At 68.3% G+C, this 55,454-nt stretch carries 59 protein-coding genes (1 of these 59 cut by a window edge); 33 read left to right on the top strand and 26 right to left on the bottom strand.

The genetic code is table 11. The features are described 5' to 3' along the window. Positions 1–373: the 3' portion of an SRPBCC family protein gene (locus E5679_RS13860; protein ID WP_138416855.1), read on the top strand. 143 nt of this gene lie to the left of the window's left edge; the window shows 373 of its 516 coding nt (coding positions 144–516); the start codon falls outside the window, past its left edge; the stop codon is at positions 371–373. Between the two features lie 5 nt (positions 374–378). Here E5679_RS13860 and E5679_RS13855 read toward each other — a convergent pair whose 3' ends face one another. Both E5679_RS13855 and E5679_RS13850 read right to left on the bottom strand, forming a co-directional pair. Then, a complete protein-coding gene (locus E5679_RS13855; protein WP_138416852.1) occupies positions 379–807 on the bottom strand; it encodes an outer membrane protein assembly factor BamD in 429 nt (142 codons plus the stop codon). Further along, on the bottom strand, positions 804–1,982 hold the full coding sequence (locus E5679_RS13850; protein ID WP_249336137.1) for a serine/threonine-protein kinase: 1,179 nt from the start codon (positions 1,980–1,982) through the stop codon (positions 804–806). The genes E5679_RS13855 and E5679_RS13850 overlap by 4 nt, the downstream gene beginning before the upstream one ends. Before the next feature lie 119 nt (positions 1,983–2,101). Here E5679_RS13850 and E5679_RS20895 point away from each other — a divergent pair, with 119 nt between their 5' ends. Continuing rightward, entirely contained in the window at positions 2,102–2,275 is a 174-nt protein-coding gene (locus tag E5679_RS20895) for a hypothetical protein (RefSeq protein WP_171042383.1), read from the top strand. Between the two features lie 34 nt (positions 2,276–2,309). Here E5679_RS20895 and E5679_RS13845 read toward each other — a convergent pair whose 3' ends face one another. Continuing rightward, the gene (locus tag E5679_RS13845) at positions 2,310–3,734 is read right to left on the bottom strand and encodes an aldehyde dehydrogenase family protein (RefSeq protein ID WP_420821075.1); all 1,425 of its coding nucleotides are present in this window, start codon (positions 3,732–3,734) and stop codon (positions 2,310–2,312) included. Positions 3,735–3,910: 176 nt separating this feature from the next. On the opposite strand from E5679_RS13845, the gene E5679_RS13840 reads away from it, so the two are divergent. Further along, the gene (locus E5679_RS13840) at positions 3,911–4,975 is read left to right on the top strand and encodes a lactonase family protein (protein ID WP_138416848.1); all 1,065 of its coding nucleotides are present in this window, start codon (positions 3,911–3,913) and stop codon (positions 4,973–4,975) included. A gap of 251 nt (positions 4,976–5,226) precedes the next feature. After that, on the top strand, positions 5,227–5,712 hold the full coding sequence (locus E5679_RS13835) for a hypothetical protein (RefSeq protein ID WP_138416846.1): 486 nt from the start codon (positions 5,227–5,229) through the stop codon (positions 5,710–5,712). Between the two features lie 10 nt (positions 5,713–5,722). Here the strand turns inward: E5679_RS13835 and E5679_RS13830 are convergent, their stop codons facing one another. Next, positions 5,723–6,328: a LysE/ArgO family amino acid transporter gene (locus E5679_RS13830; RefSeq protein ID WP_138416844.1), complete on the bottom strand. Its 606-nt coding sequence runs from the start codon at positions 6,326–6,328 to the stop codon at positions 5,723–5,725. A gap of 69 nt (positions 6,329–6,397) precedes the next feature. On the opposite strand from E5679_RS13830, the gene E5679_RS13825 reads away from it, so the two are divergent. Next, positions 6,398–7,318, top strand: coding sequence for a LysR family transcriptional regulator ArgP (locus E5679_RS13825; protein WP_138416842.1), 921 nt, complete (start codon positions 6,398–6,400; stop codon positions 7,316–7,318). 5 nt (positions 7,319–7,323) lie between these two features. Here E5679_RS13825 and E5679_RS13820 read toward each other — a convergent pair whose 3' ends face one another. Continuing rightward, the gene (locus E5679_RS13820) at positions 7,324–8,010 is read right to left on the bottom strand and encodes a histidine phosphatase family protein (protein ID WP_138416840.1); all 687 of its coding nucleotides are present in this window, start codon (positions 8,008–8,010) and stop codon (positions 7,324–7,326) included. Positions 8,011–8,043: 33 nt separating this feature from the next. Between E5679_RS13820 and E5679_RS13815 the strand changes: the two genes are divergently transcribed. Then, positions 8,044–8,940, top strand: a complete 897-nt coding sequence (locus E5679_RS13815; protein WP_138416838.1) for a ribonuclease Z — start codon at positions 8,044–8,046, stop codon at positions 8,938–8,940. A 45-nt stretch (positions 8,941–8,985) separates the two neighbouring features. Here E5679_RS13815 and idi read toward each other — a convergent pair whose 3' ends face one another. From idi to E5679_RS13800, 3 genes are read right to left on the bottom strand one after another with little or no spacing between them, the layout of a single operon-like run. Next, a complete protein-coding gene (gene idi / locus E5679_RS13810) occupies positions 8,986–9,522 on the bottom strand; it encodes an isopentenyl-diphosphate Delta-isomerase (RefSeq protein WP_249336136.1) in 537 nt (178 codons plus the stop codon). Position 9,523: 1 nt separating this feature from the next. After that, a complete protein-coding gene (locus E5679_RS13805; protein WP_138416836.1) occupies positions 9,524–10,993 on the bottom strand; it encodes an SDR family oxidoreductase in 1,470 nt (489 codons plus the stop codon). After that, complete coding sequence (locus tag E5679_RS13800; protein WP_138416834.1) at positions 10,990–11,766, bottom strand: tryptophan-rich sensory protein; 777 nt, start codon at positions 11,764–11,766, stop codon at positions 10,990–10,992. The genes E5679_RS13805 and E5679_RS13800 overlap by 4 nt, the downstream gene beginning before the upstream one ends. 93 nt (positions 11,767–11,859) lie before the next feature. On the opposite strand from E5679_RS13800, the gene E5679_RS13795 reads away from it, so the two are divergent. The 8 genes from E5679_RS13795 to E5679_RS13760 are packed head-to-tail and all read left to right on the top strand — an operon-like array spanning position 11,860 to position 19,078. After that, entirely contained in the window at positions 11,860–12,966 is a 1,107-nt protein-coding gene (locus E5679_RS13795; RefSeq protein WP_138416832.1) for a polyprenyl synthetase family protein, read from the top strand. Beyond that, positions 12,966–13,913, top strand: coding sequence for a phytoene/squalene synthase family protein (locus E5679_RS13790; protein WP_138416829.1), 948 nt, complete (start codon positions 12,966–12,968; stop codon positions 13,911–13,913). The genes E5679_RS13795 and E5679_RS13790 overlap by 1 nt, the downstream gene beginning before the upstream one ends. Further along, positions 13,910–15,559 carry a phytoene desaturase family protein gene (gene crtI / locus E5679_RS13785; RefSeq protein WP_138416827.1) on the top strand — a complete coding sequence of 550 codons (1,650 nt, stop codon included), beginning with the start codon at positions 13,910–13,912 and terminating at the stop codon, positions 15,557–15,559. Before E5679_RS13790 ends, crtI begins: the two co-directional genes overlap by 4 nt. Continuing rightward, a complete protein-coding gene (locus tag E5679_RS13780; RefSeq protein WP_138416825.1) occupies positions 15,556–15,888 on the top strand; it encodes a lycopene cyclase domain-containing protein in 333 nt (110 codons plus the stop codon). Before crtI ends, E5679_RS13780 begins: the two co-directional genes overlap by 4 nt. Further along, positions 15,885–16,208 (top strand): lycopene cyclase domain-containing protein, encoded by a 324-nt coding sequence (locus E5679_RS13775; RefSeq protein ID WP_138416823.1) that lies wholly within the window; start codon positions 15,885–15,887, stop codon positions 16,206–16,208. The genes E5679_RS13780 and E5679_RS13775 overlap by 4 nt, the downstream gene beginning before the upstream one ends. After that, the gene (locus E5679_RS13770) at positions 16,205–17,134 is read left to right on the top strand and encodes a prenyltransferase (protein ID WP_338055912.1); all 930 of its coding nucleotides are present in this window, start codon (positions 16,205–16,207) and stop codon (positions 17,132–17,134) included. The genes E5679_RS13775 and E5679_RS13770 overlap by 4 nt, the downstream gene beginning before the upstream one ends. Then, positions 17,131–18,561, top strand: a complete 1,431-nt coding sequence (locus E5679_RS13765) for a cryptochrome/photolyase family protein (RefSeq protein ID WP_138416821.1) — start codon at positions 17,131–17,133, stop codon at positions 18,559–18,561. The genes E5679_RS13770 and E5679_RS13765 overlap by 4 nt, the downstream gene beginning before the upstream one ends. 10 nt (positions 18,562–18,571) lie before the next feature. Then, on the top strand, positions 18,572–19,078 hold the full coding sequence (locus tag E5679_RS13760; protein WP_171042389.1) for a MarR family winged helix-turn-helix transcriptional regulator: 507 nt from the start codon (positions 18,572–18,574) through the stop codon (positions 19,076–19,078). Between the two features lie 72 nt (positions 19,079–19,150). Here the strand turns inward: E5679_RS13760 and E5679_RS13755 are convergent, their stop codons facing one another. Further along, on the bottom strand, positions 19,151–20,416 hold the full coding sequence (locus E5679_RS13755) for an MFS transporter (protein ID WP_138416817.1): 1,266 nt from the start codon (positions 20,414–20,416) through the stop codon (positions 19,151–19,153). Further along, positions 20,403–21,320 carry a LysR family transcriptional regulator gene (locus E5679_RS13750; RefSeq protein ID WP_138416814.1) on the bottom strand — a complete coding sequence of 306 codons (918 nt, stop codon included), beginning with the start codon at positions 21,318–21,320 and terminating at the stop codon, positions 20,403–20,405. Before E5679_RS13750 ends, E5679_RS13755 begins: the two co-directional genes overlap by 14 nt. Before the next feature lie 94 nt (positions 21,321–21,414). On the opposite strand from E5679_RS13750, the gene E5679_RS13745 reads away from it, so the two are divergent. Next, positions 21,415–22,650, top strand: coding sequence for an MFS transporter (locus E5679_RS13745; RefSeq protein WP_138416812.1), 1,236 nt, complete (start codon positions 21,415–21,417; stop codon positions 22,648–22,650). On the opposite strand, the gene E5679_RS13740 is transcribed toward E5679_RS13745, so the two are convergent. The 5 genes from E5679_RS13740 to E5679_RS13720 form a co-directional block, all read right to left on the bottom strand. After that, positions 22,647–23,255 (bottom strand): hypothetical protein, encoded by a 609-nt coding sequence (locus E5679_RS13740; RefSeq protein ID WP_138416810.1) that lies wholly within the window; start codon positions 23,253–23,255, stop codon positions 22,647–22,649. The two genes, E5679_RS13745 and E5679_RS13740, sit on opposite strands and share 4 nt — an antisense overlap. An 83-nt stretch (positions 23,256–23,338) precedes the next feature. Then, on the bottom strand, positions 23,339–24,088 hold the full coding sequence (locus E5679_RS13735) for an SDR family oxidoreductase (RefSeq protein ID WP_138416808.1): 750 nt from the start codon (positions 24,086–24,088) through the stop codon (positions 23,339–23,341). Between the two features lie 43 nt (positions 24,089–24,131). Beyond that, positions 24,132–25,145, bottom strand: coding sequence for a 5-oxoprolinase subunit C family protein (locus E5679_RS13730; RefSeq protein ID WP_138416806.1), 1,014 nt, complete (start codon positions 25,143–25,145; stop codon positions 24,132–24,134). Beyond that, positions 25,142–25,870: a 5-oxoprolinase subunit B family protein gene (locus tag E5679_RS13725; RefSeq protein WP_138416804.1), complete on the bottom strand. Its 729-nt coding sequence runs from the start codon at positions 25,868–25,870 to the stop codon at positions 25,142–25,144. Before E5679_RS13725 ends, E5679_RS13730 begins: the two co-directional genes overlap by 4 nt. Before the next feature lies 1 nt (position 25,871). Beyond that, positions 25,872–26,669, bottom strand: a complete 798-nt coding sequence (locus tag E5679_RS13720) for a LamB/YcsF family protein (RefSeq protein ID WP_138416986.1) — start codon at positions 26,667–26,669, stop codon at positions 25,872–25,874. A gap of 446 nt (positions 26,670–27,115) precedes the next feature. On the opposite strand from E5679_RS13720, the gene E5679_RS13715 reads away from it, so the two are divergent. Continuing rightward, positions 27,116–28,045, top strand: coding sequence for a LysR substrate-binding domain-containing protein (locus tag E5679_RS13715; protein ID WP_138416802.1), 930 nt, complete (start codon positions 27,116–27,118; stop codon positions 28,043–28,045). Positions 28,046–28,251: 206 nt separating this feature from the next. After that, positions 28,252–28,428 (top strand): hypothetical protein, encoded by a 177-nt coding sequence (locus E5679_RS13710; protein ID WP_249336134.1) that lies wholly within the window; start codon positions 28,252–28,254, stop codon positions 28,426–28,428. A 250-nt stretch (positions 28,429–28,678) separates the two neighbouring features. Here E5679_RS13710 and E5679_RS13705 read toward each other — a convergent pair whose 3' ends face one another. Together E5679_RS13705 and E5679_RS13700 are read right to left on the bottom strand one after the other, a co-directional pair. Next, positions 28,679–29,362 carry a 4-carboxy-4-hydroxy-2-oxoadipate aldolase/oxaloacetate decarboxylase gene (locus E5679_RS13705; protein WP_249336133.1) on the bottom strand — a complete coding sequence of 228 codons (684 nt, stop codon included), beginning with the start codon at positions 29,360–29,362 and terminating at the stop codon, positions 28,679–28,681. Positions 29,363–29,385: 23 nt separating this feature from the next. Beyond that, entirely contained in the window at positions 29,386–30,594 is a 1,209-nt protein-coding gene (locus tag E5679_RS13700; RefSeq protein ID WP_138416797.1) for an aspartate transaminase, read from the bottom strand. A gap of 199 nt (positions 30,595–30,793) precedes the next feature. Between E5679_RS13700 and E5679_RS13695 the strand changes: the two genes are divergently transcribed. Together E5679_RS13695 and E5679_RS13690 are read left to right on the top strand one after the other, a co-directional pair. Beyond that, positions 30,794–31,579, top strand: coding sequence for an IclR family transcriptional regulator (locus E5679_RS13695; RefSeq protein ID WP_171042388.1), 786 nt, complete (start codon positions 30,794–30,796; stop codon positions 31,577–31,579). A gap of 41 nt (positions 31,580–31,620) precedes the next feature. Then, the gene (locus E5679_RS13690) at positions 31,621–32,673 is read left to right on the top strand and encodes an L-idonate 5-dehydrogenase (RefSeq protein WP_138416793.1); all 1,053 of its coding nucleotides are present in this window, start codon (positions 31,621–31,623) and stop codon (positions 32,671–32,673) included. Here E5679_RS13690 and E5679_RS13685 read toward each other — a convergent pair whose 3' ends face one another. From E5679_RS13685 to E5679_RS13645, 9 genes are all read right to left on the bottom strand, one after another. After that, the gene (locus E5679_RS13685) at positions 32,674–33,714 is read right to left on the bottom strand and encodes an NAD(P)-dependent alcohol dehydrogenase (protein ID WP_138416791.1); all 1,041 of its coding nucleotides are present in this window, start codon (positions 33,712–33,714) and stop codon (positions 32,674–32,676) included. Between the two features lie 66 nt (positions 33,715–33,780). Further along, on the bottom strand, positions 33,781–34,938 hold the full coding sequence (locus tag E5679_RS13680) for a pyridoxal phosphate-dependent aminotransferase (protein WP_138416789.1): 1,158 nt from the start codon (positions 34,936–34,938) through the stop codon (positions 33,781–33,783). A gap of 13 nt (positions 34,939–34,951) precedes the next feature. Next, positions 34,952–35,851, bottom strand: a complete 900-nt coding sequence (locus tag E5679_RS13675) for an NAD(P)-dependent oxidoreductase (RefSeq protein WP_138416787.1) — start codon at positions 35,849–35,851, stop codon at positions 34,952–34,954. Then, positions 35,829–36,626 (bottom strand): aldo/keto reductase, encoded by a 798-nt coding sequence (locus tag E5679_RS13670; RefSeq protein ID WP_138416786.1) that lies wholly within the window; start codon positions 36,624–36,626, stop codon positions 35,829–35,831. The genes E5679_RS13675 and E5679_RS13670 overlap by 23 nt, the downstream gene beginning before the upstream one ends. Positions 36,627–36,669: 43 nt before the next feature. Then, positions 36,670–37,794, bottom strand: coding sequence for a M24 family metallopeptidase (locus E5679_RS13665; RefSeq protein ID WP_138416784.1), 1,125 nt, complete (start codon positions 37,792–37,794; stop codon positions 36,670–36,672). Positions 37,795–37,823: 29 nt separating this feature from the next. Then, entirely contained in the window at positions 37,824–38,501 is a 678-nt protein-coding gene (locus tag E5679_RS13660; RefSeq protein WP_138416782.1) for a 4-carboxy-4-hydroxy-2-oxoadipate aldolase/oxaloacetate decarboxylase, read from the bottom strand. Continuing rightward, on the bottom strand, positions 38,498–39,547 hold the full coding sequence (locus E5679_RS13655) for a 5-oxoprolinase subunit C family protein (protein WP_138416780.1): 1,050 nt from the start codon (positions 39,545–39,547) through the stop codon (positions 38,498–38,500). Before E5679_RS13655 ends, E5679_RS13660 begins: the two co-directional genes overlap by 4 nt. Beyond that, positions 39,544–40,266: a 5-oxoprolinase subunit B family protein gene (locus tag E5679_RS13650; protein WP_138416778.1), complete on the bottom strand. Its 723-nt coding sequence runs from the start codon at positions 40,264–40,266 to the stop codon at positions 39,544–39,546. The genes E5679_RS13655 and E5679_RS13650 overlap by 4 nt, the downstream gene beginning before the upstream one ends. Before the next feature lie 37 nt (positions 40,267–40,303). Further along, on the bottom strand, positions 40,304–41,086 hold the full coding sequence (locus tag E5679_RS13645; RefSeq protein ID WP_138416776.1) for a LamB/YcsF family protein: 783 nt from the start codon (positions 41,084–41,086) through the stop codon (positions 40,304–40,306). 141 nt (positions 41,087–41,227) lie between these two features. On the opposite strand from E5679_RS13645, the gene E5679_RS13640 reads away from it, so the two are divergent. The 14 genes from E5679_RS13640 (at position 41,228) to E5679_RS13575 (ending at position 55,367) form a co-directional block, all read left to right on the top strand. After that, the gene (locus E5679_RS13640; RefSeq protein ID WP_171042387.1) at positions 41,228–42,160 is read left to right on the top strand and encodes a LysR substrate-binding domain-containing protein; all 933 of its coding nucleotides are present in this window, start codon (positions 41,228–41,230) and stop codon (positions 42,158–42,160) included. Positions 42,161–42,215: 55 nt separating this feature from the next. Further along, positions 42,216–43,277, top strand: coding sequence for a 2-hydroxyacid dehydrogenase (locus tag E5679_RS13635; RefSeq protein ID WP_138416772.1), 1,062 nt, complete (start codon positions 42,216–42,218; stop codon positions 43,275–43,277). Positions 43,278–43,285: 8 nt separating this feature from the next. After that, on the top strand, positions 43,286–43,993 hold the full coding sequence (locus tag E5679_RS13630; protein ID WP_171042386.1) for a GntR family transcriptional regulator: 708 nt from the start codon (positions 43,286–43,288) through the stop codon (positions 43,991–43,993). A gap of 70 nt (positions 43,994–44,063) precedes the next feature. Next, entirely contained in the window at positions 44,064–44,816 is a 753-nt protein-coding gene (locus tag E5679_RS13625; protein WP_138416768.1) for an SDR family NAD(P)-dependent oxidoreductase, read from the top strand. Next, on the top strand, positions 44,809–45,765 hold the full coding sequence (locus tag E5679_RS13620) for a sugar phosphate isomerase/epimerase family protein (RefSeq protein ID WP_249336132.1): 957 nt from the start codon (positions 44,809–44,811) through the stop codon (positions 45,763–45,765). Before E5679_RS13625 ends, E5679_RS13620 begins: the two co-directional genes overlap by 8 nt. Continuing rightward, positions 45,766–46,554 carry an SDR family NAD(P)-dependent oxidoreductase gene (locus E5679_RS13615; protein WP_138416766.1) on the top strand — a complete coding sequence of 263 codons (789 nt, stop codon included), beginning with the start codon at positions 45,766–45,768 and terminating at the stop codon, positions 46,552–46,554. It abuts the gene before it with no gap. Then, a complete protein-coding gene (locus E5679_RS13610) occupies positions 46,547–47,281 on the top strand; it encodes an SDR family NAD(P)-dependent oxidoreductase (RefSeq protein WP_138416764.1) in 735 nt (244 codons plus the stop codon). Before E5679_RS13615 ends, E5679_RS13610 begins: the two co-directional genes overlap by 8 nt. Positions 47,282–47,312: 31 nt before the next feature. Further along, positions 47,313–48,353: a zinc-binding dehydrogenase gene (locus tag E5679_RS13605; protein WP_138416762.1), complete on the top strand. Its 1,041-nt coding sequence runs from the start codon at positions 47,313–47,315 to the stop codon at positions 48,351–48,353. 271 nt (positions 48,354–48,624) lie between these two features. Beyond that, complete coding sequence (locus E5679_RS13600) at positions 48,625–49,941, top strand: MFS transporter (protein ID WP_138416760.1); 1,317 nt, start codon at positions 48,625–48,627, stop codon at positions 49,939–49,941. A 52-nt stretch (positions 49,942–49,993) separates the two neighbouring features. Next, entirely contained in the window at positions 49,994–50,869 is an 876-nt protein-coding gene (locus tag E5679_RS13595) for an ABC transporter ATP-binding protein (RefSeq protein ID WP_138416759.1), read from the top strand. Further along, complete coding sequence (locus tag E5679_RS13590; protein ID WP_138416757.1) at positions 50,866–51,708, top strand: ABC transporter ATP-binding protein; 843 nt, start codon at positions 50,866–50,868, stop codon at positions 51,706–51,708. Before E5679_RS13595 ends, E5679_RS13590 begins: the two co-directional genes overlap by 4 nt. Continuing rightward, positions 51,705–52,748, top strand: coding sequence for an ABC transporter permease (locus tag E5679_RS13585; RefSeq protein WP_138416754.1), 1,044 nt, complete (start codon positions 51,705–51,707; stop codon positions 52,746–52,748). The genes E5679_RS13590 and E5679_RS13585 overlap by 4 nt, the downstream gene beginning before the upstream one ends. A 2-nt stretch (positions 52,749–52,750) precedes the next feature. Then, positions 52,751–53,677 carry an ABC transporter permease gene (locus tag E5679_RS13580; RefSeq protein WP_138416752.1) on the top strand — a complete coding sequence of 309 codons (927 nt, stop codon included), beginning with the start codon at positions 52,751–52,753 and terminating at the stop codon, positions 53,675–53,677. Between the two features lie 31 nt (positions 53,678–53,708). Then, on the top strand, positions 53,709–55,367 hold the full coding sequence (locus E5679_RS13575) for an ABC transporter substrate-binding protein (protein WP_171042385.1): 1,659 nt from the start codon (positions 53,709–53,711) through the stop codon (positions 55,365–55,367). The last annotated feature ends 87 nt before the right edge of the window (positions 55,368–55,454 follow it).

Below are 55,454 nucleotides of genomic sequence, written 5' to 3'. Positions count from 1 at the left end.
CGCCATTGATCATGCGGCGGGCACTGTCACGCTCACTGGCGACCCCAACCAGCCGCCGTCGGTCGAGCGGATCACGGCGTGGCAGCCGCCGAACCACTGGGCCTTCGACTGGGGCCAGGACACGCTTGAATTCCGGGTCGAGGGATCGGAGACCGACGCCGAGCTCACGCTGCGCAACTGGCTCGGCGACGTGAACGCCGCGGCTCGCAACGCGGCAGGCTGGCACGTGTGCCTGGCCGAGCTCGCCCTGAAGCTCGGCGGGGGCGAGCCGGGCGGCCCACACAGCTCCGGGGCTCTCGCGTGGCAGCCGCTCTACGACGGGTACATCCGGGAGGGCCTGCCGTTCGGCGCACCGATTCCCGGCCGGGGCTGATCAGGCTAGTCCTTCTTGCCGTCCTTGCCGGGCTCGTCTTTCTGGTCCTTCTTCTTGGGCTGGGGAACCTGGGTCGCGGATTGCGTCGGCGAGGCGGTACTCGGGGTCGCGCTGGGCGTGGCCGGCGGGCCGGCGAGCGTCTGCAGATCCGTGCGCACGAGGGCGACGGCGGTCAGCACGTCCTGCTTGCGGGATGCACTGAGCTTCCCCTGGGCCGCGGCCTCGTTCGCCTGGGTCTCGATCTTCTCGAGCTTGTCGAGGGCATCGGCGTAGCGTCCGGCCGCGGCGTCCTCCCGCACCTGCTCTGCGGCCGTCTGGAGGGCGGAGGCCACCTCCGAGTCGAGGTCCGACGGCGGCTGGGCGCACCCCGCGAGGGCGGCGGCGGAGAGGCACACCGAGGCGAGGGCGGTGACGAGGCGGCGGCGGACGATCACGGTCTGACACTCCGTTCGAGCTGGGCAATATGGGTTCCGAGCGGCCCCGGGATGGACGGCGAGGCGGGGATGCTCGGGGAGGGCTGCTGCGAGGAGCCGCCTGAGGACGGGCGCAGGACGGCGAGCAGCACGACGACAAGCACGATCAGGGCGAGAACGACGACGGCGGCAACCGTCCTCGGCGCGAAACTTCGGCGACGCGGTGGGGGAGCCTTGGGGGGCCGGGGCGGGGGAGCGGGTAGGAGGCGAGTGCTGCCGTCGTCCGCAGGGTCTGGCACGGTAGGGGCCAACATAGTGGGCGCTTGCGCGGAAGGAGTCAGGACCTCGGTCGCGGCCTCGGTCAGGATCGTGGCCACCTCTGCCGCCGTGGGGCGCTGCGCCGGGCTAAGGGCTGTCATGCGGGGGATGAGGGAGACCCAGGGCTCGCCGAGCTCCTGCGGGACGCGGGGGTCGCGGAACAGGCGGGCAGCTGCGGCCGCAACGGCCTGGCCCGGGAACTCGATGCGGCCGGTGAGGCACTCCAGCAGCACAAGCCCGAGCGAGTAAACGTCCGACGGCGCGCCAACTGGCTCGCCGCGGGCCTGCTCAGGGCTCAGGTAGTTCGCGGTGCCGATCGTGGTGTTGGTCTGGGTGAGGCGTGCGGCATCGACGAACCGGGCGATCCCGAAGTCGGTGAGCTTCACTGGCAGGCGCCGCCCGGTCCTCGGCGAGGGGTCTGGGACGAGCACGTTGGCCGGCTTGATGTCACGGTGGACGATGCCGAGGGAGTGAATGTAGGCCAGCGCGCCGGCGAGGTCTGCGCCCAGGCGCCGGACGTCTTCGTCCGCCAGGGGTCCCGAGCGAAGCGTCTGGCGCAGGTCGATGCCCTCGACGAATTCCATCACGAGGTAGGTGACGGACGAGGTCCCGTCGGCGCTCGCTTCGGTGCCGACGTCGTACAGCTGGACCAGGCTCGGGTGATTGAGGTGCGCGAGGACTTCCATCTCGCCATGGCGCCGGAGCTGATGCTGGGGATCGGGGGCCTGCTCGCGGAACGTCTTGACGGCGACGATCCGGCCGAGGACCTCGTCGCGCGCACGGTGGACCGTCGCCATCGCTCCGCGGCCCGCAACCTCGAGCAGCCGATAGCGCCCGCCCACGAGGGAGGCGGTGAGCCCGGTATCGCTCTCGGCCACGCTTCGCCCTTCCGCCCCGGACTTTTTTACCTCCTCCACCCTAGCTCCGTTGCCGGCACTGAGGGCGCAGGCAAGCGCCATTTGAGTGCGGATTAGGTGCGCCGGTTTGGCCTTCGAGCATGGACGCGGCTACCTCTGGTGCGGCGCCCAGCCGTGTGCTGGTGGTCCGGGCTTCCGGCGGCGTCGGATCTTACGCCGTCCAGCTCGCCGTGGCCGCCGGTGCACACGTGACGAAGGCCTTCCCGCTCGCCCGCGCTGGCGAGGCGATCGAGACCTCGCGAGCGGTCAGGTGAGCGGGAAGGCCGTTATTGCGGTCTAGCGGGGCGGTCAGCCGTTGATGATCTGGGGTTGGCCGAGGTGTTTCAGTCCTTCGGCGCCGAATTCGAGGCCGTAGCCGGACTGCTTGGCGCCGCCGAAGGGGATGCGGGGGTCGACGGCGCCGTGGGCGTTGATCCACACGGTGCCGGCCTCGATGCGGGCGGCGACTTCGCGGGCCTTCTCGGGATCGGCGGACCATACCGAGGCGCCGAGGCCGACCTCGAGGGCGTTGGCCATTTGAACGGCCTCGTCCACCGTGGAGTACTTGATGATCGGCAGGGCGGGGCCGAACTGCTCCTGGGCGACGAGGGGGTTCTCGTTGTCGATGTCGGCGACGAGGGTGGTGGGGTAGAAGAACCCGGGCTGGGTCTCGTCGGGGTTGCCGCCTAGGAGGACGCGCGCGCCGGAGGCCTTGGCGGCCTCGACCAAACCGGCGACGATCTCGTACTGCGCCTTGTTCTGCAGCGGGCCGAGCACGTTCTGCTCCTCCAGGCCCACTCCCATGGGCACCTGGGCGGCGTAGTCAGTCAGGGCCCGGCAGACGTCCTCGTAGATGTCGGCGTGGACGTAGAGGCGCTTGAGGGCGGCGCAGGTCTGGCCGGTGTTGATGAAGGCGCCCCAGAACAGGCCCTCGGCGATCGCGGCCGGGTCGGCGTCGGGCAGGACGATGCCGGCGTCGTTGCCGCCGAGCTCGAGGGTCAGGCGCTTCACCGTGTCGGCGGAGGAGCGGATGATGGCCTTGCCGGTCGCTGTGGAGCCGGTGAACATGACCTTGCCGATCGCGGGGTGGGTGGTGATCGCGGCGCCGACCTCGCGATCGCCCGAGACCACGGAGACCAAGCCCTCCGGCAGCGCACCGTTGATGACCCGCACCAGGGCCAGGACCGAGAGCGGGGTGTACTCGCTGGGCTTGACCACGACGGCGTTGCCCATGCGCAGGGCCGGGGCGATCTGCCAGACGGTGATCATCATGGGCCAGTTCCACGGGCCGATCGCCCCGACGAGGCCGATGGGGCGGTAGTGCAGGACCGCCCGGGTCTGGCCGTCGTCGACCAGCGTCTCAGGCTCCAGGGGCGTGGCGGCGGCCGCCCGCAGCCACGCGGCGCACGCTCCGACCTCGAAGCGCGCGTTCGGGCCGTTGAGCGGCTTGCCCTGCTCGCGGGAGAGGATCCGGGCGAGCTCCTCGGCGTTGGCCTCCACCGCCTCGGCGGCGGCGTTCAAGGCGGCCGACCGGGCCTCGTGCCCGGCAGCGGCCCAGGCGGGCTGTGCGGCCTTCGCCGCGGCGACCGCGGCCTCGAGCTCGGCGAGCCCATGCACCGGGGCGAATCCGACCAGCTCTCCCGTGGCCGGGTCCAGGATCTCGCGGCGTGGCTCGCCGGGGGCCGGGGCGATTGCGTTGAGCAGGGAATCTGTCTGCTGCAGGGTGGTGTCCATGAGTCCTCCGCGCTGAGTCTGGCGTTGCGTTGCCTCAAGTCTGGGCGCGGGCGGAGGCCGTCGACTTGTCCGCCCGTGAAGCCCTCTTGTCAGAGGACGCATGATTCAGGGAGTGTGGTCGAGTCGGCCCGGGGTATCGACCCTGTGGCACACCTCATCGACCCGAAGGCGGACTTGTGACCCCTGAGCCAACCCTCGTCGTCCTGGCCTGTCCCGGCGCTGGCGCCGTTGACGTCGTCGTCCTCGATCCTGAAACCGGCCAGCTGGCTCCCGCCTCGCGGACCGAGGGACTCGAAGGGGTCTCGGCCCTCGCGATCGACGCTCACGGCACCGCGTACGCCGGGTGCAACTCGCCCCAGGGTCCCCGCCTCGTGGAGCTTTCGCTCAGCCGCGATGGGGCCGTTGCGCAGGGAACGTCCGTAGACTTGCCCGCCACCACCTGCTTCCTCTCCCTTGAGCCTGGCCACCCCCACGTCTTCAGTGCCTCCTACGGTGACAATCGACTGGACCGCGTGACCGTGCCCGGCGGTCCCCACGGCGAACGGATCCTCACCTTCGACTCGGGCCGCAACTCGCATTGCGCCGCCCTGAGCCCGGACGGGCGGTTCCTCTACGCGACGTCACTCGGCGACGACCGTGTGAGCTGGTTCTCGGCTGATTCGTTCGCCGGCTCGCACGCGTCGGACGACGGCGCCATCACCCCCGCGGGCCAGGTCGCCGCCGAGTCGGGGTCGGGTCCGCGCTACCTCCGGCTCAACGCCACGGGAGACCAGGCCTACGTGGTGCATGAGCTGTCGGGTGAGGTGGCAGTCTACGCGCGGGACGCCCAGACGGGCGGACTCGAGCTGCGGCAGCGGATCTCCGCCGTCGAAGGCCTTGGCCTCAAACCGGGAGTGGTTCGAGGCGCTGATACACCGGATCCCGGGAACGAGGTCGTCTGGGCTGCGGACCTTCGCCTCACGCCCGACGAGCGCTTCCTCTTCACCACGGAACGCTCCACGAGCACTGTCGCGGCCTTCGCCCTCGATCCCGAGGGCAGCCTCGAGTTCCTCGGCTGGACCCCCACCGAGACGCAGCCATGCGGGAGCGTCATCGATCCGTCCGGCCAGTTCCTCCTGGTCTGCGGCGAGGGGTCCAGCCACGTGACCGCCTATCGGATCGGGGATGACGGATCGCTCACGGCCACCTCGCGGGTCGAGACGAGCCAGGGTCCTGTCGCAGTGGAGTGCTGGCGCCCCTAGCCCCCACACGGCCCGAAGGCTGACGAAACCCTGGGAACGTAGGGCCTTAAGACCCTACGGGCCCACCGCTTCCGTGCGGCAGAGTCTGATTCGATGCGGGGGCTGCGAGTCCTTCGCACATATATTCGCTCTTTACAGGCGAAATGGACATGTCTAAAGATAGAAGCCACGCGCGAAGGACAGGCCATGCCGGGTCTCGGCACGGGCGGTTGCGCGGACCGTCCTGTGCTGGAAGGAGAGGACCCTGAACCATGAGTGGTTTGGCGCTGGTCGTCGATGCGCGTCGCCTGGGAGCGTCCAGGGGAGCTGGGGCCAATGCGCTGTGGCGCATGAGCGCCGTCGCCAGTGACCGCGCCCTGTTCGCGCGCCCCAGCAGCAGAGAGCAGGCGCGCGTCATCGGGCTGCTGCCGCAGGCTTCGTTCCTGCCCGCGACCACCGCTGAAACCGGATGGTGGAAGATCGACGCGGTGCTCGACTTCATGGCCTGCCGCGGCCTGGACCGGGTCGTGTGGCTGGACGGCGAGCTGCCGACGTTCGACCCGCGCCTGGGGGTGACGTACCGCGAGGCCGCCGAGGACGCCCTCGCCGACGCCGGAATCACACCGTTCCTGTTCGCGCCCGATCCTGCGCGAAGCCTCAGCGCCTCCATCGCCGAGCTCGTGGAGGACTTCGCGGCCCGTCGCTTCTGGACTCCGACGCGCCCGCTCATGGCGCCGCTGCTGGAGACGGCGGTCTAGTCCTTTTCACTCAGCTGCCCGTCGCGAGGACGACGGCGAGCGTCAGCATGAGTGCCGCAACGCACCCATCGAGGACCCGCCACGAGGCCGGCCGGGCGAAGAACCCGCTGAGGCCGCGCGCGCCGAAGCCGATGACCGGAAACCAGAGCGCGCTCGCTGCTGCCGCGCCGATGCCAAACCACCAGCGCCCTGACTCCCCCTGCGCATTCGCGAGGGAGCCGAGCAGCACGAGGGTGTCCAGATAGACGTGTGGGTTGAGCCAGGTGAGCGCCACGGCGGTCACGAGCACGGACAGCATCGTCCCGTTCCCCCGCGTCCCGGCCGCTTCGAGCGTGCCCGGCCGCAGCGCCCGTCGTGCCGCGAACAGGGCGTAGGCGAGGAGGAACGCCGCGCCCACCCACCGGATCACCGCGACAGCCGCCGGCGCCTCCTGAACCAGCGCCCCGATTCCTCCCACGCCGGCAAAGATGAGCACCGCGTCGCTCGTCAGGCAGACCAGCACGACCGGCAGCACCCATTCCCTCTTGATGCCCTGTCGGAGGACGAACGCGTTCTGAGCGCCGATGGCGACGATGAGGCCGAGGCTTGCACCGAAGCCGGTCAGGAAGGGGGTCACCCTTCGACGGTAGGCCGGGTTCCAATAAAGATCAATTTAACATTTTTGCATCTCCATTAGAATATCTTTATGGAACTGGACCAACTCCGGGCGCTGGCCGCCGTCGTCGACCATGAGACCTTCGAAGCGGCGGCGGGCGAACTGCGGCTTACGCCGTCGGCCGTGAGCCAGCGCATCAAGGCGCTCGAGCGCTCGGTGGGCAGCGTTCTGGTGCGTCGGCTCAAGCCCGTGCGGCCCACGCCAGCGGGGGAGCGGCTCCTGCGGTCGGCTCGCCAATTGCTTCTCCTCGCCGACGAGGCGGTGCTCACCCTGCGCAGTTCTGGCGAGGGTTCCGCCGAAAAGAACGACGACGGCGGCCGCGGCGCGGGTGCCGAAAGGCTGCGCGTCCCGATTGTCGCCAACGCCGACTCGATCGCAACCTGGCTCCCGCCGGCGCTGCGCGAGATCGCCCTCGGCGGCCGGATCGCCCTCGAACTCCTGCGCGACGACGAACACGCGACCGCGGACCTTCTCCGTTCAGGAGATGCCGTGGCGGCCGTCACCGCCGATCCGCGCCCCGTCCAAGGCTGCACCGTCCGACCGCTCGGCACGATGGTGTATCGCGCGAAGGCCTCCAGAGACTATGTGAAGCGTTGGTTTCCCGCCGGGCCCACCCCGGCTGCGCTCGCCGTCGCCCCAGTCATGCAGTACGACCGCAAGGACAGCCACCAGCTCGCCCTGCTGGCCCGCGTCGCTCCCGATGCGACGCCCCCGCAGCACTTCATCCCCGACTCGGTGCAGTACGTCGAGGCAGTCCGGGACGGTCTCGGATGGGGAATGGTGCCGGACCAGCAGGACCCCGAGGGCACGCTCGTGGAGCTCGATCCCGACTGGGACGAGCCGCTCCGGCTCTACTGGCAGGTGTGGACGCTCGACTCGCCGGGCCTCGACGAGGTGACGGCCGCCGTCGTCCGCGCCGCGAAGGTGCTCGCTGAAGCCAACCGCGGCTAAAGGGTCTAGCCCTCCCCCTCGTGCGCCTCATCGTCTGCGCTCTCGCCGGTCACGTCGTGGGCGGCGAGGTCAAGGAGTTCGACGCCGCCGAGCGGCTCGGCGCGCCAGGCTTCGAGGGCCCAGCCGGTGCGAGGGTCGCCGTTCAGTACCGACATCCCGGTGTTCATGAGGGCCAGTTCGACGGCCGCCTCGGCGTCGATGTCGGAGCGCAGGGCGGTGTAGACGCGGATGGCCGCGCCGTGGCTGAACACGGCGACGGTGTCCTCGGAACCGTGCCGACCTGCGATCTCGCCGAGCGCGGCGTCGAAGCGCTCGGCGAACGCGTGCCCGTCGGGTGCCTCGGGCATCGTCTGGTCCAAGTCGCCGCGCATCCAGGCTTCGAGGCACCGGCCGTAGGCCTGGACGGCATCATCATCGCTGCGCATCTCAAGCGCGCCGGCAGCGATCTCCTCGAGCCCCGGCTGAACTCGAAGACTGAGTCCCAGCGCCTCGGCCAGGGGAGTTGCCGTGAGCTGTGTGCGGACGAGTGGTGAAGCGTAGATCGCGGCCGGCGACTCGTGAGCCAGCGCCGTCGGGACGGCCTCCGCCTGAGCGTGCCCGAGCGGGGTGAGGCCGGGGCCGGGGAAGCCGGTGTCGAGCGCACCGCGCACATTGGAGGGAGTCTGGCCGTGGCGGATCAGGAGCAAGCGCACGGTGGCAAGTCTAGGCGGGCAATACTGGTCAGCATGCGCGAACTTGTGGTCCTCGGCACGGCCTCCCAAGTCCCGACCCGCACGCGCAACCACAACGGGTACTTCCTCCGCTGGGATGGCGAGGGCATCCTGTTCGACCCCGGCGAAGGCACCCAGCGGCAGATGATCTACGCGGGCGTCGCGGCACCGGCCATCCACCGCATCTGCCTCACGCACGTCCACGGCGACCACTGCTACGGGCTCCCCGGGGTCCTTTCCCGCATGGTGCTCGACGGCGTCGACCACCCAGTGCACCTGCACTACCCGGCATCCGGGGAACCGATGGTCCGTGCCCTCGTGGCGATTTCCTCCCCCGGCGTCGACCTCCGGCTCGTTCCCCACGGAAGCGATGGTCCGGTGGCGCCCGGCCTCGAGGTCCGCGCCCTGAGCCACCGCATCGAGGCCTACGGCTACCGGCTCGCGGAGCCGGATGGGAGGTCGCTGGTGCCCGAGCGCCTGGCCGACGCCGGGATCGCGGGACCGGACGTCGGGCGCCTGCAGCGCGAGGGCGAGCTCCGGGGCGTCCGGCTCGACGACGTGAGCGTGCCTCGCCCGGGCCAGCGGTTCGCCTTCATCATGGACACCGCCCCCTGCGCGGGCGCCGAGGAGCTTGCGGCGGGCGCCGACCTGCTGGTCACCGAGTGCACGTTCGACGACTACGACGCCGCCCTCGCTGAGCAGTACCGTCACCTCACAGCAGGGCAGGCGGGCGCGATCGCCGCGGCCGGGGGCGCGAGCACACTCGTTTTGACGCACTTCTCGTCGCGCTACACGGACGTCGAGCCACTGAGGCAGCAGGCGCAGCGGGCGGCGGGGGACGCGGTCGTCATTGCGGCCCAGGACCTTGACCGGTTCAGCTTCCCGAAGCGGCGGGCGACGGCGCTCGACTGACGCCGGCCCGCTCCCTCCAGCCCGATCCCTCTCCCTCGAGCGCGTTCACAGGGCCCCCAGATCGAGTTGTTGGAGCTGCAGCCGCAGCCAGGGACTGAACGCATAGGGGGCGGCGACGACGGCGCTGCGGAGGCGGTCCGCCGTCGTCCATTGCCACTCGACCACCTCATCCGGCGAGGGGCGCGGATCACGGTCGGCGATCGCTCGGAAGACGGGGCAGATCTCGTTCTCGACAACACCCGACGCATCGGTGGCCCGGTAGCGGAAGCCCGGAAGGATGGGGGAAACCTCCGTGACTTCGAGGCCGAGCTCCTGGCGCGCGCGGCGCCGGACGGCGTCCTCGAGTGGCTCACCGGGGGCCGGATGGCCACAGAACGAGTTGGACCAGACGCCCGGCCAGGTCGCCTTCGTGAGGGCGCGCCGTGTGACCAGCAGGCGTCCGTCGCGGTCCTCGATGTGACACGAGAAGGCGAGATGCAGCGGCGTGTCCGGGCCGTGGACGCTCGCCTTGGGAGCAGTGCCACGGGGAGTGCCGTCGTCGTCCACCAGTTGGACGAGCGTCTCGTCCAACGCCGAATGCACCTCAGCCACCTCCTTCAGCCGCGGCCGTGATCCGCTGCGCCATGCCCTTGAAGATCACGTCGTGGAACGGGACGATCGCGGCCCAATAGAGCCGTCCGGCGAGGCCCTTCGGCACGAAGACTGCCCGCTGGAAGTAGAGGCTCCCTGAGCCGCGCGGCGAGACTGCCATTTCCAGCCACGCCCTCCCGGGCACGCGCATCTCCGCGCGCAGCCGGAGCAGGTGCCCGCGGTCGAGCGCTTCGACCCGCCACCAGTCGAGCGCCTCTCCGAGCTGGAGGCGCTGCGGATCCCGGCGCCCCCGTCGCAGCCCCACACCGCCAGCGAGCTTGTCCATCCACCCGCGAATGGCCCACGCGAGCGGGAACGAGTACCAACCGTTCGAGCCGCCGATGCCCTCGATGACTTCCCACAGCCGGGACGGGGGAGCGGACGTGTACTGGGTCCGTGTGTCCTTGTACACGGTGGTGCCGGCCCAGCCGGGGTCGCTGGGCAGGGGATCGGAGGGGGTCTCGATGGCGGTAGAGCCCGCCCAGGTGGTCTCCACCTCGCCGCGCCCGATCTTCGCCAGGGCAAGCTCGACCGAGCGTCCGTAGCTGGTGAGCCCCTCCGGAGGCGGCGCGATGTACTCCGCGATGCTGTGATCTCGCACAACACAATCGTGCTGCAGAGACTCCACGAGTGGGACGGCCAGGGCCTTCGGAATGGGCGTCACCAGGTTGACCCACTGCGCGGCGAGCCACGGCGTCAGCACGGGCAGCGCGAGGATGAGGGGCTTCCGCAGGCCGGCAACCCGCGCGTAGCCGCGCATCATGTCGGCGTAGCTCAGCACATCCGGACCGCCGATGTCGAAGGTCCGGTTCACATCCAGGCGCAGGTCCGCGGCCGCCTCGAGATAGTAGAGGGCATCGCGGACTGCGATCGGCTGGACGCGGTTGAGTACCCATCGCGGCGCGGGCATCACGGGCAGCACATCGGTGAGGTGCCGCACCATCTCGAAGCTCGCCGACCCCGAGCCGATCACGAGCCCCGCCTGCAGCACGGCCGTCGGCACCCCGGACTCGAGGAGGATGCGGCCGACGGCGGCCCGCGAGCCCAGATGCCGGCTCAGCCCCTGGCCGCCGGGGTTGAGCCCGCTCAGGTACACGAGCCGGGACACGCCTGCCGAGGTGGCGGCGAGGGCGAGGGCCTTGGCCCCTTCCCGCTCCTTGCCAGCGAAATCGCCCTGGGAACGAGAGCCCATGGAGTGCACGAGGTAGTACACGACGTCGGCCCCCGCGCACAGCGCGTCGACGGCGGCCTGGTCCTCGAGACTCCCGCGGACGACTTCGACCTCGTGGCCCCACGGGACGTCGCGCAGCTTCTCGGGAGTGCGAGCGAGCACCCGGACCCGGTGGCCGGAGGCGAGGAGACGCGGAATCAGGCGCCCGCCGATGTAGCCCGTGGCCCCTGTGACTGCGACAAGCCGGGTCACGCGTGCCTCCTTCGGTTGGGAGCACCCCGCCAGGCGAACAGCGGGATTCCGCCAAGGACCACCACGACGGAGATGGCCGCCGCCAGCGCCGTGCCGGGGAGGACGAGCGGCCCCACGGAGCGCGCCACAGCGATCCACGCGAGCCCCCACGCGATGGAGAGCAGCGGCACCCACGCACGTTGCGATGCGAGGGCGAGGCCGACGGCGGCCGCGAGTCCGAGGACGAAGCCGGACGTGGGCTCGGCGGGGAGCGCAACTCCCGCCCAGGCGAGGACGGCGGCGACGTTGGCCACGGTTGCGACACAAATCCACCCCAGGTACAGCCCGAATGTCCCGTCGCTCAGGATGGCCTCGACCCGCGACCGCGCCGGCGTGGCAAGCGCGAGCATGAGGAGCCGGCACAGCACCACGAGGAGCGCGAGCATGATCGCGAGGCTGGCCGGGAGGGACCCGAGCTGGACGGCCCACAGCCAGCCCGCGTTCAGCAGCATGGACGCCGCGGCCCACGGACGGATCGCCCGCTGCCGTTCGCTGACCCTGTTCGCGGGCAAGAGCTGCCAGACGGCGTAGGCCAACAGGCCCGCGTAGATCACGCTCCAGATGGAAAAGGCGGGGACCGCGGGCGCGACGGGGGTCCCCGTGCTCGAAAGGTAACCGCCGGCGGCGGAGGCCACCGGTGTCCCGCCGAAAGCGCCACTCCCCACAGCCGCGAGCACGAGGGCCGCTGCTGCGGAGAGCGCGGTGAGGATGGGCTTGGCCTTTTCAGTGTTCACGACAACTCCCTACTAGACAGGGCGCAGAATCTCGACCATCATATTTCTCGACTATCGAGAGATCAACTGATCGAGAGTTTTTGAGGAGCCGACATGAACGCAACGGCCACAGCAGGAGTCACGCGCCGGGCCGTCAGAGGCCCCGATGACTCTCGGCTCGATTGGGACGAGGTGGGCCCCGCCGTCGAGCTCCTGCTCCGCGACTATGTGGAATCAGCCCAGGCCAACGCAGCGTCGGTGTGGGCGCGCGAGCTGTGGGACCACATCGGGCGCGGGCTCGACGGCGGCAAACGCCTGCGTCCGCAGCTGGTCTGTCTGGCGTACGCCGCCTTCGGCGGACAGGACGCGAGGGAATGTGCCGCGGTCGGAGCATCGTTCGAGCTGCTCCACGGCGCTCTTGTGGTCCACGATGACGTCATCGACCGGGACTTCGTGCGCCGCGGCCGCCCCAATGTCGCGGGCATCTATCGAGATGCGGGACTTGCCTGGGGGCTCACCGTGGGGGAAGCGAATCACCTCGGCAGCTCGATCGCGGTCATTGCGGGCGACCTCCTGCTCACCGCCTCCTTGCGCATTGTGGAGCGGACGACGGCGGAGCCCGCCATCCGCTCCCAGCTCACTGACATCCTCCACGGCGCCGTCGCCGACGCGGCGGCGGGCGAACTCGCCGACGTGCTTCTGGCACGACCCGTCTGCGCGGGAGACCCCTCTGCCGGCCAACCCGATGGCCGCATCGACGACGTCCTCGACATGGAGCGCCTCAAGACGGCCACCTACTCGTTCGAAGCACCACTCCGGGCGGGCGCCGTTCTGGCGGGGGCCGAGGCGGGGGCGATTGAGGCCGTCGGCCGTGTGGGGTCGCTGGTGGGCACGGCGTATCAGGTGATCGACGACGTCCTCGGCACGTTCGGCGACGAGCGGCAGACGGGCAAGCCGGTGACCTCGGACCTCCGGGAGGGCAAGCTCACGGTGCTCACGGCCTTCGCCCATCCCGACGGCGCGAGCTCGGGAAGCGGAGGTCCAGACCTGGACCGGGTACGTGACGCGCTCCACGAAGCCGGGGCCGACTCGTACGCCCTCACCCTCGCCCACTCCCTCGTCACGGAGGCACTCGACGAAGCCCGGCGCGCCGACCTTCCGCCCGCGCTCCGCTCGGAACTCACCCGCATCTGCAACCACGTCCTCCACCGGGAGAGCTGATGTCCTATGCCGCCGAGGCCCGCGGCAATCCGGGTTCCACGCAAGCAGGCCGTCTAGCGGCAACGTCCCCCCTGGCCCGCTACACGGCCGCCGCGGCGGCGAGCTCCGCCGTCGTCATCCGTCGTTACTCGACGTCGTTCGGGCTCGCCTGCCGCCTCCTCGGCCCCGGCATCCGACCGGAGATCGAGAGCGTCTATGCGCTGGTCCGCCTCGCCGACGAGGTCGTGGACGGGGCTGCCTCCGGCGCGGGGCTGCCCGTCAACGCCGTGGTGAACCAGCTCGACATCCTCGAAGGCGAGACGTATGCGGCCCTCGAACTCGGGTACAGCACCAATCTGGTGGTGCATGCCTTCGCGCAGACGGCCCGCAGGGCGGGCATAGGGAGAGACCTGATCGCCCCCTTCTACGGCTCGATGCGCCGCGACTGCGACCCTCGCGCTCACTCGGGCGCCTCCCTCGGGGAGTACATCTATGGCTCGGCGGAAGTCGTCGGGCTCATGTGCCTGAAGGTGTTCCTCTTGGACGCCCACCCGTCTCCGGCCGAGCGGACCGTCATGGCGGAATCAGCGCGTCGGCTGGGTGCCGCGTTCCAGAAGGTGAACTTCCTGCGCGACCTCGGCCAGGATTCCGCCGAGCTCGGGCGCGAGTACTTCCCCGGCGTCAATCCGCGCCATCTGCACGAACGGCAGAAGACGGCCCTCGTCGCGGAATTGCGCGCGGACCTCGATGCGGCCGTGCCGGGGCTCCGGCTCCTGCCGGATTCCTCGCGACGGGCCGTTGCGCTCGCGCATGCGATCTTCTCCGAGCTGACCGATCGGATCAATGCGTGCCCCGCGGACGTCCTGTCCACCACGCGGATCAGCGTGCCCACGGCCACGAAGGCTCGCCTCGCCGCTGCCGTGGTCCTCGGACTCGGCCCGCTCGGTCATCCTCGGAGGGCGGCATGAGGGGCAGGCCTGTGGCACCCGGGGCGCGCGGAGGGCGAGCGCGGAAGCCGAGGAGCGTCGTCGTCATCGGGGGAGGAATCGCCGGAATCGCGACGGCGGCGCTGCTCGCCAAGGAGGGGCACGCCGTCCAGCTCCTGGAGCAGGGGGAGTCCCTGGGCGGCCGCGCCGGGCGCTGGGAGTCTAAGGGTTTCCAGTTCGACACCGGGCCGTCGTGGTATCTGATGCCCGAGGTCATCGACCACTGGTTCCGGCTCATGGGGACCAGTGCTGCTGCGGAACTCGACCTGGTCTGCCTGGACCCTGGATACCGGACCTTCTTCGAGGGCGCAGGCGCGCCGGTGGACGTGCCCTCCGACCGCGACGGAGCCATTTCCCTGTTCGAGTCGCTCGACCCGGGTTCCGGCCCGGCCCTCGAGCGCTACCTCGACGAGGCGTCAGAGGCGTACCGCATGGCGCTGGACCGCTTCCTGTACGACGACTTCTCCTCCCTGCGTGGACTTGCGAGCTTCGACGTCCTGCGCCGCACGCCGCGGCTGGCGAGGATGCTGAGCCAGAACCTCGACCGGCACGTGGCGAACCGCTTCCGCGATCCCCGTCAACGTCAGCTTCTCGGCTACCCCGCGGTCTTCCTCGGGACGTCGCCCTTCCGCGCCCCCTCGCTCTACCAGCTCATGAGCCACTTGGACCTCGAACAGGGTGTCCTCTATCCGCGGGGCGGCTTCGCGGCCCTCGTGGATGCCATGGTGCGGCTCGCGCGGGACGCGGGGGTGCAGGTCCGGCTCGGGGCGCGCGTCACCGGGATTGTGACGGGCGAGGCTCCGGGTGGGGCACGGGTCGAGGGCGTGGTGTGGGTGGAGGGGGGAAGAGAACATCGAATGGGCACAGAACATCGAATGGGTGCCGACGTCGTCGTCGGTGCGGCTGATCTCCACCATCTCGAGACCGAACTGCTTCCACCGCCGCTGAGGACCCACCCGGAGTCGGCGTGGGCGCAACGCGACCCCGGCCCCGGCGCAGTGCTCGCGTGCCTCGGCGTCCGGGGCCAGATGCCGGAATTGCTCCATCACAACCTGTTCTTCGCGGGCGACTGGCGGGACAACTTCGCCAGAATCCACAGCGGTCGAAGGCTCCCGGACCCGACGTCGATCTATGTGTCGCGGGCCAGCGCCTCCGATCCGGGCGTGGCACCAGCGGGGGACGAGTCGCTGTTCGTGCTGGTGCCTGCGCCGGCTCGGCCCGACTGGGGCCGCGGCGGAATCGACGGTTCCGGAGCTCCCGCAGTCGAGGCCCTGATCGACGCGGCCATCCGACAGATCGCCTCCTGGGCACGGATCCCCGACCTTCCCAGCCGCATAGCGGTCCGCCGTACCTTCGCTCCGGCCGATTTCGTGGCGGACTTCAACGCCTGGCGGGGCGGAGCCCTCGGACTCGCCCACACCCTCGGCCAGAGCGCAGTATTCCGTCCGGGGAATACGAGCAGGAGGGTGTCCGGCCTCTACTACGCGGGGGCCTCCGTGCGTCCCGGGATCGGGGTGCCCATGTGCCTCATCAGCGCCGAACTCGTGCTCAAGCTCGTGCGCGGCGACCGTCGTCCCGGCCCGGTCTGGGTCCCTGATGCGTCCGCCGAACCTGTGGAGGCCGTATGACGTACCTGATCCTCCTGTTCGCGGCGGAGGCGTGCCTCGCCGTCGTCGACTGGAAATTCCGGCTGTGCTTCTGGCGCTCTCCCGGGCCCGCCTCGGCAGTAGTCGTGGCGGGCGTCGGGCTGTTCCTCGCGTGGGACGCCGTCGCGATAGCCGCGGGAGTCTTCCTGCATGGGGCCTCACCGCTCATGACTGGAGTGCTGCTGGCCCCGGAGCTGCCGCTCGAGGAGCCGGTGTTCCTGGCCTTCTTCTCCTACAGCGCACTGCTGCTGTTCGCGGCGGCGGAACTCATCGCTTCCAGGATCTGCGCGAGGATGGAGGCCCGGCGATGACCTACCTGCTTATCGATGCCGTCTTCCTCCTGATCTGCGTCGGAGCCGCGGCCGTTCTGCTGCGCGGGCACTCGTCTGGGTTCTGGCAGCCGGCTGCTCTCGCCGGCGGAGGCCTCGTCGTCCTGACGGCCGTCTTCGACAACGTCATGATCGCCGTCGGCCTCTTCACCTACCGGGCCGACGCCGTGTCCGGACTCTCGGTGGGCCGCGCACCGCTCGAGGACTTCGCGTACCCGCTGGCGGCCGCCATCCTCCTCCCGGCGCTCTGGCGCGGAGTGCGCGGGTCGTCGCAAGCTGCCCCTGAGGAGGCCAAGCAGTGAGCCTCGCCGTGCCCACCGCCCGCAGCCTCCCCGCCGTGCTCCTCATGTCCTCGCGGCCCCTCTCCTGGGTCAACACCGCCTACCCGTTCGCCGCGGCCTATCTGCTCGCGGGAGGCAAGGTCGACTGGCGTCTCGTCGTGGGCACCCTCTTCTTCCTCGTCCCCTACAACGCGGCGATGTACGGCACGAACGACGTCTTCGACTACGAGTCGGACCTCCGCAATCCCCGCAAAGGCGGCGTCGAGGGGGCGGTGCTGGAGCCGAGCCGCCATCGGCCCGTACTGTGGCTTGTCTGGGGATCGTGCGTGCCGTTCGCTGTGCCCCTGGTGGCCGGCGGCTCGCCCGCGAGCTGGGCCGTCCTCGCCGTCTCGCTGTTCGCCGTCGCCGCGTACAGCGTTCCCATACTGCGGTTCAAGGAGCGGCCGGTGCTCGACTCGCTCACCTCGAGCACACACTTCGTCTCGCCCGCGGTGTATGGGCTCGCGCTCGCGGGTGGCCCCGCTGCGTTGGGGGCGCCCCATGCGCTCGCGGCGCTCGGCGCGTTCTTCGTGTGGGGGGCCGCGAGCCACGCGTTCGGCGCGGTACAGGACATCCTGCCCGACCGCGAGGCGGGCATCGCCTCGATCGCCACGCTGTTCGGCGCGAGACGCACGGTGCTGATCGCCGTCGTCGGCTATATCGCTGCCGCCGCGCTGCTCATACTGGGTGCGGACGGGCCCGCGCGCTGGGCTGGGCTCCTGGCCCTGCCCTACGCGCTCAACGCCGCGCCGTTCGGGGGGATCACGGACGCGGACTCCGCCCGGACGCGTGTGGGGTGGCGCCGCTTCCTCTGGCTCAACTACCTGACGGGATTCATACTCACCGTGTCGCTTCTCGCCGCAGCGCTCCTTCCTCCCGTGCTCCGTTCGAAGGGGATGGCCGGATGACCGGGACTTCGATCGTCTGGTTCCGCGATGACCTTCGGGTCGCCGACCATCCGGCGCTGCATGCGGCGATGGACAGCGGGGCGGTGGTGGCCCTCTACGTCCTCGACGAGGAATCCCCCGGTATCCGTGCCTTGGGCGGTGCTGCCCGGTGGTGGCTGCACCGCGCGCTCGAAGCGCTGCAGGACGAACTCGATCACCTCAACGTCCCGCTCGTGCTCCGCCGAGGTGCCGCGGCCGCCGTCGTCCCTGCTGTCGCCAAGGAAGCCGAGGCCGGGTCTGTGTACTGGAACCGGCGATACGGCGGCGGGGAACGGCGCGCGGATACCGCGGTGAAGGCACTCCTGCGCGCCTCTGGGCTGCAGGCGGAGAGCTTCCAGGGGTCGCTCCTGCACGAACCGTGGGAGCTCACCAATCGGCAGGGCGGGGCGTACAAGGTCTTCACACCGTTCTGGAAGGAGCTCAGCTCCCACGACTTCCGGCACCCGCTGCCGGTTCCGGGCGCCCAGCCGCAGGCGCCTCCCACGATCCCCCCGGGTGATCGGCTCGAGCAGTGGGCCCTTCTCCCCGGGGAACCTGACTGGTCGAAGCCTCTTGCCGAGGCGTGGACGCCCGGTGCACCCGCCGGGCACGAACTGCTCGACGCCTTCGCCCACGACGCACTCGCCGACTACGCAGACCAGCGGGATCGGCCCGCCGCTCCGGCGACGAGCCGCCTCTCGCCGTACCTCCGTTGGGGGCACGTCAGCCCCTTCGAGGTGTGGCACGCCATCGGACGACGCCGGCGCGAAGCCCCAGGGGGCAGTGCCTCCTTCGCCGCGGAGCTGGGCTGGCGGGAGTTCGCGTGGCATCAGCTGTACCACCACCCCGACCTCGCCACCGTCAATCTGCGGCCCGAGTTCGACGCCTACCCCTGGTGGTCGCCGTCGGCGATGAACGGCAGCGCGAATGACGACGGCGAGGCTGGCGAGAGTGCAGATGCCCGCCTGAGCAGCGGGTTGCTCCTCGAGCGGTGGCAGAGGGGGCTGACCGGATTTCCGCTCGTGGACGCGGGCCAGAGGGAGCTGTGGGCAACGGGCTGGATGCACAACCGAGTGCGCATGGTCTCCGCAAGCCTGCTCGTGAAGAATCTGGGCGTCGATTGGCGGATCGGCGAGCAGTGGTTCTGGGACACCCTCGTGGACGCAGATCCCGCCTCGAACCCGTTCAACTGGCAATGGGTTGCGGGCTCAGGCGCCGATGCGTCGCCGTTCTTCCGGATCTTCAACCCTGTCACACAGGCCAAGACCCATGACCCGGACGAAGACTACGTGCGGCGGTGGGTGCCGGAGTTCGGCACCGCGGAGTACCCCGTTCCGTGCGTCGACCTGGCGGAAACGCGGCAGGCCGCGCTCGAGGGGTATCGGTCACTGCCACGGAAGCAGTCCTAGAATGTTCGGCGTGCCAGACGAGCCCCAGAACGCCGACGCAAGCCGTGATGCGCTGCGCTCCTCCCCGGGGTTCGCGCTCCTCTTCCTCCTCCAGAAGTTCACCACTGAGGCCGAGAGGTACTCCGAGACAGTGCGGCGCAAGCACGGGCTTGCAAGGAATGACATCCACGCCATCAACGCTGTGGTCGAGGCCGACCGCGCCGGAGTCGCCACCACGCCCGGCGAGCTGCGCGAGCGGCTCGTGCTCAGCTCCGCGGCGATGACGGCGGTGCTCGACCGGTTGGAGGCATCCGGCCATCTGGAACGTGAGCACAGCTCGGAGGACCGGCGCCAAGTGCTGCTCAAGTCGACGCCGAGCGCCCGGGCCACGGGGCGCGAGATGTTCGACCCCATGGTCCAGCACATGCTGCCCATCCTCGCCGACTACACGCCCGAGCAGCTCGCCCTCGTCACCGAGCTGATCTCGAAGCTGACCGGCGCCATCACCGAGGCCCGCGACGGGCTCGAGGCGGACTGAGCACCCCCCCGCCGACGTCGGGCCCTGTGCCGCCGAGGTCGGGTCCTGTGCCGCCGACGTCGGGGCCGCCAGCTACTGCGCGGAAAGCTCAGACCGCCGCGAACTACGCCCGGCGTGCGGCACGTACCGAGGCGTGAAGCGCGCCAGAAGCCCGGCGCCGAACAGCGCCAGGACCCCGATGGCGGCGCTCGCGATGGGGAGCGACGCGACTGCGGTCAGCAGGGACACGAGAAGCGGCGCGGAGGCCTGTCCGCCGTCGCTCGCGAAGCGCCACGCGCTGAGGAACGGCGCGGGGTGAGGCGACGGCGCGAGGTCGGCGCCGAGCGTCATGACGATGCCGCTGCCGAGGCCGTTCGCCACGGACAGCACCAGCACGATCCCCACGAACCAGGAGACACGGGCCGAGACGTCGTGGACAAAGGCGAGGGCGAGGAAGCCGCTCCCGAGCCCGAGCATGCAGGGCAGCACGCTCCACAGCCGTCCCCACCGGTCCATAATGTGACCGCTCGTGTAGAAGAGGGCAAATTCGACGCCACCTGCAACACCGATGATGAGCGCCGTCGAGGCCTCGTCGAGCCCGATGCTGAGGGCCCACAGGGGAAGCAGCGTGGTGCGCGCCGCGCGGGCCGCCCCGACGAGCCCAGCTCCCGTGCCCATGCGGACCAGAACGGATCGATGCGACCAGATGGCCTTGAAGAGCCCGTGATGCGGGGCTGTGGGGCGAGGGGAGGATGACCCGGCAGGGCCAGAGGACTCCGCGATCCGCTCGGGATCGGGAAGGAGGAGCAGCGCCACGATGGCGGTGGCGCAGGCCGCGGCGAAGATCCAGAACGCGGACTGCGGCGTCCCGGTGGCGCTGATGACGGCGGACGCGATGAGCGGGCCGATGAACCACCCGCCGCGGAACACGCCGCCCAGGCTCGAGAGGGCGCGGGCCCGGTAGCGCAGCGGAACGTGCGTGGTCATGAAGGCGTGGCGTGCGAGGCCGAACACGGCCGTCGCGATGCCGATGAACAGCACGCCCACGAGCAGCACCCACGGGTTCGGGGCCAGCATGCACACCACGAGCCCCACGAGCGCGACGGCCGCGGCGATGATCATCGACCTGCGCTCGCCGAGGCGGGAGACGACCGCCCCGCTGGGGATGTCGCCCACGAGTGTTCCGACCATGACCATGGATGCGACGAGTCCCGCGACGGCGAGCGTCGCTCCCAGATTGTGCGCGGCGAGCGGAATGACGGGCAGAATCGCGCCCTCGCCGGTCGAGAACAGCAGCGCCGGTAGGAACACGGGCAGGGCGACGGACCGGAGACGAAACGGGGGTTCAGCGCTTTTCATGGCGTTTCAACCCTACGCCTGCGCCCTGTGATGCCGCTTCTTCGAAAGCGCGGACGACGACGGACTCCGCCTGAGTGGGTGGGCGCGCCGACGAGCGGGCAAGCTGCATGCGCCACTCGAGCCGCGTGGGAATCGACCATACGCTGTCATCGGCCGACGTGAGTGCGGACGCAGCCACGAACGCGACGCCAAAGCCCCGGCTAACGAGCTCGACGGCCATTTCGAAGCCGACGACCTCGGTCTGCACCGTCCGCTCCGCGCCCGCGGCCGCGAAGGCAGCCTCGACCACCATCCGGTTTCCCCAGCCTTCGGGGAAGTCGATGAACCTCTCGTCCGCGAGGTCCTCGAGCCGGATCTGGGTGGCGCCCGCGAGCCGATGCTCCTTGGGGCAGATGAAGACGATCGGTTCTGTGTGCAGGGGCGTGAGCGCGATCCCGGGCACGCTCTCGGCGGGCGAGGCGACGATCGCCAGGTCCAGGACGCCCGACCGGACGTTCTCGAGGCTTGAACGGGTGCCGGCTGTGGTCTGCCGCAGTTTCACGACCACGCCGGGGTGCTGCTCGCTGAGTCGACTCAGCACCGACACTGTGTCGATGGGACCCACGTGCGTGAGTGTTCCGAGGACCACAGTCCCACGCACTACGTCGTGAACGGCATCGACGGCGTCCCGGGCAGCTTCCGTCTGGGCCAGGATGGAGCGCGCGTGCGGAAGGAGCGCCTCGCCCTCGGGCGTGAGCCGGATCCGCCTGCCGTACCGCACAAAGAGCTCGGCCCCGAGTTCCTTCTCCAGCTGTCGCACGGCGGCAGAGACGGCGGATTGCACTACGTGGAGGTTCCGTGCGCCGGCGGTGAAGCTCAGCGCGTCCGCGACCGCCACAAAGTACTCGAGCTGATGCAGCTGCACGGAACTCAGTGTGGCAGAACTATCGCGAATGGCGATGGATGCGAGCAAAAAACACTGTTGGACGTGATGGGATGGCACCATCGAAACTGGCACCATGACCACCTCGAGCGTCAGCCGCCCACGACCCCTGCCAACCCCTTCTGCCACACATCACCGCGGGTTCTGGATCGTCACCGCGGTCTTCGCCGCCACGATGGCCTACGCGACGGTGCCCACCCCGCTCTACGTCATCTATCAGCGGCAGCAGGGATTCAGCGCGTTCATGATCACCGTGATCTTCGCGGCCTATGCGCTCGGCGTTGTGGTGAGCCTGCTGCTCGCAGGGCACCTTTCGGACAGAGTGGGACGACGGCGGATGGCGGCGGCCGCCGTCGTCCTCAATGTGCTCTCAGCACTGGTCTTCATCGTGTGGCCCGCGCTGCCGGGCCTCCTGGTGGGCCGCCTCCTGAGCGGGCTGGGCATCGGCATGCTGACGGCGACGGCGACCGCGCACCTCACCGAGCTGCACCGCGCCGCGCGGCCAGGGGCCGGGCAGCGGCGTGCGGAGGTCGTCTCGACGGCGGCGAACATCGGCGGGCTGGGCCTTGGACCTCTCGCGAGCGGCCTGCTCGCCGAGTATGCGCCGCAGCCGCTCCTCACGCCGTATGCCGCGTTCGCGATCGTGCTGGTCATCGGGACGCTGCTGCTTGCGAGGGTGCCCGAGACGGTGCGGCCTTTGAGCCGGGAATGGACATACAGGCCGCAGCGGATCGCTGTCCCGAGGTCCGAGCGAGGCCGCTTCGGTGCCGCGCTGATGCTCGGATTCGTGGGGTTCGCGATGTTCGGCTTCTTCACGTCGCTGGCGCCGCAGTTCGTCTCGGGCCAGCTGGGCATCCACTCGTTCGTGGTCTCGGGAGCGCTTGCCTTCGCCGTTTTCGCGGCTTCCGCTGTCGCCCAGATGTTCTCTGCGCGTCTCGCGGCCAAGGTTCAGGAGGTTCTCGGCACGGTCCTGCTGGGGGCGGGTCTGGTGCTTGTCGTCGTCGCCATCGTCGCGACAGTCCTACCGATGCTCGTGGCTGGGGGAATCCTAGCCGGAGCTGGGGTCGGCGTGACGTTCAAGTTCGCCATCGGTTCGGTCCTGCGGATCGCGCCGGAGGAGTCGAAGGGCGAGACCCTTGCCGGACTCTTCCTCGGCGGCTACTTCGGGATGTCCGTGCCGGTCATGCTCCTGGGCCTGGTCCTCCAGGTTCTGCCGCTCGGGGCCTCCGCGGCGTTGTTCGGCGCCGCCGTGCTCGTTCTTCTTGTGGTGGCGACCGTGGTGTCCCGTCGAACGCGTCTTGCCGCGGCCTAGTCCAACCTCCTGACGGCCCCTGACTTCGCCCGGCGCAGGCCACGTAAGTGCTCATGCACACTTTCAGGGGAGATTCCCGCGAGGGAGGCGAGCTGAGTCTCGTTGGTGAAGCCCAGGCGGAAAGCGCCGGTCACGAGCGCGCCCAGCTGATTCTCGAGGGAGGCACGGCTTGCGACGGCGGACTCGAGATCGACGGCGGTCTTCCGGAGGGCGCGCAGATGCTCGTCCGGGGAGCATGCGGCGAGGGGTCCGCCGTCGAACACTGCGCCGTCGAACACCCTGCCGTCGAACACCCTGCCGTCGAACATCGTGCCGTCGGACGCCGCGTCGCTGAATGCCAGGTCGCTGAATGCCAGCGCGATCCCGCGCACCCTCGGCACGGTCTCACCCACAGCGGCGGCGACGGTCGAGATGCGGACGCCGTCGGCGACGGCCCGCGCCACCAGCTCGTTGCGTGAAGCGGTGAGCGTGCGGATGCGGGCGCGGTGTTGGCTCAGCAGCTGGCGGTGGGCTGCGAGGGCCTGGAGGACTTTCTCCCGCGAAGCGTGGCCCCCACCGGCGCGGTCTTCAGTGGCTCTGTGCTGGTAGCGGCGGGTCTCGCGCACGGGTCTGACTCCTTCGCAGGAAAGTGCTGCCGGCCACGGAGTCCCGTGGCCGGCAGCGTTGGCATGGTGTTGCCGCCGAGAACTCAGCGGCGGTCGAAGGTCAGGCCGCCCGGAACCTGGAAGGTCGGCATGATCTCGATCATGCCCACGTTGACGTGCCGCGGGGTCTCGATCGCGTAGTCGATGGCGTCGACGATGTCGGCGGTCGTCAGCGACTCGTAGCCCTCATAGAACGTCTTCCAGGCCTCTTCCATGGCCTCCGGGGTACCGCCCATGTTGCGGCCGAAGATCTCAGTCTCCACGCGGCCCGGGCAGACCTCGGTCACGCGGATGCGCTTGCCCACCGTGTCATTGCGCAGCTGGCGCGAGATCTGGTGCACGGCCGCCTTCGTGGCGTGGTAGGCCGTGTGGCCGTAGAAGTTGTACACGCCGGCGATCGAGCTGATGTTCACAATGTGGCCGAGGTCCCGCTCGACCATGCCCGGCAGCAGGATCCGGGTCAACTGAAGCAGCCCGCGGAGGTTGACGTCGATGATCTCGTCGAGGTCCGCCTCCGAGGAGTCCAGGATGTTGCCCGGGCGGGACACCCCGGCGCAGTTGATGAGGACATCGATCTCGAGGCCGCCCAGCTCGGCGGCGACAGCCGCGGTGTCCGTGAGGTCCAGGGCGTGCGCCACAGCTCCGGTGCGGTCCGCGAGCTCCTTGAGGCGCTCCTCGTTGCGCGCGACGGCGTGGACGGTCAGGCCGCGCTTGGTGAGCAGCTCGGCGATGGCTGCACCCATGCCGGTCGAGGCGCCGGTGACGAGGGCGGTCTTGTAATCAGTGAAGGGCATGTGAATCTCCAGGGGTTAGAGCGTTGAAAACAGTCGGATGAGGTCAGCCGCACGCGGCTGCCGGCACTTCGTGCCAGTGGGCGGGTCCTCCGATGCCCAAGAGGTTGAAGACGGAGGAGACGGACTCCCGGAGGGTTTCGAGCTGTTGCATCGAGCGCCGGTACGCGGCCGTGGCCTCAGCTACCGTCGTCCTCCTGAACCGCACCTTGTCGCCCGGGCGGGCCTGGGCCAGAACATCGAGTCCGAGGCTCGTGGCGACGGCGAGCACCGGATATCCGGCGGTCACCCCGCGGCCGCGGTGAATCACCAGAAGCTCCTCCCGCGAGGGGACTTCGACGGCGCCGACGGGCACCCCGCGGGAGAGGACTTCGCCCGTCGTCGTCCGTTCCGGCAGGTCGCCGCCCAGCCGCAGGCCAATGTGATTGCTCCGCGGGCTCACGGTGTATTCGGAGCTGAAGAGCAGGTTCGCCGACTCGCCGAACTCGTCGTAGTCCGGGCCGTCGGTCACTTCCACAACGTGGTCGTGCGCAGTCCGCGGCCGCGCGACGCCCAGGCGGAAGAGCGGCATGTCCATGTACGGATGGCGGATCGGCGGGACGCTGCGGAGGGTCTCGAGGCAGTCGCCGTCCCGGAGCTTGTGGCCGAAGCCGACGACCGTGTCCGGCGCGCAGCTGCCGAGCAGGAACGGCACCTCGACCGAGCCGTGCACGGCCACGTAGGCCCGGAGGCCGCCGTGGATGCCACGGACGGCGACCGTCTCGCCAGCGCGGACCGAGACCGGCTCCCACTGCGTGCATTCCCGGCCGCCAACGGTGAGGGTCAGCGGGGCGCCGGTCACGGCGATCAGGAGGTCCGCCGTCGTCGTCATCCTGAAATCGAGCCCGGTGAGCTCGAACAGCGGCGCGTTCTCGGGGTTGCCTGCGAGGATGTTCGCGGCCTTCGCGGAGTACTGGTCCAGCGCGCCATTGACGGGGAGGCCGTAGTGCGGGCCGCGGAAGCGCCCGAGGTCGGTGACCACCGAGTTGCCGGCCTGCTGGATGAGGATCGTGCCGCTCATCGTCCCGCCTCCATCAGGTGCCCCGCGAAGTCGGCGAACTCGCCCTCCGGAATCTGCCGGAACCGGAGGATGTCCCCGGGCTTGTAGGGCACGAGCGGATCGCGATGGATGTCCAGGAGCGTGAGCGGGGTCTGGCCGATGACCTGCCATCCGCCTGGTGCAACCGCGGGGGCGATGACGGCCTGCCGGCCGGCCACGGAGACGGCACCTGCGGGGACGCTCAGGCGGGGATCCTTGAGCCGCGGGACCGGCAGCGGGAAGGCGGGGCCGTCCATCATGGGCGAGCCGGCCGGGGCGCCGAGGCAGCGGACCACGTAGGTCTTGGACGAGTGCAGTCGGATGATGTCCTCGACCGAGAGCCCCTCATGCTGGGCGACCGCCTCGAGGTCGGGACCATACGCTCCCCCGTACACCACGGGGACGTCGAACTCGCGTGGTGCGGCGCCGTCGTCGGCCGCCAGGGCCAGCTGCCGCAGGCCGAGGCCGACGAAGGCACGGACCTGCTGTGCGGACACAGCGAGGACATCGAATTCCACGAGGACCGAATCATAGGTGGGAACCGCGCCATGCAGGCCTTCCGCACCGCAGGCCTCGAGCCACTCCGCGAGGTGGTGGACGGTTGACCAGTCCCGCTCGGCGTCGCCGGAGGTGGCGACGACGCGCAGGGCCGCATCGCCGGATTCGAAGACCTGCACCGGCGCAGGGGAGAAGGGGGAGACGGACATCTCAGGCCGCCGGAGACTTGGTCTGTTCGGCGTGCTTGGCGGCGATGACGTCGGCGAGGGGAGCGATCTGGACTCCCGCGGCGGTGAGTTCGCTGCGGATGAGGCGCGCGAGATCGACGGCGCCGGGGTTGTCCCCGTGCAGAAGCACCGTGTCTGCCGCGATGTCGAGATCGGTGCCGGCGACCGTGGCGATCTTGCCTTCCACGACCATACGCACCGTTCGCTCGACGATCTCCTTCGGGTCATGGAGCACGGCACCCGGGAGGCCTCGCGGCACGAGGGTGCCGTCGGCCTGATAGGCGCGGTCCACGATGCCCACGAGCCCCACGCGGAGTCCGCGCTCCCGCGCGGCCGTGGCGAGTTCGCCCTCCTGGGCAACCACGATGAGGTTCTTGTCGAAGCCCGCGGCGGCATCGGCGACGGCGGCGGCGTAGTCGGGGCGGACGGCCACCAGATTGCCGAGGCGGCCGTGCGGCGCGATGTGGGAGACCTTGGTCCCGTGAAGGGCGGCAAACCCCGAGAGCGCGCCGAGCTGGTAGACGACGTCGTTGCGCACCTCGTCCTCGCTGAGGTCCATCGCCCGGCGGCCGAATCCGCGGAGGTCCGGGAAGCTCGGGTGGGCTCCGATGCCCACGCCGCGGCGCACGCATTCGGCAACCGTGGAATTCATGATGTCCGGGTCACCGGCGTGGAACCCACATGCGATATTGGCGCTCGAGACGATTTCGAGCAGTTCCGGATCATTTCCCATCCGGTAAGCGCCGAATCCTTCTCCGAGATCTGCCACGAGATCGATCATCGGGTTCACGTGTTTCTCTTTTCGTGCTCAGCGGCGGACATTTGCTCCTCATGGATCGTCTCACCGCCGGAACCGCGGGCACAAAGACCTATTGGATGTCACGGGATAGGGGTCCGTTATGACCCGCGGCACAGGCTGCCGGCCCGCGGCGCCCGGCCCAGCAGCAGCCTGTCGCCGCGCCTGCAGAGGACGACGACGGTCGGCGGCTTGGTGGCGGCGGCGCCCCCCCGTGAGCGCCGTGGCCGCCGCGGGCTGCTTCGTGTAAAATCGCACGCACGGTTCTCATGGATCACATTGAATTCTTTCGGGCGTTTTTTCTGGAGGGTCCTGAATCTCTTGCTGAGGCAATCGGATTTCGGAATGGTCTCAGCCCTCAAGCCAGACCGGTTCTGTGTCCCGACATAAGGATCCGCTATGACAGCGGCCTCTGAGAAAGGTAGGAAACGGTGGACACCCGGAAGCTCGAGTACTTCGTGAGGATCGTCGACTCGGGCAGCATCACGAAGGCTGCGGCGGCCCTGCATGTAGCCCAGCCGGCGCTCAGCCAGCAGGTGTCCGCCCTCGAGAAGGAACTCAAGCAGAGGCTTCTCATCCGGAGCAAGCAGGGCGTCGAGCCGACGGCTGCCGGCAATGCCCTCTACCGGCACGCGCAGTCGATCCTTCGCTTGGTGGAGCAGGCCAGGCTGGATGTGGAGAGGTCTGGAGCGGCGCCCTCCGGCCGGGTGGCCATTGCGATGGCACCGTATTGCATGGCCTCGAGTCTTGCTCCTGCCATTGTCCGCGAAGTGGGCCGCCGGTATCCCGACATCACCCTGCACCTGACGGAGATCTTCGGCGGCGTGCTCAGCGACGCCATCAAGAACGGCAGGCTGGACATGGCCCTGATCTACGAGCCGCGGGAAACCAAGGGTCTCCGGTTCACGAGCATGATCCTGGACGAACTCTACGTGGTGGCGAGTCCCGAGGTGGGTCCTGACTTCGACAAGGACGAGCCGATCACTCTTCGCGAAACCTCTGAGCTCCCACTCTTCCTGCCCGAGGACAACCACACGGTCCGGCGGCTCCTCGACAAGGCGTTTGCCGAGCAGGGCCTGACCCTCCGGGTTGCCGGAGAAGTGGAATCCGTGCCGGCGCTGTTCCGGCTCCTCCGCGCGAATCTCGGGGCGACGGTCCTCCCCAGGTCTGCGGCAGATGCTCTCTTCCCGGACGCCGATTTCCGGATGAGGCGCCTCGTCGATCCAGATCTGCACGTGAAGTTCGGGCTGTGCACCGCCGACCACGAGCCGATGTCCGAGGCGGCCTCGGCCGTGCTGATCCTGCTGCGCGAGATGATCAAGAACCAGCTCCTGGCCCGCTACGGGACGGATGCGGCCTGAGGGTCCGCTGCTCGTCTGCAGCTTATCCATAGCGGAGCCTTATCTAGGCACTCGACTTTGATCTTATTCAGCGCCGTATTGTGCTGCCTACCATTGATCTATCAGATCAATTCTTAAGTCAGCGGAAGCCAGCTGACGCAGCGCGAGGAAGCCCTGAAATGAAAAAGATCAGCCACACCAGTTGGAACCTGAGGAAGTCCCATAGCATGATCGTTCGGACAGGCGCCCACTGCCCCATCAATGGCCTCTGGCAGCCCGTTGATTCTTCAGCGGAACCACTTTTCGTCTTCGAGGGAAGCATCATGCCGACCCACGACGGTGGAACTGCGGAATGGCTTCTCGTCGACGCCAAGCGCCGCGTTGCAGAAGGCGCGATCTGGTAAGAATTTCACCGAAGCCATGAGGAGGGCCCCTGAATCGGGGCCCTCCTCATTTGTGCGTTATGCACCCGTGTGCCGGAGTCGAAGTTCCCTTCTCGCGCAGAAGTCACGTTCTCGCGGAGGAGAAGTCCCCTTCTCGCAGAGAAGTCACCGTTGCGGGGACTTCTGCGCGAGAAGGTGACTGCGAATGGGCCCGACCGCGCAAAAACACCCCCGGCCCGAAGACCAGGGGCGCTTTAGCGTAGCTGCGGGCTCAGTCCTCGACCAGGAGGCCCTTCGCCTTGAGCACGTCCGTCAGGTTGCACAGCTCGATCGTCGTGCCACCCGCGTGGTACTGCTTGATGAGCTCGTTCTCCTTGTCGACTCGCGCCTGTGAGAGCGCGATGACCTCCTCGGCCTCGTCGCGCCGCACCACCACGACGCCGTCGGCATCGCCCTTGAGGATGTCACCGGGGTAGATGACCTCGTCGCCGATCACGATCGGGTGGTTGATCGGCCCGAGGGTCTCCTTGACGGTGCCCTTGATCGAGATGCTGCCGGAGAAGACCGGGAGGCCGAGCTCGATGAGGTCCGCTGTGTCGCGGACGCCCGAGTCGGTGACCATGGCAGCGATGCCCTTGGCCTTCATGGCGTTGCCGAGGACGTCGCCGAACGTGCCGGCCTCGGTGAATTCGCCGGCGCCCACGAGGACCACGTCGCCCTCCTGCGCGTAGTGGATGGCCACCTGGAGCATGAGGTTGTCGCGCGGGGCGCAGCGGACGGTGACGGCCGGGCCGCAGAAGGACATCGAGCGGTCAATCGGCTTGATGCGCGAGCTGAGGGCGCCCTTGCGGCCCTGAGCCTCGTGGATCGTCGCCGACGAGAACGCGGAGAGGCGCTTGACGACGTCCGCGTCCGGGCGCTCGAATTTGGTCTTGACGTGAATCATCTGTTCCATGGTTCTCTCTTTTGTGAATCGAATTAGCCCAGGGCGCGGACGGCCTTGTCGATGGCCTCCACCCCGGCCTTGATGGTTTCGAGGGACGTCGCGAAGGAAATGCGGAAATATGGTCCGAGGCCGTAGGCGGAGCCCGGAATCACCGCGACCGATGCGGCGTCGAGGAGGTAGAGAACGAAATCCTGGTCGTTCTCGATCCTTGCGCCCGCCGGCGTGGTCTTCCCGATTGCGCCCTCGCACTTCACGTAGGCGTAGAACGCGCCCTGCGGCGTCTCGCAGGAGAGGCCTTCGACGGCGTTGAGGCCTACGACGGCGGCATCGCGCCGCTCGCGGTACGCCTCCACGCATTCGGCAACGAAGGACTGGTCCCCCGTGAGGGCGGCAGCGGCAGCGGCCTGGCTGATCGAGGACGGGCAGGAGGAGATCTGCGACTGGAGCTTGTTGATCGAGGCGATGAGCGGGGCGGGCCCGACGGCGTAGCCCAGCCGCCAGCCGGTCATCGCGTACGCCTTCGAGACACCGTTGACCACGAGAATACGGTCGCGGAGCTGCGGCGCGGCGGCGACGAGGCTCGTAATCTGTCCCTCACCGAAGTAGATCTCGTCGTAGATCTCGTCGGTCAGGACGAGGACCTGCGGATTCTCTTCGAGGACCGCCGCGAGGGCCTCGAGTTCGGCGCGCGAGTACACGACGCCGGTCGGGTTCGAGGGCGCGTTGAGGATGAGCCACTTCGTGGCGGGTGTGATCGCGGCTGCCAGAGCCTCCGGCGTGAGCTTGAAGCCCACCTCGTCACCGCAGGGGACGATCACGGGCGTGCCGTCGTTGGCCAGCACCATGTCCGGATAGGAGACCCAATACGGGGCCGGGACGATGACCTCGTCGCCTTCGTTGAGCGAGGCCATGAGGGCGGTGAAGATGACCTGCTTCGCGCCACCGGCGATCGTGATCTCGGAGGCGGAGTAGGTCAGCCCGGTCCGGCGCTCGACGTGGCCGAGGATCGCCGCACGAAGCTGAGGGGTGCCCGTCACGGCGGTGTACTTGGTCTCGCTGGCCTCGATGGCGGCAATGGCGGCCCGCTTGACGTGGTCTGGGGTGTCGAAGTCCGGCTCGCCGACCGTGAGGTCGATGATCGACCGTCCCTCTGCCTTGAGCTCGCGGACCCGAGCCGCCGCGAGGACGCTTGCGGACTCCCGGATGCGGGTGACCCGCGAAGCCGGCTGATACTCGGACATGTCTCCTCCAAGTGAGTTGCGGGGAAGTCGTGGACTTCTTTCGACCTTATATAGGCGAAGCGCATTTGGATAAGACGTAGATTGCGTGGGCGGATAAGCACCACTTATGACGGTGAATCAGCAGTTCAGGCTTATCATTGTTGCCAACCCCAGAATTGTCCATCGGATAATTGCATTCTGCGACAAAGGAGTTGAGGAGATGCAGGAACACGCTGACCTGATTGATCGCAGCCCTGCCCCGGCGGTGACCCGTGCGATCGAACTGCTCGAGTTCCTCGCCGCGAATCCCGCTGGCCCCGTGTCCCTCACGGATCTTGCGAAGGGCATCGGAGCCGCGCGCTCGTCCACACGCAATGTGTGCGGTGCGCTCGAGGCGGGCGGGCTGATCCAGCGAAGGGACGGCGGCTATCAGCTGGGCCGGCGGCTCGTTGAGTTCGGAGGAGCCTACCTAGCGTCGTTCGACCAGATCCGTGAGTTCTACCGAGCCTGCGCCGAGTCCCCGCTCCTGGCTCGCGAATTGGTGCAGGTCGCCATTCTGGACGGCGCGGACGTCCTCTATGTGGCCCGCCACGAAGGACGGGCCCCGCTCCAGCTGTCCGCGCGCATCGGCGACCGGTTCCCGGCGGCGCTCACCGCCGTCGGCAATGCCCTGCTGGCGCCATTGAGCGAAGGGGAAATCCGCCAGCGTTTCTCCGGCACCACGGGCTTCGAGGCGCGGACGCCTCGGAGCGTGCGGAATGTCGAGGAACTCATCGAGCAGCTCGCCACGGTGCGCGAGCGCGGGTACGCCATCGACTTCGGCGGCGTGCATCCGGCGGTCACCGGGATCGCAGCCTCCGTGCCCGAGGCGGGTGGATCGCCCAGGTTCGCGGTGGGCGTTTCCCTTATCGCCACCCGTGCCGGCGACGAGGACCTCGCGCGGTACGGCAAGGCCATTCAGACGGTCGCGGCGCAGATCGCCCCGCCCGCCCGTCGAATTGCCTGAGAATTTTTCTCCAGACGAACTCGATAAAGGAAAACAAGAGAATGCAGACAGAAGCCGGCGTTCGCGCCGTCGTCGCCCATGGACGCGATGATCTCCGAGTGGACGTCCTCGCGGAACCCATCCCGGAAAGCGACGAAGCCCTCGTCGCGATCGAATTCGGAGGGATCTGCGGCTCGGATCTCCATTATTGGCTGCACGGCGCGGCGGGGGAGTCGATCCTCAAGGACCCGCTCGTGCTGGGCCACGAGGTCATCGGAAGGGTCGTCCAGTCCGCCGGGGACGGCAGTGGGCCCGCAGAGGGGGTGCGCGTGGCGGTTCATCCTGCCACCCCGGGCCCGGGCAACGGCCCGAGATTCCCCGAGGACCGACCCAACCTCTCGCCCGGCGGAACCTATCTCGGCAGTGCGGCGACCCATCCGCATCGCAACGGAGCCTTCGCTGACGTCGTGGCGCTTCCCTCGCGCATGCTGCGCCCCATCCCCGACAGCCTGGATGCCCGTGCCGCCGCGCTCATCGAGCCGCTGAGCGTCGCGTGGCACGCGATCAAGCAGGCGGGTGACGTGGCCGGAAAGCGCGTCCTCGTCGTCGGCGCCGGTCCGATCGGCGCGCTCGTCGTCGCCGTCCTCGCCCACCACGGCGCGGGCGAGATCGTCGTGACGGATCTCTTCGACGCGCCGCTCGAGCGGGCCAAGGAGCTCGGGGCGAAGCGCACGGTGCTCGCCCCGGAGGCGAGCGAACTCGAGAGCCTGGATGCCGACGTCGTCATCGAATCCTCCGGGAGCGTTCCCGGCCTGCGCACGGCGATCAAGGCGGCGACGCGCGGCGGCCGCGTGGTGATGCTCGGGCTCCTGCCGCCGGGAGACCAGCCGGTGCTGGTCTCCACGGCGATCGCGCGGGAGCTCGAACTCGTCGGCTCGTTCCGCTTCAACAGCGAGATCGACGACGTCATCGCCGCTTTGAGTGCGGGCGAGATCGACCCGTCCGCCGTGGTCACCCACGTGTTCGACGTGGACCAGGCCCTCGAGGCGTTCGGCATCGCCAAGGATTCGGCGACGTCGGGGAAGGTGCTGCTGCGCTTCGGTGGCCAGCGCTAGTCACAGAGTGGACGCGTCGATCACGAACCGGTAGCGCACGTCGCTCGCGACGACGCGCTCCCACGCCTCGTTGATCTTCTCCCCCGGGATGACCTCGACTTCTGCGCCGAGCCCGTGCTCCGCGCAGAAGTCGAGCATCTCTTGGGTCTGCCGGATCCCGCCGTTCTTCGTCCCCACGAGACGCCGTCGCACCCTGTGGAGGGACAGCGGGTGGAACGTCATCGGCTTCTCGGGCAGCCCGGCGATCACGAAGGTGCCGTCGAGCGCGAGCAGCCCCAGATAGGCGTCGAGATCCAGGTCAGCGGAGACTGTGTTGATGATGAGGTCGAAGCGGCCCTTGAGGTCCTCGAAGGCGCTGGCGTCGGAGCTAGCGTAATAGTGGTCCGCGCCGAGTCGGAACGCGTCGTCCTGCTTTTTGAGCGACTGGCTGATCACCGAGACCTCGGCGCCGAGAGCGTGGGCAATCTTGACCCCCATGTGCCCGAGGCCGCCCATGCCGATGATCGCCACCTGCTTGCCCGGCCCGGCGCCCCACATCGCGAGCGGCGAGTACAGCGTGATGCCCGCGCAGAGGAGCGGCGCGGCGACGTCGAGCTCGAGCGCGCCGGGGATCCGCACCACGTAGTTCTCATCGACCGTGATGTGGGTGCTGTAGCCGCCGGCTGTGGGCTTCCCGTCGCGGCCGGTCGAGTTGTAGGTGGGGATGTTCCCCTTGCAGAACTGCTCCTCGCCGTCGCGGCAGGCCTCGCACTCGCGGCAGGAATCGACGAAGCAGCCGACGCCGACCCGGTCGCCGACGGCGTGCTTCGTCACCTCCGAGCCCACCGCCTCGACGACACCCGCGATCTCGTGGCCGACGACGATCGGGTACGCGGGGCTGTTGCCCCACTCGCCGCGGGCGATGTGGATGTCCGAATGGCAGATCCCGGCGAACTTGATGGCGATGAACACCTCGTGTGGGCCGGGTTCCCGACGTTGGATCGTCGTGGGAACGAGCTGACCGGCTGCGGAGGGCAGGGCGTAGGCGTGCGCTGTGGGCATGGACTTCTCCTTGAGGTTCTTGGGTTGCGCGGAAGGGGGCGGCGGGCGGGGCCGAGGGGCGCTGGTCTAGAGATGCGCGAGACCCGCGGCCAGGCGCTTGATGCCCTCGGCGATCTCCTGCTCGCTCGCGGCGTAGGAGAGCCGCAGGTGGTGCTCGCCGTGCGCGCCGAACTCACTGCCGGGCCGGACGGCGACCCCGCCCTCGCGCAGGCGGCCCACGAGCTCGACTGCCTCAATGTCGAAGTCGTAGCGGGGGAACAGGTAGAACGCGCCGTCGGGCGAACTTGCGGTGAGGCCTCTAATGGAGGCGAGGCCCTCCCGCATGAGCGCACGACGACGGCGGTACGCCTCGAGCATTCGCCGCACCTCGGCGTCGCCCTCCTTGAGCGCGGCCAGCGCAGCGTACTGGTTGACGCCGCTCACCGAACCGTTGAACGTCGCATGGAGGCGAGTCGCGGCGGCGACCACGTCGTGCGGGCCCCACACGTAGCCCACTCGCCAGCCCGTCATCGCGTAGCTCTTCGAGAATGTCTGGCAGTAGACGGTGCGACCGCGAAGGGTCGGGACCGAAAGGGCCGACGTGAACGGCTCGGGCGTGTAGACGAGGTCGCTGTACGCCTCGTCGGAGAGCACGAGCGTGTCGGTTCCGGCGAGCATCTCGCCGAGGGCCTCCAATTCGGCGCGCGTGTGCACGATGCCGGTCGGGTTCGACGGGTTGCAGAACACGAACAGCTTCGCGCCCGTGAGCGCCTCCTCGAGCGTGGCGAGGTCCCAGTGGAGGTCCTCGCGCAGCGGGACCGGAACGCACTCGCCGCCGGCCATGCTGATGAGATCTGAATACAGCGAGTAGGTGGGGTCGGGGATGATTACCCTGTCGCCGGGATTGACGACGGCGAGGATCACCGCCGCGAGTCCGGCCGTGCCGCCCTGCGTGACGAGGACGTCCGCGGCCAGCAGCTCCTCGCCTGCTTGCGCCGAGAGCTTCTCGGCGAGGGCCTCCCGGAGGGCGGGCTCGCCGACGAGCGGCGAATAATGCGTCCGCCCCTCGGCCATGGCGCGCTCGGCGGCCTCGCGGATCGGGGCTGGGGTGTCGAAATTCGGCTCGCCCATCGCGAGTGAGACGAGGTCCGCCGTCGACTGCGGCTGCTGGACCCGCCTTGACGTGCTCTCGATGCGCAGGACCGGCTCGGAGGGGCGGAAGGCGAGGTTGAGGTCGGTGGTCATTCAGAGTCTCCTGTCAGGCCCGCGGCGCAGCACGCAGAAGTTCCTGCACCACGGAATGGTCTTTCTCGCCGAGGCCCATGCGCACGGCGGTTTCGAACAGCGAAGTCGTCTCGCGGGTGACCGGCAGCTCCGCTCCGAGCCGGTTTCCCAGGCCGACGGCGTACCGCAGGTCCTTGAGCTGGTTGACCGCGCTTCCGCCGAGGCCGTACTCCCGGTTCAGGAGCTTCTCGGCCTTGAGGTCGAGGACGGCGCTCGCGGCGAGTCCTCCCTTGAGGACGCCCACGAGCTGCTCCTGCGAGAGGCCGGCCCGCCGGGCGAGGTCGAGTGACTCGGCCAACGCCACGAGCGTGCCCGCGACGACAATCTGGTTGCAGAGCTTCGCCGCCGCGCCCGCGCCGGTGGTCCCCATGTTCTGGACTGTCGTCGCGAAGGTCTCCAGGAGCGGTCGGAGTTCCGCGAAATCCTCTGGCTCGGCGCCGACCATGAGGCTCAACGTGCCGGCCTGGGCCCCCGCGTCGCCGCCGCTCATGGGAGCGTCGACTACGCGGATGCCGTGCCGCAGGGCGCGCGCCGCGAGCGAGTGCACCTTGTCCGGCGAGGTGGTGCTCAGCACGAGGAGGTAGCGCGTGCCGCTGCGGGCCCACTGCTCGAGAACGGACGACGGCGTCAGCTCGCTGAGCTGGTCCACGTCCGGGAGCGCTGAGATCACGACGGCGGCGGCGAGGTCGGCGGGGTTCGCCGCGACTTTCGCGAGGCCTCGGAAGGCCTCGGCCTTCTCGGCGGTCCTGTTCCACACCTGGAGTGCATACCCGTGCTCTGCGATGTGCCGGGCGATCGGGGCGCCCATCGGGCCGAGGCCGATGAGGGCTACGGTCTGTCCGCCGGCCGGGTCACTCGAGTTCGCTGAGCCCATCGATGGCCTTCATCTCGTCCTCGGTGAGGGTGAACCGCATGACGTCGAGGTTGCTCAGCATGCGCTCGCGGTGCGCCGACTTGGGGACGACCGCAACGCCGTGCTGCACGTCCCACCGGATGATGACCTGGGTGGGCGTCGCGTCGTGGGCCCGCGCGATCTCGGTCAGCACCGGATCCTCCAGCCGGGCGCTGCGCAGCGGGCTGTGGGCGCCCACCACGATCCCGCGCTCGCGGCACGCCGTGAGGTAGCGCTCGCTGTAGTAGACGGGGCTCCACTGGAGCTGCGCCACCTCGGGGTACTCCCCGGTCTCGCGCTTGAGGGCGTCCAGGAGCCGGAGCTGGTAGTTGCTCACGCCGATCGCGCGCACGAGCCCTTCCTCGCGGGCACGGATGAATTCCTTCCAGGAGCCTGCGCCCGGGCTGCCGCCCGGAGGCCAGTGCATGAGCCACAGGTCCACGTAGTCGGTCCCGAGGGCTTCGAGGCTCTGCTCGAGGGTCTTCCGCTCGAAGCCGACGGCGTCCGGCGGGAGCTTGGTGGTGATGAACAGTTCCTCGCGGGGGATGCTCGTCTGGCGAAGGGCCGCGCCGACGGCGTCCTGGTTCTGGTACCGGGTGGCCGTGTCCACGCTGCGGTAGCCGAGGTCGAGGGCCTGGAGGATTGCGTCGGTGGCCTCCTGCCCGCGGAGCGGGTGGGTCCCGAAACCGATGAGGGGCATCTTCGCCCCTGCGGTCAGGGTGACCGTGGGGGTCGCAGTGGAAAGTGCTGGAGTCATGTGCATTCCCTAACTAGTGCTGCGCCATTTCGTGCAGCGCGATTTAGTGCAGTTCGATCAGGCGGAGCGGAACGATGTTCAGCCGCTCGTTCCCTGTCTCCGTGACGAGGACGGTCGTCTGGAACGCGATGCCCGGACCCTGCTCGCGGGTGATCGCGGTGCGGACCGAGAGGGCCATCCCCGGTTCGAGGACCTCTTCGGAGGTCGCGGAGAGCAGCGGGCGGCCCAAGCCGGTCCCCAGCGAGTAGCCGATGATCGGATCGAGGCGGTCCGGCGAGACAGTTCCCTGAAGGGCCTGCCGGTGGATGGCGAACACCTCGTCGGCGCGGATCCCCGGACGGATTGCGGCGAGGGCGGTCTCCGTCGCATCGGACAGGGCGTCGGCGAGGCTCCGGAGGAGCGGGCCGGGCGTCTCGAAGACGATCGTCGTGCCGGCGGCGCCCGTGTAGTTCTCGCTCAGCGGGTACAGCGCGAACGGGAGCGGCTGGCTCGGATCCAGGACGCCGGTCTCCTCGTGCCTCCCAAGGAGGGTCGCGATGCTCCCCGCCGGGTAATAGCCGGCCCGGGTGACTCCGGCAGCATCCTCGAGGGGGGACCAGAACTCGCCGCCGCCCGCCCGCCGGAGCGAACGGTCAACGTTGCGGACGATCTCGTAGACCCGCAGTTCGGGGGTCATCCTGTCGACGACCGCGGTGTACCCGATGTCGGCCAAGTCGGCCGCGGCACGGAGGCGACGGATTTCGTCGTCGTCCTTGATGCGCATGGCCGCGTCAAGGATCGGCTCGGCAGCGATCGCGCCTTCCCGCAGCGCGCCGCGTTCTGCGGCGACACGAGCCGAGGAGGGGAGGCCGGAGAGATGCATGCGGAGCACCGATTCGCGGCGCTCCTCGGCGTCCTGGCCGAGGGACCAGAAATCGGTGAGCCCCCGGTAGCCGCTTGCCGCGATCTTGGGCTGGTCGGCCTCGGAGGCGAGGAGCGTAGTGTTCCCGCCCGGCCCGAGGACGAGAACCGTTCCGGGGGCTGTGAACGAGCGGATGTTGAGGTCGGCGAGGTAGGCGATGGCGCTCGGGCTCGTGGCCAGGAGCACGTCGGCGCCGGCCGCGTCCATCTGCTCGGCGACGCGCTGGACGCGACGCTGGACTGGGTTGAGGGTCATGGTCGTTGCCATCGGGAATTCTTCCTTTTCCAGTGCTCGAATCAGGCCTCGACCAGGAGTCCCTTGGCCTTGAGCTTCTCGGTCAGGCCGTGGAGTTCGATGACGGTCTTTCCCCCCGCGCGGTGCTGGGCCATGATCTCGGCCTCGTGGTCCTCGCGCTCCTTGCAGATGCGGATGATGTCCTCTGCTTCCTCGGGACGCACGACGACGATCCCGTCGGCGTCGCCCTTGAGGATGTCACCGGGGTTCACGGTCTGGCCGCCGACGGCGATCGGGTAGTTCACCGGGCCGAGCGTCTCCTTGACCGTGCCCTCAATGCAGACCGAGCCCGAGAAGACGGGGAAGCCGAGCTTGATGATCTCGGCGCTGTCGCGGACCCCGGAGTCCGTGACGAAGGCGGCGAGGCCCTTCGACTGGCACGCGGTGGCGAGGACCTCGCCGAACGAACCGGACTGCTCGAGCTCTCCGGCCTCGACGATCACCACATCGCCTGGCTGCGCGTAGGAGATGGCCACCTGGACCATGATGTTGTCGCCCGGCTGAGCCTTGACGGTGAAGGCGGGGCCGCAGAAGGACATGCTGGGGTGGAGAGGCTTGATGCGGTGGGACAGTGCGCCCTTGCGTCCCTGGGCCTCGTGGATGGTGGCGGAGGAGAACGCGCCGAGGCGTTCGACGACGTCGGCCGACGGACGGTCGAAGCGGGTGCGGACGTGGATCACGGGAGCCTGCTTTCTGCTGGTTGTGGTTGTGAAGTGGGAAGCTCGGGTTCTTGGGGCGGTTGAACGGGGTGTCCGACGTCGAATTCCCCCACCCCGTGCGCGGCGAGAGCCTCCCAGCACCGTTCGCGGAGCCGCGTGAGATGCAGGTGCTGGTCGAGCTGACGGAGCGAAGCCTGCTCGAGGGTCGTGGGGCGGAAGCGAACGCGCTGACCGGGCCGTGCCTGGGCCATGGCGTCCAACGCGGGGAGGGTGAGGACCGCGAGCACGGGGTAGCCGGCGGTGACGCCGCGACCCCGGTGGAGGACGAGCAGCTCCTGGGTCGAGGGGACCTCGATCGCGCCGACGGGGACGCCGCGCGAGAGGACCTCGCCCTTCGAGACGCGCTCGGGGAGGTGCCCGGCGAGGCGAAGCCCCACGTGGTTGCTGCGAGGGCTCACAAGGTACGGGCTCTCGAAGAGCCGCGACGCGGTCTGGCCGAACTCCGCGATGTCGGGGCCGTCGGTCACCTCGATGTGCGGCTCCTCCTCGATCGGGGCGGCGATCGGCCCGAGCCGGAGGAGGGGGAGGTCCAGCGAGGGGTTCCGCAGCGGAGCCTGGCTGAGATTGCACGCGAGGCGCTGGCCCTTCTCGAGGCGCAGGCCGAAGCCGATCATGCTGTCCGGGGCGCAGCTGCCCAGCAGCATCGGGACGGTGAAGGAACCGTGGACGGCGAGGTAGCTCCTCAGCCCGACGGCGCCGGGGCTGATCGTGACGATCTGCCCGGTCTCGACGGAGACGGGCGCGTGGTCCGCGACCGTGTACCCGTCGATCCGAATGGTTCCGACGGAGCCGGTGACCGCGATGAGCAGGTCGTTCTCGGCGGCGAAGGAGAACCGGCTCGCGGTGATCTCGAGGAGCGGGGCGCCGTCGTGATTGCCCACGAGGATGTTGGCCACGCGGGCTGAGTACTGGTCGAGCGCGCCGTTCACCGAGAACCCGAGCGGCGGGCCCTGGAATCGGCCGAGGTCGGTGACGACGGTCAGACCCGCTGTGAGGATCAGCATCATGCCACCAGCTCACTGAGCTTGACCCCGACGAGGCCGTCCCACTCGCCGGGCGCGATCGACCTGAAGCGGATCGTGTCGCCGGGGCGGTACGGGACGAGGGTGGCGCTCTCGCGGTCCATCACGTCCACGGGGGAGAGGCCGATGAGGCGCCAGCCGCTCGGGGCCGCGACGGGGCCGACGACGCCCTGGGATCCGGCCACCGAGATCGCGTTCGGCGGCACCCGGAGGCGCGGATCGGGCAGCCTCGGGATCGGCTTCGGGAAGGCTGGGCCGTCGATCATGCAGGAGGCGGCTGGGCCGCCGAGACAGCGCACTACGTATTCCTCGGCCGTGTGCAGGGCGATCACCTCGGCCTCGGTGATGTCGAGGTAGTCGGCGACCCAACCGAGGTCGGGCCCGTGCTCGCCGCCGTAGACCACGGGAAGCGTGAAGCGACGCGCTGTGCGCTCCGGCGCGTTCGGATGGTTGAGGGCGTCGTGGAGGATGTCGTCGAGGACGACATCGAATACGGCCGAGAGCATCTGGAACGTCTGGCGGGATGGATCGAACTCCACGAGGAGGGAGTCGTACGTCGGCACCACGCCATAGACGCCGGGGACCGGGCGTGCGCCGATCCATTCCGCGATCCGATGCACCGCCTCCCACTGATCTTGCGGACCGGCGTCTTCGATGAGGACGCGGAAGGCAGCCTCGCCGCACGGTGCTAATCGGGTTCTCATGCTGGTCTCTTGCAGAAGTTGCGGCAAGTGCCGGTGATCAATGGGCTGTGAGAGCGTTCGCCCCGGCGAGGGGGGCGATGGTGACGCGGGCGTCGACCAGGGCCTGCTTGACGCGGCGCGCGACGGCGACGGCGTCCGGACCGTCTCCGTGCAGCAGCACGGAGTCCGTGGTCACGGCCAGTTCCTTGCCGTTGCGGCTGATGACGACCCCGTCGCGGACCATCCGGACGGTGCGCTCCGCGATCTCATCGGTGTCATGGATGACGGCGTTGGGCTCCCGTCGTGGGGTGAGCGTTCCGTCGTCCTCGTAGTTGCGGTCGATCACCCCGACGAGCCCGATCCTGATGCTGCGGCGGGAGGCGGCGTCGACGACGGCCCCCGCCTGGGTGAGGACGATGATCGAGGGGTCCACCAGGGCGACGGCTTGGACCATGGCCTCGGCGTAGTCCTCGCGGGTGATCACGAGATTTCCAAGCCTGCCGTGGGGGCAGAGGTGCGTGACGGACGTGCCGTGTGCGGCGGCGAAGGCCGAGAGGGCGCCGAGCTGGTACATCACGTCGGTGCGCACCTCGTCCGCGGTGAGATCCATCGCCCTGCGGCCGAAGCCCACGAGGTCGGGGAAGCTCGGGTGCGCGCCGATGCTGACTCCGCGCCGGACGCATTCGGCCACGGTGCGGTCCATGACGCGGGGGTCGCCGGCGTGGAAGCCGCACGCGACGTTCGCCGAGCTGACAATGTCGAGGAGGGCGTCGTCGTCGCCCATCGTGTAGGCGCCGAAGCTCTCGCCGAGATCGGCGATCAGGTCCACTGTGGTCGTCATCGAGCCTCCTGTGCCTGGTGGGTTGGTAGCGGGGGTGCTGATGGAAAAACCGTACGGGCGGCGGTTGCCGTGCGCTAATATGCGTTTCGCATAGACATATATGGCTGCCTTATGGCACAGACCGAAACATCGGAGATCTTGATGGAAACGCGGCGTCTGCGGTACTTTGTGACCATCGTCGACAGCGGGACGATAACGAGGGCCGCTGAATTGCTGCATCTCGCCCAGCCTGCACTGAGCCAGCATGTCTCGGCTTTGGAATCGGAATTCAAGCAGCAGCTGCTCGTGCGCAGTCGGCGGGGAATTGTTCCGACTGCCGCAGGCCGTTCCCTGTATCGCTATGCCCAGAGCATTCTCCGGCTCGAGACCGAGGCACACCACGAGATCAACTCCGAACTCTCGAGCCCCTCGGGGACGGTCACGATCGGCCTGGCGCCCTACAGCCTGGCCTCGTCGCTCACGATCCCGATTCTCCAGACCATCCGCTCGCGTTATCCGCGCATCGTCCTGCGAATCGTCGAGACGCTCACGGTGATTCACAGCCAGGCGATTCGCATGGGGCAGATTGATGCTGCGCTCGTGTATGATCCCGGGCCGATTCGGGGCGTGAAATTCGATCGCATTTCTACTGACCCCCTCGTCCTTGTCACTCCGGCCGATCTCGAAGTGCCGGGAGCGGGCGAGGAGGAAGTCCCAATTTCCGCGCTCGCGGATTTCGAATTCATTCTTCCCACGCGCACCCATACGCTGAGGAACCTGATGGAGCAGACGCTGAGCCGGGCGGGTCTCGAGCTCAAGGTCTTGATCGAGATGGAGCACAGTCGGCCTCTCCGTGACGCGGTCGCGCTGGGGCTCGGCGTGACCGTCCTCCCTCGGCCGGCGGCAGAGGCCCGGTTCCACGGCAACGAGTTCAGCCTGCGCAGGATCACCGATCCCGAGCTCACGGCAGGATTCGCCCTCGCGACGCCGGATCACGAGCCGATGTCAGCGGCAGCCGATGCGGTGGTGCAGACCCTGCGGGAGATGCTGCTGGGCCCAGACGGGCCTTGGACGGGGACCGACGAGGGCGAATGACCGGGGGTTGACAAGTCCTCGGTCCCTCAAATTCTATAGAATATAGATTTCCCCGATGAAGGGGCAGCTGAAGGACGGAGACCCCATGACCTATCGAGTCGCAGTCACCAAGGGCTACGCGGAGGAGGACGGCAGCACCATCTTCGGGGATATCGGCCTCTCTCGGCTGACGCAGGCCGGACTTGAATGGAAGGTCCTGCCCCAGAAGATGGGCCACCTCGCTGCCGACCAGCTCGAGGGCTTCGACGCCGCGCTCGTCCTGGGCGCGGAACGCGTCACCGAGGAATCGCTGCCCGCCGGCGGCCGGCTCCGGCACATCGCTCGGTTCGGAGCAGGCTTCGACGCGGTGGACGTCGAGGCGTGCACACGGCGCGGCGTCCTGTTGACCAATTGCCCCGACGCGGTCCGTCGCCCGGTCGCCGATTCCGCGATCGCGCTGCTGTTCGCGCTCGCCCACAACCTCGTCATCAAGGATCGTCTGGTCCGCGAGGGGCGATGGGACGAACGCGCCGCCTGGCGCGGGTCGGGGCTCGACGGCGCCACCGTCGGGATCGTGGGACTCGGCGGCATCGGCCTTGAAACGGCTCGACTCGTCCGCGCGCTGGGGATCCGGACCGTCGCCTACAACCGCTCCGACCGCCGTCGCGAGGCCGACGCCCTCGGCGTCGAGGTCCTGGCGCTCGACTCCGTCCTCGCGCAGAGCGATTACCTCATCATCACGGTCGCGGCGAATGCCGGGACCCGCCGCCTCATCGGCGAACGCGAGCTCTCGCTCATGAAGCCCACGTCCCGACTCATCAACCTCGCCCGCGGCAGCGTCGTGGACGAGGAGGCGCTCATTCGCCGCCTGTCGGACGGACGCCTTGCCGGCGCTGGGCTCGACGTGTTCGAGCGGGAGCCGCTTGACGTGAAGAGCCCGCTCGTCGCCATGGACAACGTGATCCTCGCGCCCCATTCGCTGTGCTGGACGGATAGCTTCACGGACGCCGTTTCGGGCAGCGTGATGGAGTCGATCATCGACGCAAGCCAGGGCGTCGTGCCGCGGAACGCCGTGAACCCTGAAGCCTGGGCCGGGCACCGAGAGCCACAGGGTGCCGGCACGGCGCATGTCGGATGATAGATCTCATGAACCAACGGACCGTCCAGAGCAGCGCGCGCGCCATCCGCAGAGCCGGACTGCGCGAAAGCGTCTACGAGTCGATCCTCGAGATGCTCGTCGAGGGGCAGGTCGAGGAGGGCGCTCCGCTTCGGGTCGAGGCCCTCGCCCAGCTTCTGGAGGTCTCGCCCACTCCGGTCCGCGAGGCGCTCGTGCAGCTCGAGTCCACAGGTCTCGTGAAGTACGTGGCGAACAAGGGCTATACGGCAGCGCCGCACCTTTCCGCCGACGAGAAGGTGGCCATGATGGACGCCCGGCTCGTCCTCGAGGTCGCTGCCGTGCGGCGCGCCGCGGAACTCGGCGACCCCTCCGTCCCGAGCCACCTCCGCGACGTCCTTGAGGGCCAGCGCGAGGCGGCGTCCCGGCTCGAGGGGAAGGATGGCGAGCAGCAGAAGGACGCGCTCCGCGAATTCCTCAAGCTCGACCACTCGTTCCACGACGGCATCCTGCACGGCTGCGGAAACCACTTCCTGTTCCGGCTGGCCGCCACGCTGGACGCCCAGGCCCAGCGCATGCGGCAGTCATTCCTCAATGGCATCCCGGACGCCGAGGACGTCCTGGCCGAACATTCCGCGATCGCCGAAGCCATTGCCACCGGTGATCCGGACGCCGCGGAACGGGCTATGCGCGATCACCTCTCACGGGTCCTCAGCCTTTCGCTGACGCAGGCAGATTGAGCCGACCTTCCCAGTCCGAAGGCTTCCCAAGATCAAGAATTATATAGATTATCAAACGGCAAGGAGAATCATGGCAGGCACAGCAGTGATCACGGGCGCCGGTTCGGCGCGCGGAATTGGGGCGGAAGTCGCCCGTCGGCTCGCGAAGTCGGGGTGGAACCTCGGGCTCCTCGACATCGACGAGAGCGCGGTCAAGGCCCTCGCGGGCGAGATCGAGGCGGCCTTCGGGGTGCGCGCACTCGGTGTAGGGGCTGACATCTCGGACGAGACCGCAGTCGATGAGGCGATCAGCCGGTTCGAGCAGGAGCTCCCGCCGATCCAGGCCCTCGTGAACAGTGCGGGCGTGAGCTCGCCGGTCGCGTTCCTCGACCTCGACCTCGCCACCTGGGAGCGGGTCATGCGCATCAACGCCACGGGAACGTTCGTCATCACGCGGCGCGTGGTGCCCGACATGATGGAGCGCGGCTACGGCCGAGTCGTGAGCCTCGGATCGACGGCCATGCAGAACGGCGGAGGGACGTTCAGCAAGTCGGCCTATGCGGCCTCGAAGGGCGCCATCGAAGCCTTCTCGCGCGCGCTCGCGCTCGAGATCGCCCCGCAGGGCGTGACGGTCAACGTCATCGCGCCGGCCACGATCGACACCGACATCATGGGCGGACCCATCACTGAGGACCGCAAGCCGAAGTTCCTGGCCCAGCTCCCCGTTGGCCGAATCGGCACGCCGGGAGAAGTCGCGGCGCTCATCGAATTCCTCATCGGCGAGGAGGCCGGCTACATCACCGGCGCGACCTACAACATCAACGGGGGCCTCCGCATTGGCTAGAACGCTCCCCGGCGCCGACTGGTCCATCGCGGCTGCGATGCTCCAGTTCCCGGGCACGCACGACGGCGTCCCCGTCGCCGAATTGCCCTCCGCGGTTTGGCGGCAGCAGCTCGAGCCCGTCGTCGAGGCGGGCTTCTCCGCCGTCGAAATCCCGACGTCGTGGATCAGCATCGGCGATCTCCCAGATCCGCGCGTCGCCGAGCTGCGCGCGGTCCTCGAGGATGCGGGGCTCGAGGTTCCCGGTATCTCGGTCGTACGCCGCAGCGTCATCCACCCCGAGCGAGGCGAGGACAATCTGGCCCTCGCGCACCGGACCGTCGATGCCGCCGCGGCCTTGGGCGTCCCGATCGTCTGCGTCGGCCTGCACGACGAGCTGCTCGATGCGCAGAAGCAGGTGACGTGGTTCTGGACCGTGCCCGGCGCACAGCGCCCCACCGACCCGGAGACGTATGAGCTTGCCGTGCGCCGCTATCGCGAGCTCGCCGAGCATGCCTCGGGAGTGGGCATCGAGCTCTCCCTCGAGCTGTACGAGGATACGTACCTCGGTAGCGGGAAGGACGGGGTGAGGTTTCTCGAGGACATCGGTCACCCCGCCGTCGGCCTCAACCCGGACGTGGGCAACCTTGTCCGGCAGCAGCGGCCCATCGAGAGCTGGCAGGAGACGTTCGCGCTCACGCTCCCGCATGCCAACTACTGGCACATCAAGAACTATGCGCGGCTCGAGGATCCCTCGCGGGACCTGGTGCTCACCCACCCGACGTCGCTCGAGCTCGGCATCATCAACTACCGGGAGATGACCCAGGCCGCGATTGCCCAGGGATTCAACGGGGCATTTGTCGTGGAGCACTATGGGGGTGACGGCCTGAGCGTCGGGGCCTCGAACGCCGACTACCTGCGCAGCATTCTGCCTGCACGCACAACTCGTGAAACGTCAGAAACGGAGAAGTAAATGGTTCTGCCCGCATACCCCGCCGCACCGTTCCCCACGGAGCGCACCGCCATTGTCACCGGCGCAGCTTCGCCCCGAGGCATCGGGCGGGCCACGGCGCACCGGCTCGCGCAGCAGGGCTGGGCTGTCGCCGTCGTCGACCTCGATCGCGAGGCGAGCGAGAAGGTGGCCCTCGAGATCCAGGAGCAGCACGGCGGTGCGGCTCTTGGCGTCGGCGCGGACATCAGCGATCGGGCCTCGGTCGACGCCGCAGTCGCGCAGATCGCGCAATCGCTTCCGCAGATCGTGGGCCTCGTCAACAACGCTGGGATCAGCTCGCCGACCCCCTTCCTCGAAGTGACGGACGAGGAATGGCGCCGCGTGATCGATGTGAACCTCAATGGCACGTTCTACATCACCCAGGCGGCGGTGAAGATCATGGCCGAGCACAAGATCGGCCGCATCGTGAATATCTCTTCCGCGTCTGCCGAGCGAGGCGGCGGGGTGTACGGGCGGGCGGCCTATTCGTCGTCGAAGGCCGCGCTGCTCGGAATGGCGCGCACGCTCGCCCGCGAACTCGGGCAATACGGGATCACGGCGAATTCGGTGGCGCCGGGTTCGATCGATACGGACATCATGGGGGGTCGGCTGAGCGACGAGCGCAAGGCCTTCCTGCTCCAGGAATTGCCGGTGGGCAGGATCGGCACGGTCGACGACGTCGCGAACGTCATCGAATTCCTCCTGCGTGAGGAATCGGGCTATCTGACCGGCGTGACCTACGACGTCAACGGAGGGTCCCACATTGCCTGACTTCAACGCAGATCTCACGGGGCAGACCGCCGTCGTCACCGGAACCAGCTCGGGGATCGGCCGCGCCATCGCCGAACTCTACCTGCAGAACGGCGCTGAGGTGATCGGCATCCAGCGGCGGCCGGCGGGCATCGCCCACGAGCGCTATCGCGACGTCACGGCAAATCTGGCCAACCCCGGCGAATTGGCCGACGCGGCGCAGGCAATTCTGGAAAGCGATCAGGTGGATATCCTCGTGAACAATGCGGGAATCAATATCCGGCATAAGTTCGAGGAATTCCCCGGAAATGACTGGGATCAGGTGCTGCAGATCAATCTCCGCACCGTCATGGAGCTCATCCAGATCTTCGGCCGGCCCATGCTCGATCGGGGCGAGGGAACCGTGATCAACATGGCGTCGATGCTGTGCTTCTTCGGGGGCTTCACGGCCTCGGCCTACGCAGCATCCAAGGGTGCGGTGGGCCAGCTCACCAAGTCGATTGCGAACGAATGGGCCCCCCGCGGCGTCAACGTCAATGCGATTGCCCCGGGTTTCATCGACACCGAAATGAACGTCGCCCTCCTCGCCAACGAGACGCGGGAGCGCCAGATCCGTGAGCGCATCCCCGCCGGTCGGTGGGGGCGGCCCGAAGACATCGCCGGGGCGGCGCTGTTCCTCGCCTCGGGGGCCGCGCGTTACGTCCATGGTGTGGTGCTGCCCGTCGACGGCGGCTACCTGTCGCGCTGAGAATCTGGCCTCGAGAGAAAGAAGCTGAATCATGAAAGCTGTTATCGCCCACGGGGAAGGGGATCTTCGGGTCGAGCCCGTCGAACCCGTCGTCGTCTCGCCGGACCGCGTCCTCGTGCGCGTGGTCTACGGCGGGATCTGCGGCTCGGACCTCCACTATGCGAAGGAGGGGCGCAACGGAGCCTACGTCATCAAGACGCCGCTGACCCTCGGGCACGAAGTGGTTGGCGTGGTGCACGACATCGGCCCCGCGGCGGAAACGAGCCTCGGTGTTGGAGCGAAGGTGGCGATCCATCCCGCCCGTCCCACGCCTCTCCCGGGCGGCGTGCACGGGGCGGGCTTCAACCTCACTCCCGGTGGCAGCTACCTGGGCAGCGCCTCGACCGATCCCCACACCCAGGGCGGCTTTGTGGAGTTCCTCGAGGTCACCCCTGAGCAGCTCCGCGAGTTGCCGGACAGCCTGCCCCTTCGGCGCGCCGCCCTCTCCGAGCCGCTCGCCGTCGCCCTGCACGGCATCGGCCGACTCGGTGAGCGGGTCCGGGGCGCGAACGTCCTCGTGAGCGGTGCCGGGCCCATCGGCTGCCTCGCGATCATCGCACTCCGGGCTGCCGGCGCGGGTCGCGTCGTGGCCGCGGACCTCCAGGGGCTTCCCCTCGAGGTCGCGCGCGAGGTGGGGGCCGACGACGTTGTCCGCTTGGGTGCGGGGGAGCGGCTCGAGCCGGGCAGTTTCGACGTTGTTGTCGAGGCCGCGGGAGTGGTGCCGTCGCTCGTGGCCGCCCTCGACGCCGTGCGACCGGGAGGTTCGGTCCTCCAGCTCGGCATGCTCCCGGCGGGACCCCTTCCCATTCCCATGGCGGGGCTCATCGCCAAGGAGGTCACCCTCTTCGGATCGCAGCGCTTCGACGTCGAGCTCGACGCCGCGGTGGCCCTGCTGGCCGCTGACCCCCGCGCGGAGGCAGTGATCACCCAGGTGTTCGGGATCGACGAGGCGAAGGAGGCATTTGCGTGCGCAGCGGATTCATCACGCTCGTCGAAAGTGCTGATCAACATTTCTGAGGACCCGGAGAAATAGTCCGCCCTCCGGCTCGAAGATAAAAATCGAATAACGCCGAGGGGCGACGCCGCGATGCCTGCGCGGGGTCGCCCCTCGCTGCTTCTGCCCAGAAATCACGCGGATCGGCCAGTCTACGAGAAGCGACATAAGGATTTCATTGGGTCCCATGTGAAACGGCTATCTATCGAACCGGTCTTGATCCAGCGTGAAGTGCCTCACAATACTTATTTCTGTCCCCCTGAATCAAAACGGGCGGACGGCCCCACCATCCCCATCTGAGGAGTGCTCCATGTCCCAAACACGGGAAACGCTGGTTTCCGAGCGCATTGAAACGCGCTCGATCAGCGCCAAATCGGTGATCGCCGGCCTGTCCGGGATTTTCGTCGAGCTGTACGACAACGCCATCTACGGTTTTCTGGCGGGCACGCTCGCCGTCGTCTTCTTCCCCAGCAGCGACCCGTCGACCGCCATGCTGCTCGCGCTCGTCGCCTTCGGCATCCCGTTCTTCATCCGCCCGCTTGGCGCCGCTGTGGGCGGCTACTGGGGCGACAAGATCGGCCGCCGTGCCGTCCTCATCTTCCTTGTGACGACGATGAGCGTCGCGACCGGCCTCATCGGCGTCCTCCCGAGCGCCGCCGCGATCGGCGTGGCATCGCCCATCCTGCTGGTGGTCCTCCGCTTCGTCCAGGGCTTCTCGATGGGTGCGGAGACCGGAAACGGCAACTCGTACCTCTCCGAGAACGCTCCGCAGAACAAGCGCGGCCAGGTGGTCAGCTACGCGAACGCCGCGACGTTCATTGCCATGATGTTCGGCACGCTCTTCGCAGCCGCCCTGACCTCGGCCCTCGGCAACGCCGCCATGGCCGACTGGGGCTGGCGCCTCCCGTTCCTCGTCGCCTTCCCGATGGGCCTCGCGGCGCTCTGGGTCCGCTTCAGCGCGGGCGAGTCGCCCGAGTTCGAGAAGGTCGAGTCTGACGGCCTCGTGGTCCGGAACCCGCTCCGCGAGGCTTTCGCCAGCAAGAGCGCCCGCCGCGGCATGCTCATGACGATCCTGCTCCCGCTGTTCAACAGCTCCGGCTACTTCATCCTCTTCATCTACATGCCGAGCTTCATGACGTCGCAGCTCAAGTTCTCGGCAGTCCAAGGCCTCGTGGTGACGGGTGTGGCGCTCCTCGTCGGCTCGGTCACCTCGCTCATGGCCGGCCGCCTCTCGGACCGCTTCGGCCGCAGGCCCCTCCTAGCAGGCTCCTCGGCGCTCATGGTCATCGGCGGGTTCCCCTGCTACTACCTGCTCACTCAGGGTTCGATGATGCTCGCGCTGCTGGGCGTCGTGCTCATGTCCGTGATCTTCTCGGGGACCTTCGGCGTCGTTCAGACCGCCATGACCGAGCTCTTCCCGACCCGCATCCGGACCGCCGCGTACGGCTTCGGCTACAACATCGGCACGGCAATCTTCGGCGGTGCAGCCCCCGCGCTCATCTCGTTCCTCATCGGAGTCACGGGAAGCATCTGGGTTCCCGCCGCGTACCTCGTCATCACCTCCGCCGTCGCGTGCATCACGGCGCTGAAGATCCGCGAGACGGCCTTCGAGCCGCTGCCTGAGTGAGTCGGCTGCCTGAGTCAGAGTTTCTTCGCACACTGTCAGAGAGGACAGTCCCGTGAGTCGTCTTGCGAAACCGCTGGAGCGCGCCGATGAGGCGATCGCGGTTGAGCGCTTCGCGGTCGCCTACCGAACCGAGTTCGGGCTCGTCCCCGCGGTCTCCAACGTTTCCTTCGCCTTGAAGCGTTCCGAGCGTCTGGCCGTCGTCGGCGAATCGGGTTCGGGCAAGACAACTCTGGCGATGGCCATCGCCGGCCTGCTTCCCCATGAAACGGCCCAAGTCGATTACGGCGTGGCCCGGGTGGCAGGCCGGCCAGTGGACATGAGCGCGAGCAGGAGTGTCATTCCTGTCCGGCACGAGGGCGTCTCGATGATCTTCCAGGACGCGATGACGTCGCTCGACCCCGTCGCGACCATCGCGCACCAGTTCCGCTCGGTTCTGGGAAAGCGCGGCGTTCGCAGGTCGGAGATCCGGGCCGAGTCGATCGAATGGATCGAGAAGGTCGGCATTCCGAATCCAGAACGCGTCCTCAAGCTCCATCCGTACGAGCTCTCCGGCGGGATGCGGCAGCGCGTCATGATCGCTCTCGCCATGTGCAGCAAGCCGGCGGTGCTCATCGCGGACGAGCCCACGTCGGCGCTCGACATCGTCGTCAGCCGAAGGATCATGGACCTCGTGCTCTCGCTGGCCGTCGAGCTCGGAACGGCCGTCATCGTCATCACCCACGACATCGATCTGGCTCGCAAGTACACGGATCGGATGCTCGTGCTCTACAACGGCGAGGTTCAGGACCTGTGCAGCACCGACAGCGTGACGAGCGCGGAGCGCTCGCCCTATACACGGGCTCTGCTCGACTGCGTTCCGCGCCTTCAGGACTACGACAAGGAGTTCCTGCCGACTCTCGCCCGCAGCATCGAGAGGGCAGCGTCATGACGTCCTCGGATGGGACAGACTTCGAGCTGACGCTTTCCGCGGTCCGGAAGGACTTCGGGCGCGGCCACCGGAAAGTCACCGCCGTCCAGCCCGTCGACTTGAGGCTCGACGCTCATTCCGAGCTTGGAGTGATCGGGGAGTCCGGTTCGGGGAAGTCGACCCTTGCGCGCATGATCGTGGGCCTCGAGCACCCGACAAGCGGGGTGATCTCGTATCAGGGCCGATCGGTCGAGGACTGGCTGTCGAATCGCGCAAGCCGGCTCGCCTACCGGCAGCAGGTTCAATACGTCGCCCAGGACACCACGTCGTTCGACCCGCGCCAGACGTTCTTCGAATCGGTTTTGGTGCCGCTGCGGATCCTGCGGGGCGTCCAGAGCCGCAGCGAGATCCGCGACCGTCTCGAGGCGATCGCCGAGGACCTCTCGCTCGACCCGGCGCTCTACTCCCGGTATCCGCATCAGGTGTCCGGCGGCCAGCGGCAACGCTTCGCGCTCGCCCGTTCGCTCGTCGTCGAGCCCCGCCTCCTGATCTGCGACGAAGTGGTGTCCGCGCTCGACGTCTCGGTGCAGGGCGCGGTCCTCAACCTCATCAAGCGGCACGTGGCACGGCATCGGATGGGCCTCATGTTCGTGGCCCACGGGCTTCCCGCGGTGACATTCATCAGCTCGGAACTCCTGGTGATGCGGCACGGCGAAGTGGTCGAGCGGGGAGCAGTGGACCGCGTCGTGAACGAGCCGCAGCACCCCTATACGCGGGAGCTGCTCGAGGCGTACGCGGATTCGTCAAGCCCTGAATCGAGCCCCGAGTCGGGTCCTGAACAGCGGGAGGCCGCGCTATGAGCTGGTATCGGGCGAACAGGTGGTGGGTGCTGCGGCTCGCACGCCTTCCCCTCGACATCTTCGTCTTCGGCACGATCGCGTTCTTCCTCGTCCGGCTGCTTCCGGGCGACCCCGTGAGCGTGGCGATCTCCTCCCGCTCCGGGACCGTATCTCCCGAGGCGATCGCCGCAGTGCGGACCCAGATGGGCCTCGATGGAACCGTGTGGGATCAGCTGCTGAGGTTCTGGGGCGGGCTCTTCCAAGGCGATCTCGGCCACTCGCTCGTGACCGGCGCCCCCGTCATCGACGAGGTGTTCTCCCGGCTTCCCTCCACGATCGAGCTCATCGTCCTGGGCCTGATCGGGGCGTTCGTCCTCTGCCTCGTCCTCGGGTTCCTCTACCTTCGGTTCGCGAACCGGGCGCTGCGGGCCAGTATCCGGGTCTATTCGTCCTTCGCCACCACGGTGCCGGTGTTCGTCGTCGCCATCTTCCTCATCGTGATCTTCTATGTGATCCTCGACTGGCTGCCGGCACCGTTGGGAAGGGTCTCGTCCGGGACCCTGCCCGTCATCACGGGCTTCCCGCTCGTCGACGAGCTGCTGACCGGGAATGTCGACTTGTTCGGCGAGACGCTCGTGCAGTACATCATGCCCGTTGCGGCGATGGTGCTGACCTACACCCCGAACCTCCTCACCCAGTACATCGGAGGGCTCGACCGCGAGCTAGTCCAGCCGACCACCCGATTCCAAGTGGCGGCCGGTGTGCCTCGGAAATGGATCTTCTTCAGCGTGTTCCGGCGCTCGCTGTCCAGCGTCGTAGTGGTGTTCGGGCTGTTCTTCGGCTCTCTCATCGGCGGCGCCGTCACGATCGAGAGCCTCTTCGGGTTCGGCGGGATCGGCGCGCTCGGCGTCCGCTCGGTCCAATCCGTGGACTTCACGGCGCTCCAGGGGTTCCTCGTCGTCGTCGTCGCCGTCTGCCTGATCGCGATGCTCGTCGTCGACCTCGTGAACATGTGGCTCGACCCCCGCCGTCGGCCGGGCATCGAAAGTGAGGCTAGCTGATCATGGCGGAGACTCTCATCGCCAAGACCGTCCAAGCGCCCCCCAGGCGCCCTGCGCGCAAGCGTTTCGGCTGGTTGCGCGTGACGCTCGCGTTCCTCCCGCTCGTGGCGATCCTCGTCGTCGCCCTCTTCGCGCCGCTCATCGCACCGTATGATCCCGTGACCACCGTCGCGGCCTCGCGGCTCCCGCCGTCGGCCGCGTATCTCTTCGGCACGGATGCCGTCGGGATGGATGTGTTCTCGCGCACCATCTTCGGTGCGCGGGTCGCCGTTCAGTTCGGCGTGATCGTGGCGCTGTGCAGCACGATTGGCGGGATCCTGATCGGGACCTTCATCGGCCTCTCGGAGAGCAGCCGCGGGGTTGTGGGGTGGATCGGGCGTCTGCTGAACCAGATCAGCGATTACCTCATCGCGATTCCGTCGATCATCCTGGGCATCGTCGTCGTCGGCATCATGGGATCTTCGGATTTCGCGCTCATCGTGGCCATTACGCTCTGCCTGATCCAGGCGACGATCAAGCTCACCCGCGCCGAGGTGCTTCGAGTGCGTCGCGAGGCGTATCTCGAGGCGGCGAAGCTCGCCGGCGAGAGCCCGCTGCGGTCCGCGCTCGTCCACGTGGTGCCGAATTCCATTGGGCCGGCGATGCGCAACATGCCCCTCGTCTTCGGCAACTGCGTGATCATCCTCGCGAGCCTCGGCTTCATCGGCGTCGGCGTGAAGGCGCCGACGCCCGAGTGGGGCTACATGATCTCGTCGGCGCTCTCGTCGCTCATGCTCGGGCGCTGGTGGCCGGCCATCTTCCCCGCCATCTTCGTGGCGCTTTCAGTCCTCGCCATCGCCTATTCATCCCGGGCGATCCCACAGGTTTGGCCGTACTTGGCGGCCAACGTCAAGAAGCGGTTCCGCACGGAAAGGAATAGTCGTGCCTGATAGGAGAGAAATGGTGCCTGATAAGAAATGGGTGCCTGACAATAAGGCGGCGCGTCACAAGAAAAAGCTGGGGATTCTTGCCGTGGGAGCGGCGGCGGCCATCGTCTTGAGCGCCTGCAATAGCCACGGCTCCACGGCCGGCGGCAATGCCCCCGCCAAGAACTCGATCACCGTGGCCGTGGCGGCAACGCCGACGAGCTATGACTTGGACGGATCCTTCGCCGCGTCGAATGAGAACTACACCATGTGGTCGCAGACTCAGATCGGTCTGCTGAACTACAAGACGACAACCAAGAATGGCGTTGTCATCACTGACTTCACTCATTTCGAGGGGGCGCTCGCCGAGAAGGACAACCCCTACACGGTCAGCGACAACGGTCAGACTTACACCTTCCATCTTCGCAAGGGGGTGCTCTCGCAGGCCGGCAATCCCTTCACCGCCGAAGACGTCCGCTGGTCGGTGGAGCGCAAGCTCAGCGACCATGGGGTGGGGCTCACCCAGATCAAGAATTACTTCAACTCCATGGACCAGGTCCAAGTCATCGACGACTCCACGATCGCGTTCCATCTCCACAATGCCGGGAACGACAACGTCTTCCTTCCCATCTTCACGGGCCAGACCGGGCGCATCTACGACAAGACCGAGCTGCTCAAGCACGCCACGAAGGACGATCCCTGGGCCGTGAAGTGGGCGACGCAGAACACCGGGTGGGGCTACGGGCCGTACATGGTCGACTCAGTCACCCAGGGCCAGCAGCTTGTCCTGAAGGCGAACCCGAACTACCCCGTCGGGAAGCCGCAGTTCACCAGCATCACCATGAAGGTGGTTCCTGACTCCGGGACCCGCGCCCAGCTCGTCTCCTCTGGGAACGTGGACGTCGCCGAAGCATTGACGCCGAGCGACCTGAAGTCGATCAAGGACTCACCCAAGGTCCAGGAGCCCTCGGTCGAGCACCCCATCGAGTTCGACGACATCTCGCTCGTCCAGAACAAGGCGCCGTTCGACGACAAGCTGGTCCGTCAGGCATTCAACTACGCGATCCCGTACGACAAGATCATCAGCCAGGTGTACGAAGGCTTTGCGGTGACCAGCCCCGGCTGGTTCACCCCCACCATGGGCGTTCCCGGCCTCTCGACGCAGCCTGCCTACACCTATGACGTGAACAAGGCCAAGGACCTGCTCGCGAAGGCCGGGAAGACCAACGTGGATGTCACGCTCTCGGTTTCCAACGCGGTCCCCGACATCGTCGACACGGCCATCATGATCGGTTCCTACGCGAAGGCGGCAGGATTCAACGTCACCGTCCAGCAGCTCAACCCCGCGGATTTCGCGACCGGTCGCCTCAAGCAGACGTTCCAGTCGCTGCTGGTGGCCAACCGTGTGCAGGTGCAGGTGCCCTCGTTCGTGAACAACTTCTTCCTTCCGGGCGATCCGAGCAACAGCGGTGCGTTCGTCCCGAATGATCAGTGGAAGTCGCTCATGGCGTCGGCCATCGCAGCCGGACCCGGCACGAGCGAGCAGGCGGCTCCGTACTGGCAGAAGGTGAACGACTACATCAACCAGGACGCGAGCCAGCTTCCGATCCTCTACAAGCAGCCCAACCAGGCATACAGCAAGGATCTGGCGAACCTCTCGTACCGGTACGACAGCACCGTTGACTACAGCATCCTGAAGACCGCAGGGAGCTGATTCAGTGCACCATTGAGGGGTGGGCCCCCCGGGGCGGGGGCCCCCCCCACCGGGGGGGGGACAGGGGAGGGTCGGGCGCGGCCGAGG

Origin of the sequence: Sinomonas gamaensis (genome assembly GCF_005876955.1) — a bacterium.
GTDB classification, from domain to species: Bacteria; Actinomycetota; Actinomycetes; order Actinomycetales; family Micrococcaceae; genus Sinomonas; species Sinomonas gamaensis.
This window is presented reverse-complemented; position numbering and strand designations above follow the sequence as displayed.

What these genes read in the sequence shown, in the direction of transcription:
- E5679_RS13695 (WP_171042388.1), top strand. Translation starts at nt 30,794, where the DNA reads ATGCAGGAACACGCTGACCTGATTGATCGCAGCCCTGCCCCGGCGGTG.
- E5679_RS13640 (WP_171042387.1), top strand. Translation starts at nt 41,228, where the DNA reads ATGGAAACGCGGCGTCTGCGGTACTTTGTGACCATCGTCGACAGCGGG.
- E5679_RS13690 (WP_138416793.1), top strand. Translation starts at nt 31,621, where the DNA reads ATGCAGACAGAAGCCGGCGTTCGCGCCGTCGTCGCCCATGGACGCGAT.
- E5679_RS13705 (WP_249336133.1), bottom strand. Translation starts at nt 29,362, where the DNA reads ATGGAACAGATGATTCACGTCAAGACCAAATTCGAGCGCCCGGACGCG.
- E5679_RS13815 (WP_138416838.1), top strand. Translation starts at nt 8,044, where the DNA reads ATGCGCGAACTTGTGGTCCTCGGCACGGCCTCCCAAGTCCCGACCCGC.
- E5679_RS13625 (WP_138416768.1), top strand. Translation starts at nt 44,064, where the DNA reads ATGGCAGGCACAGCAGTGATCACGGGCGCCGGTTCGGCGCGCGGAATT.
- E5679_RS13590 (WP_138416757.1), top strand. Translation starts at nt 50,866, where the DNA reads ATGACGTCCTCGGATGGGACAGACTTCGAGCTGACGCTTTCCGCGGTC.
- E5679_RS13730 (WP_138416806.1), bottom strand. Translation starts at nt 25,145, where the DNA reads ATGAGCGGCACGATCCTCATCCAGCAGGCCGGCAACTCGGTGGTCACC.
- E5679_RS13665 (WP_138416784.1), bottom strand. Translation starts at nt 37,794, where the DNA reads ATGGCAACGACCATGACCCTCAACCCAGTCCAGCGTCGCGTCCAGCGC.
- E5679_RS13725 (WP_138416804.1), bottom strand. Translation starts at nt 25,870, where the DNA reads ATGTCCGTCTCCCCCTTCTCCCCTGCGCCGGTGCAGGTCTTCGAATCC.
- E5679_RS13600 (WP_138416760.1), top strand. Translation starts at nt 48,625, where the DNA reads ATGTCCCAAACACGGGAAACGCTGGTTTCCGAGCGCATTGAAACGCGC.
- E5679_RS13670 (WP_138416786.1), bottom strand. Translation starts at nt 36,626, where the DNA reads ATGACTCCAGCACTTTCCACTGCGACCCCCACGGTCACCCTGACCGCA.
- E5679_RS13845 (WP_420821075.1), bottom strand. Translation starts at nt 3,734, where the DNA reads ATGGACACCACCCTGCAGCAGACAGATTCCCTGCTCAACGCAATCGCC.
- E5679_RS13630 (WP_171042386.1), top strand. Translation starts at nt 43,286, where the DNA reads ATGAACCAACGGACCGTCCAGAGCAGCGCGCGCGCCATCCGCAGAGCC.
- E5679_RS13755 (WP_138416817.1), bottom strand. Translation starts at nt 20,416, where the DNA reads ATGAAAAGCGCTGAACCCCCGTTTCGTCTCCGGTCCGTCGCCCTGCCC.
- E5679_RS13655 (WP_138416780.1), bottom strand. Translation starts at nt 39,547, where the DNA reads ATGATGCTGATCCTCACAGCGGGTCTGACCGTCGTCACCGACCTCGGC.
- E5679_RS13605 (WP_138416762.1), top strand. Translation starts at nt 47,313, where the DNA reads ATGAAAGCTGTTATCGCCCACGGGGAAGGGGATCTTCGGGTCGAGCCC.
- E5679_RS13765 (WP_138416821.1), top strand. Translation starts at nt 17,131, where the DNA reads ATGACCGGGACTTCGATCGTCTGGTTCCGCGATGACCTTCGGGTCGCC.
- E5679_RS13710 (WP_249336134.1), top strand. Translation starts at nt 28,252, where the DNA reads ATGATCGTTCGGACAGGCGCCCACTGCCCCATCAATGGCCTCTGGCAG.
- E5679_RS13700 (WP_138416797.1), bottom strand. Translation starts at nt 30,594, where the DNA reads ATGTCCGAGTATCAGCCGGCTTCGCGGGTCACCCGCATCCGGGAGTCC.
- E5679_RS13615 (WP_138416766.1), top strand. Translation starts at nt 45,766, where the DNA reads ATGGTTCTGCCCGCATACCCCGCCGCACCGTTCCCCACGGAGCGCACC.
- E5679_RS13790 (WP_138416829.1), top strand. Translation starts at nt 12,966, where the DNA reads ATGTCCTATGCCGCCGAGGCCCGCGGCAATCCGGGTTCCACGCAAGCA.
- E5679_RS13585 (WP_138416754.1), top strand. Translation starts at nt 51,705, where the DNA reads ATGAGCTGGTATCGGGCGAACAGGTGGTGGGTGCTGCGGCTCGCACGC.
- E5679_RS13775 (WP_138416823.1), top strand. Translation starts at nt 15,885, where the DNA reads ATGACCTACCTGCTTATCGATGCCGTCTTCCTCCTGATCTGCGTCGGA.
- E5679_RS13645 (WP_138416776.1), bottom strand. Translation starts at nt 41,086, where the DNA reads ATGACGACCACAGTGGACCTGATCGCCGATCTCGGCGAGAGCTTCGGC.
- E5679_RS13580 (WP_138416752.1), top strand. Translation starts at nt 52,751, where the DNA reads ATGGCGGAGACTCTCATCGCCAAGACCGTCCAAGCGCCCCCCAGGCGC.
- E5679_RS13675 (WP_138416787.1), bottom strand. Translation starts at nt 35,851, where the DNA reads ATGGGCTCAGCGAACTCGAGTGACCCGGCCGGCGGACAGACCGTAGCC.
- E5679_RS13635 (WP_138416772.1), top strand. Translation starts at nt 42,216, where the DNA reads ATGAAGGGGCAGCTGAAGGACGGAGACCCCATGACCTATCGAGTCGCA.
- E5679_RS13680 (WP_138416789.1), bottom strand. Translation starts at nt 34,938, where the DNA reads ATGACCACCGACCTCAACCTCGCCTTCCGCCCCTCCGAGCCGGTCCTG.
- E5679_RS13795 (WP_138416832.1), top strand. Translation starts at nt 11,860, where the DNA reads ATGAACGCAACGGCCACAGCAGGAGTCACGCGCCGGGCCGTCAGAGGC.
- E5679_RS20895 (WP_171042383.1), top strand. Translation starts at nt 2,102, where the DNA reads ATGGACGCGGCTACCTCTGGTGCGGCGCCCAGCCGTGTGCTGGTGGTC.
- E5679_RS13650 (WP_138416778.1), bottom strand. Translation starts at nt 40,266, where the DNA reads ATGAGAACCCGATTAGCACCGTGCGGCGAGGCTGCCTTCCGCGTCCTC.
- E5679_RS13825 (WP_138416842.1), top strand. Translation starts at nt 6,398, where the DNA reads ATGGAACTGGACCAACTCCGGGCGCTGGCCGCCGTCGTCGACCATGAG.
- E5679_RS13685 (WP_138416791.1), bottom strand. Translation starts at nt 33,714, where the DNA reads ATGCCCACAGCGCACGCCTACGCCCTGCCCTCCGCAGCCGGTCAGCTC.
- crtI (WP_138416827.1), top strand. Translation starts at nt 13,910, where the DNA reads ATGAGGGGCAGGCCTGTGGCACCCGGGGCGCGCGGAGGGCGAGCGCGG.
- E5679_RS13780 (WP_138416825.1), top strand. Translation starts at nt 15,556, where the DNA reads ATGACGTACCTGATCCTCCTGTTCGCGGCGGAGGCGTGCCTCGCCGTC.
- E5679_RS13835 (WP_138416846.1), top strand. Translation starts at nt 5,227, where the DNA reads ATGAGTGGTTTGGCGCTGGTCGTCGATGCGCGTCGCCTGGGAGCGTCC.
- E5679_RS13735 (WP_138416808.1), bottom strand. Translation starts at nt 24,088, where the DNA reads ATGCCCTTCACTGATTACAAGACCGCCCTCGTCACCGGCGCCTCGACC.
- E5679_RS13720 (WP_138416986.1), bottom strand. Translation starts at nt 26,669, where the DNA reads ATGATCGATCTCGTGGCAGATCTCGGAGAAGGATTCGGCGCTTACCGG.
- E5679_RS13745 (WP_138416812.1), top strand. Translation starts at nt 21,415, where the DNA reads ATGACCACCTCGAGCGTCAGCCGCCCACGACCCCTGCCAACCCCTTCT.